The organism is Vreelandella sedimenti (assembly GCF_013416325.1).
Lineage (GTDB): Bacteria > Pseudomonadota > Gammaproteobacteria > Pseudomonadales > Halomonadaceae > Vreelandella > Vreelandella sedimenti.
Genome location: NZ_JACCGK010000004.1, coordinates 227,447 through 284,211, shown reverse-complemented (window position 1 = coordinate 284,211; position 56,765 = coordinate 227,447). Strand labels below are relative to the sequence as shown.

Genomic DNA, 56,765 nt, shown 5'->3' with positions numbered 1-56,765 from the left:
TCTTCGTAGACATCCAACCCTAAGCGGCCGATTTTGCCGCTTTTCAAACCTGCGATTACCGCTTGGGTATCGACCACCCTTCCTCGGCCGGTGTTGATGATCATCACGCTCTCTTTCATTTGCGCAATGGCATCAGCATCAATCAAATGGTGAGTCTCAGGCGTCAATGGGCAATGCAGCGAGATAATGTCGGCGCTGGCAAACAGCGTTGCTAGCGGCACGTACTCAACAAAAGGTTTAGCATTCGCGCTGGGAAATGGGTCGCTGGCCACTACCCGACAACCAAAGCCGTGCATAATATCGGCAAAAATGAGCCCGATATGCCCAGTGCCAATAACGCCCACGGTTTTACCATGCAGGTCGAACCCCAGCAGGCCATCCAGGGCAAAATTGCCCTCCCGCACCCGGTTGTAGGCGCGATAAGTCATGCGATTAAGGCTTAGCACTAAGGCCACTGCATGCTCCGCCACTGCGTGGGGGGAGTAGGCAGGCACCCTTACCACCGTGATGCCTAACCGTTCGGCGGCGGCTAAATCAACATGATTAAAGCCCGCCGAACGCAACGCCACCAACCTTGTGCCACCGTTATGCAGTTGCTCTAAAACGGCGGCATCAAGGCAGTCATTAACAAAGGCGCAAACCGCATCAAAGCCGTTGGCCAAAGGGGCCGTATCCACCGTTAGGCGCGCCTCTAAAAAGCTCAACGCGTGGCGCTCCCCCTTGTTGGCACGAGTAATAAAAGTGCGGTCGTAGGGTTTAGCACTAAACACGGCGATGCGCATGGGCTTTACTCGTTGAGCGGTTTTAGCGGCTCCCAATCCGAACGATTAGCTAGAAATTCCGGCCTGGGCCGGTTACCGCAGTAAGGGTCGTGCAGCGTGTTTTCAACGCTATTGTAAACAAAGAACAGATTACTTCTCGGCCAGCAAGACATATTTATGTTCGAGCCGTGCATGGTATTGCATTCAAAAATCACCAGCGAACCGGCAGGCCCCTTGGGAGCTTCGATATCGTTTTCTAGCATTATCTCGCGAAGGCTACTGGCTGGGGGCACGCCCACCTCTTGGCTTTTTAGCGACTCCTTATAGTTATTTTCCGGCGTTCGTCCCACACAGGGAACAAAGTACTGATGCGAACCGGGGATCAGCATGAGTGGGCCGTTAAACTCCCCGTTGTCAGTGAGCACGATGGAGCAACTAAGTGCGCGCATACGAGGCATACCGTCTTCGCTATGCCATGTCTCAAAGTCGGAGTGCCACTCAAACCCTTTGCCTTTGAAGCCTGGTTTATAGTTAATTCGTGACTGATGAATATACACATCACTGCCCAGCAGTTGCTTGACGATTGCTAACAATTTGGGATCTTGGGTTAAGCGCTGAAAACGCTTTGAAACATCATGAATACCGAAAATGGTGCGTATCTCTTCACGTCCTGGCTCAAGGATAGTGCCTTCTGAGAGCTTGAGATCAGCATCGTCTTCATATTCACGCAGCTCTTGAAGAAAAACCTGCATTTCATCGGCGTCAAAAAAACCTTCAAATGACAGAAATCCCTTTCTTTCGTACGCATCAATTTGTGACTTGTTCAAGGGGCCATTCGCAAGCTGAGACTCATCGCCATATACCACGGGGTCAATACGCTTAAACATTCCCAACTTTCGTTCCAAGCGAGTCGGGAAAAGATCTTGTGTATCGCTCATAGCAAACTCCTCCATTAGTGTGCTTATCGATAAACGCCTTTAAACGCTGCCTATAAAACGTAGACGCCAAAGCGCCTCTAAGCAATGACACCCTGTCAGCCTGCGTCGTTGAAGTGGCCTGTGTATTAAAAAATATAAGCAGCTAAGCGTATAAAAGTAGCCAAAAGCAGTACGGATAGAAAGCGGAGAAGGCAGAGACGCAAAAAAAAGAAAGCCGCTCCAATGGAGCGGCAAAAAGACCGTGACTAGCAATGAGAGGGAGAAACCATGACAGGAAACTGGCGGTTTCTGTCCTGGTTGCCAGCGTCTCATCAAACGCTGACAATCACACTGTAATAGTTCTCATTTACCTCGTCAACACAAATACGAATATTTTTTATTTAGTTTTCCCAACCTCATCTTCAGCTAACCAGCTGCAGCCAAAACGGGAGAGTGAGCATGGCGAGGAGGGTTTGCCCAGTGATAATCGCCGCCATCAACTCGGCATCGCCACCCAGTTGGCGGGCTAGGATATACGCAGAGGTGGCGGTGGGCAGTGCTGCAAACAGTAGTGCTACATCGCGGCTTACGGGATCCAACTGCAGGAACCAGGTGAATGCCAATACCAGTGCGGGCATGAGCAGCAGTTTAACGCTATTGGTGGCCAGCACGCCGCGGTCAATGCGTAGCAGTGCCGCTGGGCGCAGCGCAACCCCTACGGCCACCAACCCCAACGGCAGCGCCGCACGCCCCAGTAGCTCTACCGTATCTTGACTCCAGCCGGGCAAACCAACGCCCGTAAGGTTCAGGCCAATGCCCGCCAAGCAGGCAAGAATCAACGGGTTTTTAATCAGCGCCATCGCACTTTTACCTACGCTAGCACCTCCGAGTGTGCCAGCGGCGACAAAGCTGGCCACACACATCACGTTAACTACTGGCACCATTAGTGCCACGGCGACGGCTGCGGTAGTCGCTCCTAAGCTGCCGTGTAGCGCGGCGGCGCCAGCAACGCCCACATAGGTATTAAAACGTACCGCGCCTTGAAATACCGACGTAAACGCCGCAGGCGTTAGCTGTAGCCAGCCACGTAAACGCCAGAGCAGCAAGCCAAACAGCGCCATCGCGCCCAGCAGCACCAGCGCCAAGCGGCCGACCGGCACTTGGCTTACATCCGCAGTGGCCAGGGTGCTTACCAGCATGGCGGGAAACAGCACAAAGTAGATCAGCCGCTCCATCTGCGGCCAAAAGGTGTCGCTGGGCCAGCGCCAATAGCCAAGCACGGCGCCCAGTAAGATCAATAGAAATAGTGGGCCTAAAGCGCCAGTGATACTCTCCATTTATGTCCCTTTTGCCTGCGACATCCCAGCACAGCGATATCGGTGCGTTTACTGTTACCATGGCAATGATTTCCCGCCCCACGGCTTGCGTAGCGATTATTCTGCCATGAAGATGACATCAAAACCTGCACACCCAGCGGGCTTTCCTGCCTTAAGGGTACTGATATTGGTCACTGGCTTGGCGCTAGCGGCCTGCGCGTGGTATGCCTTTTCACATTGGCTCCACCGCGACAGTGATGTGACATGGTTTCCACCCACATCAAGCTGCAACCTGCATGCAGCGCCCTGCTCCGCCACTTTGGGCGATAAGGGCAGCATCACGCTCGCGGTTCAGGCAAATGGGCGAATCGATGCACTGGAGATATTACCACTGGAAGTGGAAGTCGATGGTGTAACGGCCACCCAGGTCGAGGTAGATTTTATTGGTCGAGATATGGATTTGGGGCTACACCGTTTTGCCCTTAACGCAGGTGCACCCGGCCATTTTCAAGGCCAAGGCCAAGTGGGGATTTGCACTCAAAGCGTTATGCCTTGGCGTGCACGTGTCATACTGGAAACCGCAGAAGGCAAGGTAGGCAGTTGGTTCGATTTTGACGTAATTCGGAGTTAACGCATATGGCAAGGAAACCCTTATGGCTAGGCGCGGCGTTGATCGCGGTTTTGCTGGTGGTCAGCGGTATAGGCCTCTATCAGTATGCGTTCGCCCCCCAAGAGGGCGAACCGGTAGGAGGCCCAGTTGAACTGCCCTCTACCCAGGGTGATTTCTCGTTAACCCAGTTAGACGAAGATCAAGTCGCGATACTCTCCTTTGGCTACACCTACTGTCCCGACATTTGTCCCATGACCCAATCGGTTAAGCGTCAAGCCCTGGCCCAGCTCTCTGAGGAGCAGCGCGAGCGTGTGGTGCCGGTGATGATCACCGTTGATCCCGAACGCGACACCATCGAGCGCATGCAGGAGTACATGGACTTTTTCGGCGAGGATTTTATCGGCGCGGTGGGCAGTCAGGCACAGCTTGAGGATGTCGCCTCACGCTATGGAGTGATCTGGCGGAAAGTCGAAGCGCCGGATTCAGCAATGGACTACACCATTGATCACAGCGCCTCGCTCTTTTTGGTTAATCGCGAGGGCGATATTCTTCAGCGAGTGCTCTACTCACCGACCCCTCACGGTTTAGTTTCCGCATTAGAGAGCGAACTAGACGGTTAAGCGCCGTTTCTTCTTAATCGGCTTGTTCAGGTGCCGCCTGTAAACGGTCCAGCATCGCCAGCAGCGCGCTAATTTGAGTACCGCTACGGGTATCGTGCTGCGGGCTTAACTGCCAGGTACTTTCAGCAAACCCCCACCAATCCCAGCAGCCCTGGGGGTTCGCCATACTGCTTTCTGCCTGAGGATAGAGCACTATTTGCTGATGCGCTGCCGCCCAGGCATTGAGCCCGGTGTAGCGTATGAATGTGTCGCCAATGGCCTCTGCGTTCATTTGGCAACCGTGCAGCGCCAGCGTTACCGGGCATTCCCCCGCATCACAGCCTTCAGGTATAAACACATAGCCGGTGTCCGCTAGTCCCTTTACCGCAAACTCTGACTGATCAAACGCGACTAGCTCCCCCCCTTGCTCACCCTCTGGCTCATTACTAGGCTCGCCAGCGTCCGAGGCTGCTCGTTCGGGGTAGAGCCAATCCAGCATTTCTCCGGCAATATCGTCATCGCAGGATAATAGGAAACTACCGCCACCCTGACGACAATCGCCCCACTCCTGAGGCCCGGGGGCGGCTTCACTGGGTAATCGTATCGGCCAGCCATGCCCCGCATTTTCACTGCGCGCAACGCGTAGCTGATCAGGCGAAGCAAGCCACTGCTGCCACTGCTCAGCAAGCAGGTCGCCGAGCGTTGGCTCAACCACTTCATCCTCTTCACCGTGCCATAAGTAGGCCCTGAGCTGGCTAAGCGCCTCAGCGCTGCCTACCTGTTCAAGCTCAATATAGCGCTGACGACGCGCCTCCAACTCATCCAGCGAAGGCACGCCGCGGCGGGTCATCATGCACTGGTTAAGCGCCAAACTGAGCGAACCCTGCGCGCAGCTCCAGGGCCCTGCTGCCAGTACACCTAGGCCACTAAACCGCTCGGGCCAAGCCACCGCCAGTTGGGTCGCCATATAACCGCCCGAGGATACCCCCACTACGCTGGCCTGCTCACTCGCAGCACTCAAGGCGGGCAAATCCTCAGGCTCACTGTTCGTCTCGGCCTGCGCTAGCAGCGGTGTGCATAGACCTAAGCAAACCAGTGCCTGAGCGAGAGAATGCAGGTTAGAAGAGGGGGTTGAAGTCATCCCTTATTCGACGCCTAGTAGTTCAACGCGGAAGGTCAGTACTTCGTTAGGCCCAATTGGCCCTTGACCATTTTCGCCGTAAGCAATATCCGCGGGGATATAAAGCATCCAGCTATCGCCGACGCTCATCATCTGCAGCGCTTCCTGCCAGCCTTCGATCACCTGATTAGTCTGGAAGCTGACGGACTCACCGCGCTCAAAAGAGCTATCGAAAACGGTGCCATCCAGCAGCATGCCTTCGTAATTCACTTCGACGGTATCTTCAGGGCCAGGCGTGGCACCATCGCCAGATTCAAGCACTTCATACTGAAGGCCAGAGTCCGTCACTGTCACTTCTTCGCGCTCGGCGTTTTCAGCCAGGAAAGCTTCGCCCTCTTCGAGATTGTTCTGCGCCATCTCTTCAGCTTCCGCTTCACGCGCTTGCATGGATTGCTCTTGGAACGCCATCAACGCTTCGGTCATCTCTTCTTCACTGAGCGCCAGGTCATTACCTTCAAATACATCGCTCATGCCGTCGTGAAACGCATCCAAGTCGAGGTCTTCGATGTCCGCCTGCATACTTTCGCCCAGAGTGACACCCAGGCTGTAAGCCAAGCGCTGTTCATCGGTTTCGGGCGCTGCCGCTGCAAAAGGGGCAACCAAGAGCAAACCTGTCAGAGCCGTAGTAGAGAGCAGTTGTTTCATGAAAGATCCTTTTTATAGCGGCGCCGTACGCCAATCAGTGTGACACAAAGACTAACACCCACCGTCCCGAGCTGCATCTTCGAGGAGGTGGGTGCCAATAAGACCACAAAATGAGAGAGAGGTTTAGCGGATTTAGACCACCAGCGTGGGGCAGTGTGCTGCACCCGCCACACGCTGAGAAACGCTGCCTAGTAGCGGGTTCTTCTCGCCATTAGTGCCCTGGGCGCCAATCACGATCAGATCGCACTCCCGCTTACGGGCAAAGCGCACAATAATGCGCGAGGGTCGCCCGCCCTTCACAAAAGCACGCACGCGAGCACTGTCTGCGCCCAGTTCGATTGCATGAGATTTTGCGTGCACAGCGATCTCGGTGGCGTACTCTTTTAACGCATCATCAGGAATATCCAACTGGTTGGGCCGCACCATAGAGAGCGAGGCTTCCAGCAAGCTGTGGTGTTTAAACACGCACAGCAGATAGAGCTCAGCGCCGGTTAGCATATGCAGACCCACCGCTTTTTCCAGCGCCCTTAAGGCGCCTTTTGAACCATCCACCGGGACTAAAATGCGATTAAACATTCGCGTACTCCTTGTGGCTGTTTAGCGGAAGGCGACATCGCGCAGGAACAGCGCAATTTGCGGGAACATGATCAGCAGTGCAGCCGCTAAAATCAGCATGAAGATAAACGGCGGGGTACCTTTGATCACATCCCAATAAGGGCGCTTGAAAATCGCAATAGCGGTGAAAATATCGCACCCAAAGGGCGGGGTTGCCGAACCTATCGCCACCTGCAAGGTAATCAAAATACCCACCAACACAGGATCCAGGCCCGTCGCCGCGATGGCGGGGGCGAAAATGGGCGTTAGCACCAGAATGACCACGATCGGATCAACAAACATACAGGCCACAAAGAAGGAGATACAGATGGCAATCAATACACCCGTGGGGCCAGCTTCATTGACACCCACCGCCTCCAGAATCATTTGCGGAATCTGAGCAAACGAGATAATCCACGAGAAGCCATTACCCACCGCGACCAGGATAAATACTACAGCGGTAATCAAACCAGTAGATTTGGCGATGGCATAAATGTCGTTCATCTTAAGTGAGCGGAAGACCACAAACTCAAGCAAAATGGCATACAGCACACAGGCCGCCGCGGCTTCAGTCGGACTGAAGATACCGCCGTAAATACCACCGACAATAATGACCGGAAAGCCAAGCGGCCAAAGAGCCTGCTGAACCGCTACTGCGCGCTCTTTCCAACTCGATTTTGCTTCAGTAGGTACATCTTTAACGATGGCGTAGATAATGCAGTAAATCGAGAACATACACAGGATCATTAACCCTGGGCCAATTCCGGCAATAAATAGCTCACCGATAGAGGTGCCCGAGATAACCCCGTAAATAATCATGCCGATACTGGGCGGAATCAAAAACGCAATATCGCTGGCATTGATGATCAGCGCCAGTGTGAAAGAGTCCGAGTAGCCCGCTTTGAGCATTTTCGGACGCAGCGGCGAACCGACAGCGACCACGGTTGCCTGGGTAGAGCCAGATACGGCGCCAAACAGCGTACAAGAAGCCGCCGTGCTCACCGCCAAGCCGCCTTTAATATGGCCGATAAACGCCATCACCATATCAATCAAGCGGTTAGCGGACTGCCCACGAGTCATGATGTCAGCGGCAAGGATAAACATGGGAACCGCAATAAGTGAGGCTGGGCGTATACCCGCCATCATCTGCTGGATTAGCGTATCCATCTGGCCGAAGCCGTTAAACATCATATAGAAGCCGATTACCGCAGCGGTAATCAGTGGAATCATCATTGGAAAGCCCAGCAGCAGCAGGGCAATCATGGTGGTGACCATTATTGTCGTCATAGCTGTTCCCCTAGGGTGCAGTGCCCCGCGTTAGACTTCTGTTTCGGTGTCTTTATAACCATCCACCACGCCCGTCGAAAGGTAGACATCGTGGGACGTGACGTTCTTAACGGCGGTCAGCAAGTACTGAATACCGGTGATTAGAAAGCCCATCGGCACCCAAAGGTAGATAATCCAGATTGGTAACCCCATGGAAGGCAATACGCGACCTTTGCTATACAGATCCAGGATATAAACAATCGAATAGTAGAGGAGGAAAAACATCACTAGTGATGTGAACAGCGCGATGCAAATCATTAGCACTCTGCGCCCACCTACTGGCAGCGCATCGTAGATAGCCGACATACGAATATGACGACCATGACGGGCTGCATAGCCAATACCTGCAAAGGTAATCATGATGATCAAAATGCGGTTTAGCTCACCGGAAAACATGATGCTGTTGCCAAATACAAAGCGGGCAACCACGTTGGTGACCGTATTCAGCGCCATTAGCAAAACACCCATCGCGAGAATCACGGCTTCTATTTTGCTAATTGCAGTGTCGATCACGCCTAGTACCCCCGGCAAGCCGGAGCGGTAACTCTTTTCCATCTCGTCATCGGTCATGGCCGGACTCCTTTTGAACGGCTCTAACGGCAACAGTTACGTGCCGTAGGCACAATAAACACAGCGTTATTCCAGAGCTATCTCAATCCAAGCTATCTCGTCAAAACCTGCCTATTTACCAACTTGTCTAAACCAGAGCTGCTAGACAAGCCTTACCTCGTGCAAGGCGAGGAGTTAACTCAAGCGTAACGGCATGCCGCTGCCGATGGTTCAACGCTAGATGTACGTAACCCGACAGTAACGTTGTCAACCACCAGCCCGAGCAGCCTCCGCCTGACCGCCGCAAAATAAAAAGGGGCAGCCTTTGCTGCCCCTTGATCAATCAACCGTTCGCCAATGCGGCTTTAAGGATGATTACTCGTTGGTTACGGCTTCAAGGTCAGCTTTAAACTGCTCGAGCAACTCTTCACCACCTTCACCGGTCATTTCCAGGAAGGCTTCTTCAACCTGCGGGGCACGATCACGGAAAGCTTGAATTTGCTCTTCGTCGAGGCGTGTCACCGTCACTTCATCAGACGCTTCCTGAATCTTCTCTAGTGACTCTTCAGCCAAGCCTTTGATGTGCTCGATAGTGTGGTCATAGGCAGCTTCAGAGGCTTCATTCACCAACGTTTGATCTTCTTCAGATAAACCTTCGTAGAAGTCCTGGTTGGCCATCATCGCAGTAGTGAACCAGCCGTGACCGGTAAACGTCAGGTGCGGAGACACTTCGTACAAACCGCCAGACTCGATCCAGAAAATCGGGTTCTCTTGACCATCGATAATACCGGTCTGCAGACCACCGTAGACTTCACCCCAAGGCAACGGCGTCGGCGTTGCACCAAAGGCGTCGTAGGTCTCCGACAACAGTGGGTTGGTCATGGTACGGATTTTCTTATTATCCATATCTTCTGGTGAGCTAATCGGCTCGTCGGTCGTCACGACCATTTCGCCTTCCGGATACATCTTCAGTAGCTCTAGGCCTTGCTCGGCGTAAAGCTCAGGGAACATCTCGTTGATCGCCTTACTTTCGTCGAAGAACGTCAGTACGGTCTCTTCGTCGGTCGGTAGCAGGTAAGGAATAAAGAAGATTTGCGCTTCCGGAATAAGCGCACCGGTAAAGCCAGGCGACTGGTTTACAAACTGCAGAATACCGTTCTGAGTCTGCTCCATAATGTCATCAGACTCACCCAGCTCACCAAAGCGGTAAACCTGTACGGTGTGGTCTGAGTTATCTTCAATATACTCTTTAAAAGCATAGGCAAAGACGTCTTGAACGTCGCCTTCATACTCCTCGTGAGCGTAGCGCCAGTTGTCTGCTTGAGCAGCGGCGCTGAGACCAAACAGCAGTGCACCCACACTTGCCGTCGTCATTAACTTTGTAGTTACAGAACGTGTAGAAACGAATTTGCTTGCCTTCATGCGGTGTTCCCCTTGCAGTGGTAAGCGCGCTTTACGAGTGCGCAAGAACCTGGATAAGCCTCGCGTATCTCAACACGACACTGTTGTTCGCTAACCGGTGTTCGTAAACCGGCAATGGTGCTGCTCTATACTGCGTTCTAGCGGGCGAATAGCGCTAGGTATTTCAAATACAGCTTAAATTCAGGCTAGCGCGCTCCTTAGTGAGGGTCAAGCTGGCAAGTAAGCGTTTGTAGCGAATCAAGCCACTCATTTTGCTTCTTTATACCACCCCTGCCTTGATGAGCACGCTGGTCTAAAAAAAGCTTATTTAGCAGCATTTTATCTACTTCTAGCGACATTTCGACAATGTTAACCACACGTTCCTCATCGCTTGACGAGGCCAAAGCCCACGCTTGCCAACGTTGAAGGTTCTCACGCTCAGCCATCAGTTCGGCCTGTTTGATGGTCTCGCGCAGCGCTTTTAAGGACTCGCTTTCTGCCGCTGAGGCTTTTAAGTCTTGGCGTAACCCACGCAGGACCTCCGTTACATGGCACTGCCAAAGGTGACGCTGCTCACGCTGGGAAGCCAGCGCTCTAGGCTCGGCTTCCAAACCGCAAGAGTAGAGCCAGCAATGAAACAGCACCTCGCACACATCCAGCCCGGCCTCCTCTTGAAGTTTCAGACAGGCCGCCTCAACACCGGGTCTAGCGTAGAGCGTCAGTGCAAAATCCCATAACGGTGTCTGCTGTAGGCGCTGCAATCGGGTAGAATCAAGCGTAATAGAATCTCGCATCAAATGACCCACTTTCTTCGGGAGAAGGCATGATCGCACTGCGCCAAGTCGCCCTGCAACGCGGCACGCAAACGCTACTCGACAACGCGGACATTACCCTTAATAGCGGGGTAAAGGCCGGGATTATCGGGGCAAACGGCGCCGGTAAATCGAGCCTATTCAAACTGCTGCTCGGCGAGCTTGCGCCCGACCAGGGCGATGTCGAGATGAGTGGCGGCCAGCGCATTGCGCATATGGCCCAGGAAGTTGACGCCCTCGACCGCCCGATTATCGAGTATGTACTCGATGGTGACTTAGCGCTACGCCAAGCAGAAGCTGACTTATTGGCCGCCCAGGAAGCCGGGGAAGCCCACCGCGAAGCTGAACTGCACGGTTTGATTGAAACCCTGGATGGCTACCGTGCGGAGTCGCGTGCGGCGCAGCTGCTGGTGGGGCTGGGCTTCGTCCAGGCTGACCTCGCCCGCCCGCTCTCGGCGTTTTCCGGCGGCTGGCGGATGCGGGTCAACCTTGCTCGTACGCTGTTTATGCCTTCCGATCTACTGCTGCTGGATGAGCCGACCAACCACCTGGATCTAGATGCCCTGCTGTGGCTGGAGCAGTGGCTAACCCGCTACCCTGGCACGCTGCTGCTGATTTCCCACGACCGCGACTTTTTAGATGCCGTATGTGACCACATCGTGCATATGCACCACCAAACCCTGGAGCTATACCGCGGCAATTACTCCCAGTTTGAGCGCACCCGCGCTGAAAAGCTTGCTCTGCAGCAGGCTGAAGCCGCCAAACAGCAAGCTCGCCGGGAAGAGATTGAGCGCTTTATCGCCCGCTTTAAAGCTCAGGCGACCAAGGCCAAGCAGGCTCAGAGCCGGGTAAAAATGCTCGAGCGCATGGAAGATATCGCCGTCGCTCACGTGGACTCCCCCTTCCACTTCACGCTGCCCGCCGCCGATAAAACCTCGCACCCACTGCTGGTGCTTGACCAGGCGCAGCTAGGCTATCGCGGTAAAAAGGGCGACGGAAGTGACGATAACATCCAGCTAGACAAGGTCAACGTCACCCTGCTGCCCGGTAGCCGCATTGGCCTGTTAGGCCCCAACGGGGCAGGTAAATCAACGCTCATTAAGTCGCTCACCGGGGAGCTTGAGCTGCTTAACGGCAAGCGTGTACCCGGCGAGCATTTGGCGATTGGGTATTTTGCTCAGCATCAGCTTGAGAGCCTGGATGTTTCATCGACGCCCTTTGTGCATGTCCAGCGCCTCTCGCCCACCGCCAGCGATCAGGAGATTCGCAACTTCCTGGGCGGCTTTGGCTTTAAGGGCGATGACGCCTTCGGCACAGTCGCCAACTACTCCGGAGGTGAGAAAGCCCGTCTGGCGCTGGCCCTCGTCGCTTGGCAAAAACCCAACCTGCTGCTGCTCGATGAGCCCACCAACCACCTGGATTTAGAGATGCGCGAGGCGCTGACCCAAGCGCTGGCAAGCTTCGAAGGCACGGTTATTCTGGTCTCCCACGACCGTCACTTACTGCGCGCCACGGTCGATGAGTTCTGGCGGGTGGCGGATCACCGCGTCGAGCACTTCGATGGTGATTTGGAAGATTACCGCGTTTGGCTTAAAGCGCGCCTGGAAGAGAGCCGACGGGATTCCCGCGGTGAAAAAGCCGAGCGCCAGAACCAGCAGCCTAGCGGTGACAGCCGTGAAGCGCGCAAAGCATCACGCAAAGCGGCCGCTGAGTTGCGCGAGAAGCTGCGCCCACTGAAAAAACAGTGCGACCAGGCAGAAAAAGCCATGGAGAAGGCCCAGCAGGAACTCGATAAAGTGGAACAAGTGCTGGCAGACCCAGAGCTCTACACCGACAGCAGCCGCAAAGCCGAACTGACCAAGACGCTTAGTCAACAGGCGGAGATTAAAGCGCGCCTGGATGAGTCAGAGCGGCAGTGGCTCAACGCCGAAGAGGCGTTGGAGACAATGGAAACAGAGCTGCTCGCCAGTGAAGAAACGGCTAGCTAGCGGAAAGCGAATACTCCACAACAGGGCTAGCTTTCCAACAAAAACGTTACCGGACCGTCGTTAATTAGCGCCACCTGCATATCAGCGCCAAATTCACCGGTGGCGACGTGCGGCCAGGCAGTGCGGGCCTGGGTAACCAGCACGTTGAACAGCGCTTCGCCTTGGGCTGGGGGAGCGGCGCTGGAGAAGCTGGGCCGGAGCCCCTTACGGGTATCCGCCGCCAAGGTAAACTGGGAGACGAGCAGCAAACCACCGTTCACCTGCTGCAGGTTGTGATTCATTTTACCTTCGGCGTCGCTGAATACCCGGTAGTGGAGGAGCTTGTGCAGCAGTTTTTCCACACTAGTCTCGTCATCGTGCTTCTCCACTCCTATCAGCGCCAGCAGTCCATGGTCGATACTGCCGACGATTTCGCCCTCCACTTCCACGCTGGCGCGCTTCACGCGCTGAATGAGTGCCTTCAAAACGCCTCTCCCCACTAGCAAACGGCCATTATAACGACCGCTCGTTAATTTTTCCCTAGCAGAGCATCGCGAAACTCTTCGCCCAAGGGCCGCTCACCCAGCCAGATACCGAACATGGCGCTGGCCAGTTCTGCGTTACCGCCCTTAAATAACGTGTCGCCATTTAGCGCCAGGCGCAGCACACCGCCGTCCCAACTCAGCACATAACGATCTTGCGGCTCGACGTCCTGGTAGCTTCGATTAAAAGCGTTAATATCTGCCTCGAGCTGCGAGTACTCATAAGCGGTGAGGCTCTTCTGTAGGCTTTCTGTGGTGGCTTCAGCGAAGTCAGGGGCGTCGATGGCATGAAAATAAGCAAGCTCCAAACGCCTTGGAACGTCACCCAACGGCTGTGGCTGGGTTTCACCTGCCTGGTAGTAGGCGCCCGCATAGGCCGTCCAGACCATATAGCGAAACACGCCGCTACCGATAAGACTATAGCGCTGGCCGTGCTCCTCTATCGTGCGCTCAAACGTTTCGCCTTTTTCCGTCACACTGCTGGCCATCGCCCAAGGCGTTAGCAATAGGCCAGCTAACAGCAGTGACCTTTGTACGGCGCGCCTAGCCCCTAATAAGCATGTAGACATAGAACCTCCTCATGGCAGCATAACTATACATACCGATACGCCACATAAAGGTTCCGTACAATATTTTTTTATTAGCCGTACACTACTGATTATTAATAGCGCCCGCTTACCAAGCACGGCAGAGCATTAGATCACAGTGCGGTTCACACAGCAGCATCTCGGTTAGCTGGCTGCTGTGATGGGGCTGGCCGCGACTGCCGATCATCACGAGATCGGGCGTATGGCGCTTCATATATGCGTGCAGCACATCACAGGGCGCGCCTTGTTCTAACACCAACTCCACATCGGGCACTCCTTCTAACTCGCGCATCAGGCTATCGACTTCGTTACTCAGCTGCTCACGAAGGCGCTGCACTTCATGTTCACGCCAATGGGCGTAATAGGCTTGCGAGCCCAACTCGCGCTCGCCGGGCAGTGTCCAGGCGTGCAGCAGGGTCAGCGTGGCTTCAGGGAAGCGAATCAGCGCTTCTTTCAAGGTATGCCGCGCCGTCAGCGAAAAATCGATGGGCACCAGGATATGCTGCCAGGGCTGGGTCGGCTGGTGAGAAGAGACCACCACTGGGCATGGTGCACTGCGCAGCACGCGCATTACCGTGGTGCCCGCCAACAGGTCTTTTTGCCCGCGCTTGCGATGCATGCCCAGCACAATTAGCTCAGCGTTGCGTTCATGAGCTTCGCGGACGATTTCAACGTGAGGCGAGCCGGTGACGGTCTGGATCAGCGTTTTCGGCGCCTCTAGGGCGTAGTCTTCGCGTAGATCCGTCAACATTGTGGTGATGTCTTCCACTACCGCGCTCTCGACATCCAACAGCACACGTCTGGGTAGGTAAGGATCCAACACGTGCAGCACGTCTAGCTGAACACCCTGGGCATAGGCCAAACGTAACGCCCGAGCAAAAGCAGCTCGATTGTCAGCGGAAAGATCAGTGGCAAACAGAATAGTGCGAGGCATGGCGAAACGCTCCTCGGCTGAGCTGCTCAGCCTTACAAGCCGTTAAGCAAATACTCCTTAGCATGGTGTGCAATGTGCATTCTCGCAAGCAAGCTAGTGCCTAAATGCTGCAAGGAAGCCCACCCAATCACCACCAAGCATAAAAATGGTGCACCGGGCCGCGCCCTTTCCCCACACTCAAGCGCACGCTCGCCTCCAGGGCCGCATGCAGCCACTGCTTGGCATCACTGATAGCGGCTACCGGGGCATCCTCTTCGGCATCCACGGGTAGTTTCGCCAAGCAGGCGGCAATCGCCGAGGAGAGCGCACAGCCAGTACCGTGCAAATTGTCGGTATCGATTCGCGAGGCGGGCAACCACTCATGGCCATTGGGGGTTGCCAGCAGGTCTGGACAGGTTTCCCCGCGCAGATGGCCGCCTTTCAGCACCACATAGGGTGCGCCCAATTGCGTTAACCCCGGCAACATCGCCTCCATGGCGTCTAAACTGGTGGGCGACGGCGTGTCGAGCAGTACCGCGGCTTCCGGCAGATTGGGGGTAATCACATCGGCTAACGGCACGAGAATATCGCGCACTGCACGAATACCGGCGTCGTCGACCAGAATATCACCGCTCTTGGCGACCATCACAGGGTCGAGCACAATCCAGCGTGGGCGGCGCTGACGCAGCACATCAGCGATAACCTCGGCGACTTCACGGCTCGCCACCATGCCAATTTTAACTGCGTCTATCGCCACATCATCCAGCAGGTGTTCCAACTGCTCGCGTATGGCCTGGGGCGAAACGGGATACACCGAGGCCACTCTGCAGGTATTCTGGGCAATCACCGCGGTAATCACGTTGGTACCGTAAACGCCAAGGGCTGAAAAGGTTTTCAGATCCCCCTGCAGCCCGGCGCCCCCCGAAGGATCGGAGCCGGCGATGGTAAGCACATTGCGAAGACGGGAATGGGTAGACATGGGGCTCCTTCACGGCAAAAACATCACTGTACTCCTAGGATACCCAAGCTGCGCGCCTTATGCTGCCGAAAACGTACATGCCAAACACACAAAAGCCGCCCGAAGGCGGCTCGTTAGCGTGCATCAGAGCACGGCACACTATTGCGAGGTGTCACCTTCCGGGTTGCGGGCGTTGTAATACGCCTGCTCGGAGATGGCGTGGTAATCCTCGACTTTCTCTTGGAACGCTTGATAGGAGTCATAGATACGTGTAGCTAATTCACTCGATTCAGCCAACTCGGCAACCACATCTTGCGAGTGCTCTCGCGCCTGAGCCAGTACGTCATCGGGAATGCGGCGTAGCTCAACATCGTGCTCGTTCACCAGGGTTTCCAGCGCATCGTTATTACGTGCAGTGTACTCATCCAGTACGCTCTGGTTAATGTCGCTAATAGCGGTACGCAGGATCGCCTGCAAATCCGCTGGCAGCTCCGCGAAAGCCTCTTCGTTAACGATTGCCTCAAACATGACCGTCGGCTCGTGCCAGCCTGGGTAGTAATAATAGTCGGCGGCTTGATGCAGTCCGAATGCCAGGTCGTTGTAAGGGCCAATCCACTCTGTTGCGTCAATCGCACCGGATTGCAGCGAAGTAAATATCTCGCCGCCCGGCATATTCACAATCGCGACACCCATGCGGCTCATCACTTCGCCACCCAGGCCCGGCATACGCATTTTCAGTCCGTCGAGGTCGGCAACCGAATTGATCTCTTTGTTGTACCAGCCGCCCATCTGCACGCCTGAGGCACCCGCCACCATGACGTCAACGCCGAAGTCATCGTAGAGCTCGTTCCACAACTCCATACCGCCGCCATAGCTTAGCCAGGCGTTCATCTCTTGTGCATTCATGCCAAACGGCACGGCAGCAAAGAACTGCGCAGCAGGCGCTTTGCCTTTCCAGTAGTAGGAGGCGGAGTGGCCTAGCTCAGCGGTACCGTCAGAAACGGCGTCAAACACCTCAAACCCCGGTACCAACTGGCCAGCACCGAAGACTTCAATGGTCAGGCGGCCATCCGACATTTCATCGACCAGCTGGGATAACCGCTCGGGACCCTGACCAACACCTGGGAAATTTTTCGGCCAGGAGGTGACCATTTTCCAACGGAATTCTTCCTCTTGCGCCTGGGCGTGATTATCAACGCTAGAGACTGCCAACAAACTGGCGGAAAGTGCAGTCGTCATGGCGATGGCAGTAGGGAGTGTCTTGGCTTTCATACAATAACCCTCTTACTTTCTATTATTACTATTATGAGTAGGGAATACTCCGCCTAGCGTAGAACACTAGGCGGTTTACTTCAGGCCATTAATGGCTATTTACTGCTTATTAATTAGGTTGCCACTTCTTAACGTTGATAGCAGCGATGTTTTTCAACTAACCCTTTATTAGCCAAACTGCGCTGGCAGCCACGTTGCCAACTGCGGGAAGAACGTTAGCATCAGCAACATACCCAGTTGCATTAGGATAAACGGGATAACGCCACGGTAAATAGCCGAGGTAGATACAGATGGCGGCGCTACGCCACGCAGATAGAACAGCGCAAAGCCGAACGGCGGCGTTAAGAACGACGTTTGTAGGTTAATCGCGATCATGATGCCCAGCCAAATCGGGTCAAGGCCCATGGCAAGCAAGATCGGCCCGACAATGGGCACCACCACAAAGGTGATTTCGATAAAGTCGAGAATAAAGCCGAGCAAAAAGATCACCAGCATAACGATGATCGTCGCGCCGACCACCCCACCAGGCATACCCTCGAACAGTTCGGTCACCATGTGTTCGCCGCCGTAAGCACGAAACACCAGCGAAAACAGCGCTGCACCGATCAGGATCAAAAACACCATGGTAGTCACGTGAGTGGTCGAACGCAGCACGTCCTTCAACGTCGCCCAATCGAGCTGACGATAAGCCAGCGCCAGCACTAAAGCGCCGAAGGCGCCTACCGCTGAGGCCTCGGTCGGCGTGGCAAAACCACTAAGAATCGAGCCCAGTACCGCCACAATCAGCACCACCGGTGGCACCAACCCTTTGAGCAGTAGCATGCCAATCCCTGAGGTATGACCAAGCTCGGCCATCAACTCTTCACGGTCGGCAGCAGGCGCCATATGCGGACGCAACCAGGCCACCAGGGCCACATAGACCATGTACATCACGACCAGAAGTAGCCCAGGCACCAGCGCGCCCATAAACAGGTCGCCCACGGAGACCGTTTTAGGGCTGAAGATACCCATATCCAACTGCGCCTGCTGATACGCCGATGACAGCACATCACCAAGCAGTACCAAGGCAATGGAAGGCGGAATAATCTGCCCCAGAGTGCCGGTGGCGCAGATGGTGCCGGTTGCCAACGAGGTGCTGTAGCCACGCTTTAGCATGGTGGGAAGCGACATCAGCCCCATGGTGACCACCGTGGCCCCCACAATACCGGTAGAGGCAGCCATCAGCATACCCACCAGGGTCACCGAAATACCCAGGCCACCGCGCATGGCACCAAACAGCAGAGCCATGGCATCCAGCAGCGTCTCAGCCACTTTGGATTTTTCCAGCAACACGCCCATCAAGACAAATAGCGGCACCGCCAACAGCGTTTGGTTGGTCATTATGCCGTAGAGCCGGTTGGGCAAGGCGGCAAGATAGCCACTATCAAAGTTAGCGTCGATACCGATGGCTTCCAACCCGAGTCCCATTCCGGCAAACAGCAGCGCCGTGCCCGCCAGCGAAAGCGCCACGGGAAAGCCGAACATCAACACAATACAGATAACGGCAAATAAAATAACTGGCATAAATTCCAGCATCAAACACGCTCCTCAAGGTGATTGCCACCAGCAGCTCCCGGCGTTATCCGCCCGGTCATCACGTAGCCATTGCGCACAATTTCAATCACGCCTTGCACGATCATCAGCACGGCAAACAACGGTATCAAGGTTTTCAGAGCGTAGACTGCCGGAATACCGCCGTAATCGGAGGAGGTCTCCAGAATACGCCAGGAGTTGGCCACGTAGCCCAGACTGGAAGCGATGATAAAGACCATCACTGGAATCAATAGCGTGATAATGCCCACCACATTGATTAACGCCTGGCGACGCGGGGTCATGCCTCGATAGAAGATATCCACCCGCACGTGGCCGTCGTGGCGAAACGTATAGGCGGCAGCGAGCATAAACACGCTGGCGTGCATATACATCACTAGTTCTTGCATGAAGATGCTATTCACACTGAAGGCATAGCGAAGCAGTACAATCGCGAACTGAATCAACATCATAAGGATGATCAGCCACGCAAGGGTACGCCCGAACCATTCGGAAGCGCGGTCCAGCGCACCAATAAAAGCAGGTAGTTGTGTTGTGTCCGACATGGGAGTGTCTCGCGTAAAACGGCTAAGGGGATCAGCGTCCCAGACAATAGCGCATATACGCGGACAATGCAGCGCTCACGGAGTGCACAGCGTGCTTATTATTAAACGCTTGAACGAATTGCCGCTAAACAGGCCTCGGGCAAGGGTAAATCGACAGCAATCGGCAGGTGGTCAGAGAAGAGATGATCCAGCACCCGCACTTCGGCGGCCTCTAACGATTGCGAAAGCAGAATATGATCCAACGCATGGCGCGGCTGCCAGGAGGGGTAACTGAACAGGGGTTTAACCGGGTGCAGCGGTAGCGACGCACTAAAACGCTCGTGAGCGTGCAGTTGGTCAGGGGTGCAGTTGAGATCCCCCATGACCACCACGTGGCGCAGTGGTTGAATAATATCGCTTAAGTAGTTGAGCTGACGCACCCGGCCGCGGTGGCTTAGCGCCAGGTGGGCAACAAAGATATGCAGCGCATCAGGCCCTTCGCCAAAGCGGGCGTGAATCGCACCGCGCCCTGGCATTGCCCCCGGCAAACGGTGCTCTTCTATTTGGCTGGGTACCAAGCGCGAGAGTAAACCGTTACTGTGCTGGGCAATGTGCCCCAGATTGCGATTGAGCTGCTGAACATGATGGGGAAACCCCGCTTGGGCAGCGAGATACTCCACCTGATTGACGCGGCTTGAGCGAAAACTACCGCCATCGACCTCTTGCAGCCCCACCACGTCAAACTTGCTCAGCACTTCGCCCATCACGTCCAGCCGCTTCTGGCGACGCGGGTTGGGCAGTAGGTGCTGCCAACTGCGCGTAAGATAGTGATGGTACGCCGAGGTCTGGATGCCCACCTGCAAATTAAAGGTCAGCAAACGCAAGTGCCCATCTTCAAACAGCGTCGAGCGTGAGCCATTGATGGCTGTTGTGTCACGCTCCCTCGCTTCACGCAACACGGTTACTCTGTGCGCTCTTCACGCACCTGCTCAACCAACGCTTCAGCGACTTTCGGCATGTTTTCCAGGCTACCGGCTGAGCTCGGCGTCACCAGAAAACGGCCATCAATCACCAGGGCAGGCACACCCATTAACTTCATTTTGCGCATACGGTTATTGGCATCATTCACTTCGCTACGCACACCAAAGTCAGTCAGCGCTTGCTTGGCCTCTTCTTCGCTGACGCCGTAGTTGGCAAAGAAAGCAGCAATCTCATCGGGCTCTGTGAGCGACTGATTTTCCTGATGAATGGCGTTAAAGAAGTCGGCGTGTAGCTCCTCTTCGATACCCAGCGACTCAGCTGCATAGAATGCTGTAGCGTGGGTATTCCAATCCCCACCCATGGTGGCGGGCATTTTGACGACACTAACGTCATCGTCCAGGGTCTCGTACCACTCATTAATCGGCGTTTGCAGGCGGTAGCAGTGCGGGCAGCCAAACCAAAATACTTCGGTGACTTCAATTTGCCCGTCATCAACCTGGGTTTCTACCGGCGTTTCAAGCAGCTCATAATGTTGGCCTTCAACCACTTCCTGGGCACTCACTGCCGCAGAAAGCCCCAAACCGGCCAGTGCGACCATTAACGTTTTAAACATCGCTCGCGTTTTAGACATTGTAAAAGTTTCTCCATGGGTAAGCGAAGGGTGAGACCGTGGATACATTAGCGGGTTCCCTCAGTTAGCAAACGTTGCCAAGAACGTTGCCTAGTGAGAACCCGCAAACGGCATAAGGAAGTATGTAGGCTGTCTATGTGTGGTTTTAAACGCCCAGGGTTAGAACGTTAGTTCAAACCCAACACTTAGTTTAAACCCAATACATAGTTAGCCACTGCTTCCATATCGTTGTCGCTCATTTTTGAAGCGATGTCGCCCATGATGTTATTGGGGCTATTGTTACGATCACCTGAGGCGAATGCCTGCAACGTTGAGACCGTGTACTGAGCGTGCTGCCCAGATAGACCGGGGTAAACGGCGCTGCCGATACCGACACCCGTTGGCGTATGGCAGGCTGAACAGGCAGGAATGCCCTTGGACATATCACCAGCGCGGTAAAGCTCTTCACCGCGAGCCAGCAACTCAGCGTCTTCGTCGCTGGTCTGGCCCAAGTTGGCATCCTGGCGCGCAAAGTGTGCTGCCACATCCCAGGCATCCTGGTCGGAGAAGTCATCCACTTGGCCGGCCATTTGGGGAACCATGCGGTTGCCGTCGCGGATATCCATAATCTGTTTCGCCAGATAGGACATCTGCTGACCCGCTAGATTAGGGAAAGCGCCCGATGGGCTAATGCCCTGTTGCCCATGACAGGCGGCACAGGTCTGGGCCATTTCCTGGCCAGCGGATGCGTCAGCATCAGCTTGATAGTCCGTTTGAGCGTGGGCGATGCCAACGGCGCCCATGGTAATTGCTAGGCTTGCCAGTAACTTTCTCATTGCTATTCCACTATGCCGTTTTATGTTTGACTGGTACGCACCCTGGGCGCTTCCCAGGTTTCACAAGTTACCAGGGTTAGCTCCGCCAATACCAACCTTCGCTAATACCAACAACGTATCGCGATGGTACACTAGCGCCCCAGGTCGCAGATATAAACCGCTTGCATTATAACGAATCACCCCAGCGGCGGGAATGCAAGTGCTGGACTGCTTTAGGGGTAATTCGTCGCGGTACTGCTCTCAATTCTCTATCATGAGTCGCTATCATGCGTTCTACTTTATCGAAGCGATAGAGAGGTGATAGTGCGCAGAGTAGGCCGCTTTTATGTTCGTTTTTCAGGATCAACCCAATGACTACCCCCCATGATAGCCCAGTCCCTCGGCTGAACTACCCGACGGCAAGTTTTCTTATCAGCGCCCCCACCCTGGCCCTGTGCCCGGATGATACCGGCGCAGAAGTAGCCTTTGCCGGGCGTTCAAACGCGGGCAAATCCAGTGCTATCAACGCATTAACGCAACAAAATGCGTTAGCGCGCACCTCGCGCACACCGGGGCGCACCCAACTGATCAACTTTTTCAGCGTTATGAACGACGAGTCGCGGCGTTTGGTCGACCTACCCGGCTACGGTTACGCCAAGGTGCCGGAGGCGGTCAAGCTAGAGTGGCAAAAGCACCTAGCCGAGTACCTGCGCAACCGTTTCAGTCTACGCGGCTTAGTACTGCTAATGGACGTGCGCCACCCGCTCACCGAGTTCGACCAAATGATGCTCGATTATGCTGACCAGCGCGGCATGCCGGTGCATATTTTGCTCACCAAAGCCGACAAACTGAAAAAAGGCCCTGCCAGCGCTGCGTTGCAAAAAGTGCGCTCACGCTTGAAAGAGTGGGAAGACCTCGTCTCTGTTCAGCTGTTCTCTTCACTCAAGCGCGACGGCGTCGATACGCTGTCCCAGAAACTCAATCAGTGGCTGTATACACCGCCAGAATGATGCGCCTCTAACTTCTCGAGAATGCTGGGCAGCTCTTTAATATGGGCAATACGATGCACACGCGGGGGGAGCGGCTGATCCTCCGCTTCAGAAATCCATACCGCGTGCATGCCCAGCTGCTGGGCAGGGAGCACGTCCTCCTGCCACGAATCGCCCACGTGCATAGCGCACTCGGGGGCGACGTTTAAGCGCGACAGCGCGGTGAGGAACGGCATCGGATCAGGCTTGGGCGCCAGTAACTCGCCCGCGGCAATGGCCACCGGAAAGTAGCCAGCCAGCGGCTGACGTTGAAGATGAATATTACCGTTGGTGATCGCCGCCAACTGATAGCGCTCTGCCAGGGCAGCCAGCAGTCCGGCCGCTTCTGGATGGGGCGTGACCTGCACGCGCAGGCGGTGAAACTCATTCATCGCTGCTGCTGCCCACATCAACGCAGCACTGCGGTGCAGACCTGCGTGTTCTAACTGGGCCTCCAGTGAGCGCAAACGTAGCCAAGTGAAGTCGCCGCGCCGTTCGGGCACCTCTTTTGCCAACTGTTGACGGCGCTGCAGATAATCCAGCCCGCCGCTTTCGTGGGATAACGCCAGCGCTGTTTCCTGGCGTGCCGCTCGCCATGCCTCAAGTGCCTCCAGTAGCCAGCGGTAGTGGCCCTCTTCGGTACGCGCCATGACTCCGTGGTTGTCCCATAGGGTGTCGTCCAAATCGAAGGTAATGGCCTGCAGCATCGTCATGGTTTGCTCCTGGGGCTATTCTTACTGTCGTTGGAGCCTCGTTTAGCACGAGGGTGCGCTGCGTCGTAGCTGGTCGCCAGATGCTGCCAATCAAGCCGGGTGTAGATTTGCGTGGTCGATAGATTGGCGTGCCCCAACAGCTCTTGCACGGCGCGCAGATCCTGGCTCGACTCCAACAGGTGACTGGCAAAGGAGTGCCGCAAACGGTGCGGGTGCAGGTGTTCGGGCAAGCCACGGGCAAGCGACAGCTGAGCTAAGCGCTTTTGAATGGCACGATGCCCCAAGCGCTGCCCGCGTTGGCCCACAAATAGCGCCTGCTCATCAATGGGTGCCAGCACTGAGCGACACCCCAGCCACTCAGCCAGCGCCTGCTGGGCGCGGCGCCCTACCGGCACCTGACGCGGCTTGCCGCCTTTGCCGATCACTCTTACCCGGCTATTCTGCAAATCGCCCAAATCAAGCGCCGCCAGCTCCGCTAAGCGCAGGCCACTGGAGTAAAACAGTTCAAGAATAGCCTGATCTCGCACGCCTAGCGGCGAGCCATCGTGGGGGGTATCGAGAAAGCGCGCCAGGGCGTCGACATCCACCGGGCGCGGCAGGTGGCTGGGCTGTTTGGGCGTACGCAGTAGTCCCACCGGGTTATCGACCAGCACATCCTGCTTGACCAGGTAATCGGCGAAGCGGGAAAGTGCCGCCCGCCGCCGGGCCAGGCTTCTAGGCGCCAGCCCCCGGCTACGCTCCGACCCCAGAAAAGCCCTCAGCAGAGCGGTATCTAACGCTGCAGGATTTGTCACATCGCGTCGCTCGGTGAAGTTACACAGTGCGGCCAAATCATGCTGATAAGCCGCCACCGTGGCAGGGCTAGCATGGGACGCCAGCGCTGCTAAAAAAGCCTCAACGCGCTTGGCTATCGTTATTTCCGTTGGGAGAGCTTCAGCCATAGTCGCCCAGGCGCACCAGCAGGCGCGCGACGATATCGCCCAAGTACTCAGTGAACAGCGTATCCATGCTGGCCCGATAAGCATCGGGGCTGGGGCTGGCCAGTAGCAAATAACCCAAAGGATCACCCGCCGAGAGCCGTGAAATCGCACAGGAACCGGCTTTGCGCGGCGCTTTGACATGGGGCAGCAAGCACTTCCAGTCGCTGACGCTAAGCTTCACACAACGGCTGGTGCGGCCATCCAGCAGCGCCGACAGCCGCGTGCTGGCATGTTGATCAAGCACGTGCCGTGGCGGTTGAGGCGGCGTCGGTTCACTATCGCTTAACGTGGCCGGACACCACAGCGCCATGGCCGGGGTTTCAAAGCGCTCGCTAAGCTGAGTGGCCAATGCTTGCGCCAGCGCATCGCGATCCGGCGCTTCCACCAGGGCTATCAACGTTTCCCGCAGCCGGCGGTACTGGGACTCGTTATGGCGAGCGGTTTCCAGCAGGTGCTCCAGGCGGCCCTCGGCGGTTTCCGCGCGCTTACGCAGATCTAACACCAGGCGCTCGAGCAGTGACACCGACCCGTCGATATGCGGATGGGGAACCTGCAGTTGCTGCAGAAGCCCTTCCCGGCCGACGAAAAAATCGGGATGGCGCGCCAGCCAGAACGCCACTTGATCAGGCTCGAGCGTTTTGCGGGGTTCGGGGGCTTGTGACATCGCCGTTCTCCTCGAATTAATTAAGTGCTACGCGGCCATCGAAGACGCGTGTAGCTGGCCCCACCATCGTTAGCGCCCCTTCAGGGTCAGGCCACTCAATGCTGAGCTCTCCACCGGGTAAATGGACTTTTACGGGGCTTTTTAGCAGCCCCTGGCGAATACCGCTGGCCACTGCAGCGCAGGCACCGGTACCGCAGGCCAGCGTTTCGCCACTGCCGCGCTCATACACACGCAAACGAATTTCACTGGGCGAGAGTACCTGCATAAAGCCCACGTTAACACGCTTGGGAAAACGCGGATGCGCCTCTACCAACGGCCCGAGGCGCTCCACCGGGGCGCTATCAACGTTCTCAACCTGCATCACAGCATGTGGGTTTCCCATAGAGACCACGCCGATCTGCAGCGTTTCATCACCCACTTGTAACTGATGCAGGGGTTGATCCCCAGGGGCATCGAACGGCAGCGCCAAAGGGCTAAACCGCGGGCGGCCCATATCCACTCGCACCATACCGTCGTGCTGCACGGTCAGCACCAACGGGCCCCCGGCGGTTTCTACGTGGATTTCATGCTTGTGGGTCAATCGCTGATCGCGCACGAAGCGGGCAAAGCAGCGTGCACCGTTGCCACAATTTTCCACTTCACTGCCGTCAGCATTGTAAATGCGGTAGCGAAAATCCATCTCTGGATCCCGGGGCGGTTCGACGAGCAACAACTGATCAAAGCCAATGCCGAAACGCCGGTCTGCCAGTGCACGAATCTGAGCTTCGTCCAACCGGGCGCGCTGAGTGACTAGATCCACCATGACAAAGTCATTACCCAGGCCATGCATTTTGGTGAAGTGTAACAGCATCAACGCCCCCCTTCGGGCAGCAGCGCTTCACCCGCCCACAGACTGGCAACGGTTTCCCGCGCGCGCACCACATGGCAGCTGTCGCCATCAACCATTAACTCGGCGGCGCGAGGGCGACTGTTATAGTTCGACGCCATAACAAAACCGTAGGCCCCCGCCGAGCGCACCGCCAAAAGATCGCCTTCGGTAATCGCCAGCTCGCGTTCCTTACCCAGGAAGTCACCCGTTTCACACACTGGGCCCACTACGTCGTAAAGGGCGCTTTCGCGTGTTTGACGAGTATCCACCGGCACAATCGCCTGCCAGGCCTGGTACAGCGCCGGGCGAATCAGGTCATTCATGGCCGCATCGACAATGGCGAAGTTCTTGGTCTCTCCAGGCTTGAGAAACTCTACCCGAGTGAGCATGACACCCGCATTGGCAGCGATGGAGCGACCGGGTTCAAACAGCAACGTAAGCGCTTCGCCACCTTCCCAACGCGAAAGCCGCGCCAACAGCTGGCTAGCGTAATCAAACGGCTGGGGCGGTTTTTCATCGCGGTAAGGCACGCCTAAACCGCCGCCTAAATCGAGGTGCTCGATTTCGATGCCCCGCTCACGCAACCGTTCCATAAGCACCAGCAGGCGATCGAGGGCGTCCAGGAAAGGCGCGGTTTCAGTTAGCTGTGAACCGATGTGACAGTCGAGCCCCTTCACCTGCAAATTGGGCAGGCTTGCGGCTAGTTCGTAAACCGCCAGCGCTTCATCCACCGGGATGCCGAACTTATTATCCTTCAAACCAGTGGAGATATACGGATGAGTACCCGCATCCACGTCTGGGTTGACCCGCAACGAGACCGGGGCAATTTTACCCAGCTCACCGGCAACGCGATTCAAGCGTTCAAGCTCCGGGCGTGACTCAACGTTAAAGCACTTAATGCCCACGTCCAGCGCACGAACCATTTCATGGGGTTGCTTGGCAACGCCCGAAAACACTACTTTCGCCGGGTCGCCACCAGCTTTTAGCACCCGTTCAAGCTCGCCAATGGAAACAATATCGAACCCCGCGCCCAGCTTGGCCAACAGGCCCAGCACCGCCAGGTTGGAGTTGGCTTTCACCGCGTAACAAATCAGGTGCGGATGGCCACCCAGTGCTTCGGTATAGGCGCGAAAGTGACGTTCAAACGTCGCTTTTGAGTAGACGTAGCAGGGCGTGCCGAACTCGTCGGCAATGCGTGACAGCGGTACATCTTCGGCGTACAGCACGCCATCGCGGTAATTAAAATAGTCCATGGTGCTCTCCCCTTCTCCTGGGCCTGCAGCTATCTATTCAGACGCCTGGGCAGATTGCTCGTCAGCGGGTGCATCTTCCGGCAGATAAAGCGGCCCTTTTTGCCCACAGCCGACAACCGCGGTTAACAGCAGCGCCGAAAGGGCCATGATTGCCAGCGTTTTCATGCGCCCGCCTTGAGCGCACTCAGCGCCTCACGCGCTCGCTGTGCAGCTGCCCGCACCTGGTTGGGTGCTGTGCCACCAATATGGTTCCGGGCGGCTACCGAGCCTTCCAGGGTCAACACCTCGAACACATCCTGCTCGATGGTATCGGAGAACTGTTTGAGCTCATCCAGGCTCATCTCAGACAGGTCTTTTTCGCTTTTAAGACCATACGCCACCGACTGCCCGACGATTTCGTGGGCGTCGCGGAAGGCCACGCCTTTGCGCACCAGGTAGTCGGCCAAGTCCGTCGCGGTAGAGAAACCACGCCGCGCCGCTTCATACATGCTGGCTTTCTTGGGCTCAATGGCGGGCACCATATCGGCAAACGCTTTTAAGCAGTCGCGCACGGTATCTACTGCATCGAACAGCGGCTCTTTATCTTCCTGATTGTCTTTGTTGTAAGCCAACGGCTGCGATTTCATCAGCGTTAGCAACGACATCAGGTGGCCGTACACGCGGCCGGTTTTGCCGCGCACCAGCTCAGGCACATCGGGGTTTTTCTTCTGCGGCATGATTGAAGAGCCGGTGCAGAAGCGGTCGGGCAAGTCGATAAAGTTGAACTGGGCGCTGGTCCATAGCACCAGTTCTTCGCTCATGCGCGAAAGATGCATCAGTAGGATGCTGGCAAAGCTGGTGAATTCGATAGCGAAGTCACGATCCGAGACCGCGTCCAGAGAGTTCTCCGTTGGACGGTCAAAGCCTAGAAGCTCTGCCGTAACGTGGCGGTCAATCGGGTACGTCGTCCCTGCCAGCGCAGCGGCGCCCAATGGCATGACGTTGACGCGCTTGCGGCAGTCCAGCAGGCGCTCGTGATCCCGGGCCAGCATCTCTTGCCAAGCCAGAATATGGTGGCCAAAGGTGACCGGCTGGGCGGTTTGCAGGTGGGTAAAACCGGGCATAATGGTCTCGGCTTCACGATCAGCCAGTTCGATCATGCCTTCACGCAGACGCTTGAGCTCCACTTCGATAACATCGATCTCATCGCGCATAAACAGGCGAATATCGGTGGCGACCTGGTCGTTGCGCGAGCGCCCGGTGTGGAGTTTTTTGCCGGTAATACCGATCTTTTCGGTCAGCCGCGCTTCGATGTTCATATGCACATCTTCCAGCGGCACCGACCAGTTAAACTCGCCGCGCTCGATTTCGCCCTGAATCTCGTTCAGGCCATTAATAATCGCATCACGCTCGTCATCGGTGAGCACGCCTACCCGAGCCAGCATAGTGGCGTGGGCGATGGAGCCCTGGATGTCCTGGGGGGCCAGGCGCTGGTCGAAATTAACTGACGCGGTGAAGCGTGCAACAAAGGCATCGGTGGGCTCGCTAAAGCGACCGCCCCAAGACTGATTCGTGGCTTGGCTCATCGAAGATATATCCTGCTGACAAAACAATGGAGTCGTTAGCAGAAAGTGTACCAGAGTCACCACGGTCAGCGGCACGCCGTTTTTATTTCTGTGGCGGCTAAGAGCGTGACGTTACGACGGCAGGTGGTTTGTGGAGAAACGCGTGCAGGGCACTTAGGGACATGGGGCGGGCAAAGTAGTAGCCCTGATAGTAGTCACAGTGACGCTGCTGCAGGTAGCCAAACTGCTCTGCCGTTTCTACGCCTTCTATCAACACTTCGAGCCCCATTTTCCCCGCCATGGCGACCACGCCGTCGATAATAGCGGCATCGTGGCGGTCTGAAATCACATCGCGCACAAAGGATCGGTCAATCTTGATGCGATTAATCGGCAGCCGCTTTAAATAGCTTAGGCTAGAGAAGCCGGTGCCAAAATCGTCTAGTGCAATCAGGACTCCCAGCGCTCGCAAATTCTTTAACGCCTGGATCGCTTGTTCGGCGCTATCCATCAGCACCCCCTCGGTAAGCTCCAGCTCTAACAACGCTGGCGTTAGACCGCTGCTCGCCAGCACCTGCTCAATGGAGGTGAGGAAGCCAGGGCGTTGAAACTGCATAGGCGAAATATTGACCGCCATGGTGATCTCGCCTAACCCCAGGCCATTGAGCTGCTGGGCATCGCGACAGGCAGTAGCCAACACCCACTCGCTAATGGGAATGATCTGACTAGTATCCTCGGCAAGGCTAATAAAATCAGATGGTGGGATATTGCCGCGCTCAGGGTGCTGCCAGCGGATCAGCGCTTCAACCCCCACCACGCGACCGCTTGGCGCGTGAATCTGCGGCTGGTAATGAAGCTCGAACTGCTGCTGCTCAATGGCTTGCTGTAGCGCGCTGCGTAAGCTAACCCGTTCGCTCACCTTGCGGTTCAAGTCTTCGGTATACCAGTAGTAGGTATTGCGCCCGCGCCGTTTGGCTTTATACATTGCCAAATCCGCCTGCTGAATAAGCTGGCGGGGGTTGTCCATGCTGCCGTCATTGATGGCAATCCCGATACTGGCGGTGATGCGCAGCTCGCTGTCGCGGTACCAGTAGGGCGGCGAAAGCCCCTGGAGAACCCGCTCGACCACCTGTATAACATCGTCCTGATGGGCTAGATCCGGCAACAACACCACAAACTCATCGCTGCCAAAACGCGCGACGGTGTCCCAGGGGCGCAGTTCATTCTCCAACCGCCTGGCCACTTCAACCAGAATAAAGTCGCCCACTTCATGGCCCAAGGTATCGTTGATCGGCTTAAAATCGTCCAGGTCAATAAACAGCACGGCTATATAGCGATGGTAGCGGCGCGCCATCACGCCCCCCTCTTCCAAGCGCTGACCAAGTAACAAGCGGTTGGGCAGCCCGGTCAAGGCGTCGTGATGGGCGTTATGGTCGAGTTGAGCCTGATATTCGCGCTGTTCAGAGATATCATTCTGTACGCCTACAAAGTGGGTCACTTGGCCGTTCTCATCGCGTACAGGTGAAATGTGCAAGTCGTTCCAAAAAACCGTGCCGTCATGCCGATAGTTACGGATGACCACGTGTACTTCACGCTGCTCGGCAATCCCTACCTGTAGCTGCTTGACGGTGGCGGGGTCGGTCTCTTCCCCCTGTAGGAAACGGCAGTTACGCCCCAGTGCCTGGTTGCGCGAATAGCCGGTAATGCGCTCAAAGGCAGCGTTGACGTAAACCAGAGGCAGATCGCTGCTCTGAGCATCGACAATAAGAACACCATTGGTGCTTGATTCAACGCTACGCTCCAATAATTTTAGCTGTTGTTCGCTGGCTTTACGCCGCGTAATCACCCGGGCGATTACGTAAATCACGTCCTCCCCCAACGACGGCGAAATTTCTAACCAGTGCTGCTTGCCGATTGCGGAAACAGCGCGCACCTCAAAAGGAATGACCTTTTCGCCTTGATGCACTCGCTGTAACGCCCGTTCGATCACCGGGTGGTCAAGGGGGTTAATGACGACACCACAGGAACGCCCGATCAACTGTTCAGAGGTATATCCCAGCAGCGTCTCGAAGGCTGGATTGACTTGCAGCAGCGTGCCTTTAAAGTCGATACAGCAGAACAGATCCCGTGAAAGCAGGAAAAACTGGTCAAGCTGGCCGCGGGGTAACACTGAGGACATACAATTTCCTAGGGGGACGGATAAAGCACGTTACGGGAGCATAATCAGTTCCGTTATTTTTACTGTGGCGCTCGGTGCTTTATGATGACACTTATCATAGCTTGACTCGCCGTGTCTGCGGTATAGGGAGAATAACGTGCTATCAATCACCAAACTGCGCATTGCCACGCGTAAAAGCCAACTGGCCATGTGGCAGGCTGAGTACGTTCGTGACCGCTTAATGGCGGCTCACAGCGGCCTTGAGGTCGAGCTTGTAGCTCTGTCTACCAAGGGCGACAAAATTCTCGATACACCGCTTTCAAAAATTGGCGGTAAAGGGCTGTTCGTTAAAGAGCTGGAAGACGCCATGCTCGATGGCCGTGCCGATATTGCCGTCCACTCGATGAAAGATGTACCCATGCTCTTCCCCGAAGGGCTGGGCCTATCGGTCATCCTAGAGGGGGCCGACCCTACCGATGCGTTTGTATCCAACCACTACTCTAGCATTGATGAGCTTCCCGAAGGGGCACGAATTGGCACCGCCAGCTTACGCCGTGGCCTGCAGATGCGTGAAGCCCGCCCCGACCTGCAAATTCTCAACTTGCGCGGCAACGTACAAACGCGGCTAGGTAAATTAGACGCGGGAGAATTTGACGCCATCATCCTGGCGACCTCGGGCCTTAAGCGGTTGGGCTTGGATGAGCGGATTGCCCAAGCACTGCCGCCGGAGGTGTGCCTGCCCGCCTGCGGCCAAGGAGCCCTAGGCATTGAGTGCCGCCTGCATGACCCCGAGCTGATTGCCTTGCTAGCCCCGCTGGATGACGCGGACACCGCGACGCGTGTGCGCGCCGAACGGGCCATGAACACGCGCTTAGAGGGCGGCTGCCAAGTGCCTATTGCGGGCCACGCGGTGCTGGATATTGAAAATGAAACCCTTTGGCTACGCGGCTTAGTGGGCAACCCAGAGGGCACCGAAGTGCTTCGCGCCGAAGGCCGTGGCTCGATGCATGAACCGGAAGCGCTGGGCATTCGCATTGCCGAAGAGCTGCTCGACCAGGGCGCTGGCGATATTCTGGCTGAGGTTTACGGCCGCGCCATATGAGCCAACCGGTACTGATCTGCCGCCCCGGCGAGCGCGGTGAAGCGTTGGCCGCTGCTCTGCGCGAGCGAGGCGAGAACGTTGAATCACTCAATGTGATGCAACTCGAAGCCTTGCCAGAAACCCCTGAAATGCGGCGTATCTGGCTGGATATTGATCAGTACCATAAGATAATAGTCATCAGTCCCTTTGCGGCCACTTGCTTAAGTGAAGCGCTGGATCGCTTCTGGCCGCAGTTGCCTATTGGCATTGACTACTACAGCGTTGGCAGCGCCACAGCAGCGACGCTTTATGATCAGTTGGGTGTCCGCGTGCATGTGCCTGGGCCGAGTGCCGGCGAAGATACCAGCGAAGCACTGCTGGCGCTTGCCTCGTTACAGCAGTTAGCGCACCAGCGTATTCTACTGGTGGCGGGTGAAGGTGGCCGCCCGCTGCTCGCTGACACGCTTGCCGAACGGGGGGCACTGGTAACACGAGCTGCGGTGTATCGACGCAGGTTTCAACCCCTTGCCCCCACGCTACAAACGCGTCTTTCTTCAGGTAATTACCGGGCGTTGATCGTCACCAGCAGCGAACTGCTGGAACATCTGGCAAAATGGTGCAATCAGGCGGCCTTGAACCAACCGCTAATCGTTTCCAGTCGCCGTTTGGCTACACTGGCTGGCATACTGGGTTTTTGTGACCTTAAGGTGGCGTCCGGAGCTACGCCAGCTGCGTTGATAGCGGCGTTGGAGACCTGCGACCCACAGGGTGCCGATGTCGATCAAGGAACTTACTAAGGGCTAGCGACACATGAGCAAACAAGTAAACGATCAGGACGATGTACAACCAACGTCCTCCGATGCCTCTCAGGGCGTCCCTAAAACGACCGACAAAGCAGCTTCCACGACCGACGCGACTGAGCCCAGCAAGCCGAACACACCGCCGAGCTCAACAACACCTGCTCAGAGTGGCGCTAAAAATAGCCGGTCGCGGCGGCGTGGAAAGGGCTCGCCCACTGCGAGTTCAACCGCTGCTAGCAGCACTACCAGCACGGCTAAATCGGCAGATACCACATCCAGCAACGCAGCCTCACCTTCCCAGAGTGCCGCTCAACCCAGCCCATCTTCCTCAAGCGGGTCGGCTTCTAGTTCGCCATCGTCAAGCGCCGCCTCGTCAAAGCCGACCAGCGGCAAGTCATCGGCGGGCACTACGCCGCCCACCGGCCACAAAGGCAGCGGTAACGGCCAAAGCGGTGGGGGCAAAGGCGGAGGCAGTAAAAGCGGCGGCCTCGCGATTGCCCTGGTGATTATCCTGGCGATTGCCTTGGCATTTGTCGTTTGGCAGGGCTGGCAGCGCCTGGAGAACCAGCAGCAGCGCCTCGATGAGGTCGCACAGCAGGCTGAGGGGAGCGCCTCACAACAAGCGGTTAGTGACCTTGAGTCACGCCTTGATAGCGGCGAAGCCGAGCGCGATGAAGCGCTGCAGAGCACACTGGGTGACCTGCGTGATGAATTTGACAGCTACCGCAGCGACGTCGATGAGACCCTGGGCCAAGTGCTGGACCAGCTCTCTCAAGAGCAGGACACCGACGAGCGCGAGTGGTTGCATGCCGAAGCCGCCTACCTGCTGCGTCTGGCCAATCAGCGTTTACAGCTGGAAGGCGACGTTGATGGCGCAGCTGCGCTGCTGCGTACCGCCGATGCGCGCCTAGTAGATGCTGACAACCCGGCGTTGACGCCCGTACGCGCAGCGATCGCCAATGAGCTAGCCGCTCTGGATGCCGTGCCCCAGGTTGACCGTACAGGCCTCTACTTAGCGCTCAATGCCCAGCAGGAACGCATCTCCTCTCTGCGACTCTCTCAAGAAATTGAGGAGCAAGCGGTAACCTCTAGCATCGAGCAGCCGCCGACCGGCACTTTCCAGCGCCAGCTGGCGCGCTTCGGTGAAGAGCTCAAAGACCTGGTGGTGGTTCGCCATCACGATGAAGCGCTGGAAGCGCTGATTACCCCAGAGCAAGAGTCTTACCTACGCCAAAGTCTACGCTTAGTGCTGGAGCAGACGCAGTTGGCCCTGCTCAACGAAGAGAAAGAGCTTTATGACGCGAGTATCGACAAAGCGCTACAGCTGCTGAACGACTACTACGACACCACTCGTGAAGAGACCCAAAGCGTTATTACGCGCCTTCAAGAGCTCAAGGAAGCAGAGGTAAAACCCGAGCTGCCCGATATCAGCGCTTCACAGCAGGAGCTCGCACGCTTTATCGACAACCGCTATAAGACGCGTGGCCAAAGCGGAGGTGATTCATGAGAAAGCTTGTTCTCCTCATTGTCGCAGGCCTCGCCGTCGGGGCCCTGTTTGGGCACCTGATGATGTCGGTGCCCGGCTATTGGCTAATCCGCGTGGGCGACTCATCCATCCAGACATCGTTTTGGTTTGGTCTGGTGCTGCTGTTTGCCGCCTTTATCGTCCTACACTTTGTACTGCGTTTGCTCAGCGGCATTATTCGCCCTATGGGGCGTTTTCGTAGCTGGAACAGCCGCGCACGTAACCGTCGCGCCATGCAGCGCACCGTGCGTGGCCTGGTAGCACTGACCGAAGGGCGCTGGAAAAAAGCCGAAAAAACCCTGGTTAATGCCGCCGATGATTCCAGCACACCGCTGGTCAACTACCTATCCGCAGCGCTGGCGGCCCATTACCAGGGCCACCACGTGAAATCCCAGGAGCACCTGAATCAGGCGCAGCTAACCACCGACGGAGCCGATACGGCCGTTGGCTTGATGCAGGCGCAAATGATGATTGAGCGTCAGCAGCCGGAAGAAGCGCTGGCGATTCTTAATCGCCTGGATAAGAAGCTCTCCAACCACCCGCAGGTGCTCAAGCTACTCAAACAGGTGCATTTAAGCGTCAACGATTGGGAAGGCTTACGGCGTTTGATTCCACGCTTGGCGGCGCAGAAGCTCATTACCCAGCAAGAGCGTGAGCAGTTGGAGTTTAAAGCCTACCGCGAGCTGATCGTGTTTGAAGCGCAAAACCCCACCAACATTGAGCGGGTGCGTGGCCTTTGGGCTGATATGCCCGACTACCTGCGCGGCAACACCGAGCTGATCGTGCTGTACAGCGAAGCGCTGATTCAAGCCAACGAAGAGCCCATTGCCGAGCGCTTGCTCAACCACTCGCTGGATCACCACTGGGACGCACGCTTGGTAAAACGCTACGGCCTGCTGAATGTGAACGCCGGTCGCCAACTAGTTAAAGCCGAGAAGTGGCTGCAGGAGCGCCCCAACGACCCCGAGCTGCTGCTCGCCTGCGGTCGCCTCTCGCTGCGCACCGGCCAGTGGCAAAAGGCGTTGGAGTACTTTGAAGCCAGCCAGCGGCAGCGCCCCAATGGCGAAGTTTGCGCTGAACTTGCACGTCTCTATGCAAGCCTTGGCGAGCATAATAAGAGCCAGCTCTACTATCGCCACAGCGTCGAAATGCTGGCCAAATCGCTGCCATCGCTGCCGCAACCCAGCGATGCTAACGACAGCAAAAAGCCCGGCAGTAAGCAAAAAGACAGCAAAACCATTAAGAAAAGCGCCTAGGGTTGCTGCTGGTATAACGTGAAAGGGCGCCTCTTCAGCAGTGGCGCCCTTTTTAGTGGCTCAAGGTTTTGCGGGTGGCATTTGCGGTGGCGCAGAGGTAACTTCAACCGGCGTTTCAGCCTCCGCTGGCTGATCCAACATTGCTGTGCAGTGGCCACAGCGCGTGGCTTTGATCGGCACCACCATCAAACAGTAAGGGCACGGCTGCTCCGTAGGGTTCGCAGGCGCTACCGCCTCTTCGCGCTTTAATCGGTTAATGGTGCGTACCAATAAGAAGACCACGAAGGCGACAATCATAAAGCTGACCACCGCATTGATAAAAAGCCCGAGGTTTAGCGTTACCGCCCCTGCCTCCTGGGCATCCGCCAGCGTCGCATAAGGGCCGCCCACCGCCCCTTGGCGTAACACTACAAACAGATTGGAAAAATCCACACCGCCCACCAACAAGCCAATCAGCGGGTTCATCACATCCGCCACCAGGCTCTGCACAATCAGCGTAAACGCCCCACCGATAATGATCCCCACCGCCATATCGACGACGTTGCCTTTTACCGCAAACTCTCGGAATTCCTGGAAGAATTTTGCCATGTTCAAACGTCCTAACGTTTCGTTTTAGCCAATACCCTAGGTTATAGCGTCTTGCTAAAAGCATGGGCTAGGGTGTGTTAGACGGCAAGTAATTTCCTGGCGGTTCGATACTAGGCATTATAAAGCGTTGAAGCCCCTTCCTCGTGCAACTATGTGTCAGCGACTAACCAAGCTATACGAGTCGTTGCTGAAAGCTCAGCGAATAGGCGTACTCGGAAGCTTTCCCCCTCTTGTTACTACCTTGCATTACTAAAGTCTTAGACGTTATTTAGCTTTCAAGTGCGTAAATACTGGTAGCGTTATAGCGCCTCACCTAGCTAGTAGCAGATTGCCCGGTTGTTTGAGCAATGCAGCCTGATTGGAAGCCACCGAAGGTAAATGCCACCATTAGTTAAGAAGTTACTCATACCTTGGAGTTCTTATGGAATTACGCCACCTGAGGTACTTTTGCGTTGTCGCTGAAGAGCTTAATCTCACCTGTGCCGCTAAACGCTTGCATATGTCACAGCCGCCACTTTCGCGCCAAGTTAAACAGCTAGAGCAGGAAGTTGGGGTCGAACTGTTTGAGAGAAGCTCGCGAGGCCTTCGCTTAACACCATCGGGTATATTTTTTCAGCAGCGTGCTTTAGAAATTTTGGAGAAAGTAGACGTCACTATTGATACAACACGCCACATGGCACGTAGCAAGCGAACTCTATTTGGAATTGGCTTTGTCCCCTCTATCTTTTATGGGCAGATTCCAATGCTGGTTCGCGACTTGCGTCAAATTGAGAATGTGGAAATATCATTGACAGAACTTACGACCATACAGCAAATTCAGGCGCTTAAAGCAGGTCGTATTGACATGGGATTTGGACGTCTTCGCATTGATGATCCAGACGTAGAGCAAGAGATACTCTTCAATGAGCCATTTATTGCTGCCCTTCCTAGCGGTCACCCTTTAGAGGGCACTACGCCTACATGCGAAGAATTGGCACGTTATCCACTTATTCTTTTCCCCGCCAAACCACGTCCTAGCTTGGCAGATATGGTACTAGGTATTTTCCGCCGACAAGGCTTAAAGGTTGAGGTCATACAGGAAGCAAACGAAGTTCAGACAGCACTTAGCCTCGTCGCCTCTGATATCGGTATTACACTGGTACCTGAGGAGGTAAAGCGCGTACAACGAGATGGTATTTCTTATGTAGCATTGGCGGACAAGACAATCACCTCACCTGTTGTCTGCAGCCGTCGCCGCGGTGAAAAACCATCACTTCTCATGAATGAAGCGACCACCATTTTACACAAGCTTGTTGATGATCGCTTCATGGGCCGCTACCCATAACCTATGATATTCAAAGGAAAGTGGATCCCTTGGAGCTTGCCAATTCCCCTTCCTAGCGCGGCCCTTCTTTAAAGCCCCTTCAAGCACTTAAAGGAAATTAACAAGGCTATTAAACCTTCGCGGTACCAGCCAACTGGCTAGCGAGATCCTGCTCGTCTTCCTTGGCGCGGGGGCGGGCGTGACGCACTTGCAGCTCAGGGGCTTCGGTTTTAGCCAGTTCGACGTTAAACACCACATGGGAGAACGGGCCGTCCAGGTCGCGCTTGGCGATCTCGGCCGGATCTTCGATCCGTTCAGCGGGCACCACCAGCTCTTCCCGAGTCGCGAAGGCGAAGTCGTCAAAGGTGTAGGGGTCGCCCGCCAGGTTGATCTGGGTGGTCAGGTGCTGATGGCCCGGTGCGGAGACGAAGTAGTGGATATGCGCCGGGCGTTCGCCGTGACGGCCCAGGGACTTGAGCACCACATCGGTGGGGGCGCCTTCAGGCACGCCGTAGCCGGAGGGAATGATGCTGCGCGCGGTGTAGCGGCCTTCGCTGTCCGCATAGATCGTGCGGCGCATGTTGTACTCATCCTGGGAGGGATCAAAGAACGAGTAGCCGCCCTTGGAGTTGCAGTGCCAGATTTCAACCTTAGCGCCGGGGATCGGGGTACCGTCGACATCGCGCACCTGACCGGTCAGCCACATCACCTCGGCATCGGGATCACTGCCGTCGTCCATGCGGGCGAAGCCTTCCGCTTCCGGGGCACCGGCCACGTAGAGCGGGCCTTCGATGGTACGCGGGGTGCCGCCGGTGCGCTTGGCTTCGGCATCGATGGCGTCTTGACGCATATCGAGGAAGTGGTCAAAGCCGAGACCGGGCGAGAGCAACCCGAACTGGGTTTGGCTACCCAGGGCATTGAGCAGGTTGACACCGGCCCAGTACTCTTCCTCGGTGACATCGAAGTCATCGATCAGCTTGAACAGGTCGCTGACCAGGCGATGGACGATCTGCTTGGCGCGGTCATTGCCACCGGCTTTATCAAAGCCGGCCACGGTTTTGATGAAGTCTTGAACCTCGGGCGTGTCGAATATTTTTACAGTCATGGTGAAACCCTCTGTTTGTTATGGGGTGTTGTTGTCGTCATACGATTTGGCGTGTTATGTGGAGAACTAGCTGTCGTCATCACGCACTGAAGAGGGGTGACGACACAGCGGTTTGACGCTGATCTCCATATAGGGGAAGAGCGGCAGATTGCTGACCAACTCTTGCAGCTCGGCGTTGTCTTCCACGTCAAAAATACTGACGTTCGAGTAGCTACCCGCTACCCGCCACAAGTGGCGCCACTTACCCTGGCGCTGCAGGTCTTGGGAATACGCCTTTTCCGTTGCCTTGATCTTGGCTGCCTGCTCGGCAGGCATGTCCGGCGGCAACTTAACGGTCATCTCAACTTGAAACAGCATATGGCTCTCCTCTTTCATCGCGGGCGATCACAAACGATGGCTTTATTTACTGCGGCTTTTACTTACGTGACGTTTACTTGCGTGAGTAATGCGCCAACTTATCTTCATCTAGAGTGATGCCGAGCCCAGCCCCTTGCGGTAACTCCACCCCAAATTCGGTGTAGTTGAGAGGGGAAACGACGATGTCGTCTTGCAGCAGCAGCGGGCCGAACATTTCCGTGCCCCAGGCCATTGCTGGCAGCGTTGCCCAGGCATGTAGAGAGGCAGCCGTACCGATAGTGCCCTCCAGCAGGGTGCCGCCATATAAGCCAATGCCAGCCGCTTGGGCGACGTGAGCTAACTCTAGTACCCCGTAAATACCGCCGGATTTGGCAATCTTCAGCGCAAAGGCACCACTGAAGCCGCCGCACACAAGATCAAGCCCGTCGCGGGCATCTTGCACCGCCTCATCGGCGAGCATTGGCACATTGAAGCGGTTAGCCAAGCGAACTAAGCCGGCATGTTCACGAGCGCCAATGGGCTGCTCAATTAACTCAATGCCAGCATCCTGTAGCACCTGAATACCGCGAACGGCGGTGGATTCATCCCACGCCTGATTAACATCAACTCGCACGCTGGCCCGATCACCCAGCGCTTCCTTGATAGCCGCCACATGGCGCACGTCCTGATCCACCGGGTTAGCACCAATTTTTAACTTGAAGTCGCAGTGCCGACGCTGTTCTAAACGCAGCATGGCCTCATCAATATCTTTGGCGGTATCACCACTGGCTAGCGTCCATAGTACGGGCAAGTGATCCTGACGTACGCCGCCCAGCAGCTCGGCGACGCTCAATCCCAAGCGCTTGCCCTGAGCATCCAACAGAGCCGTTTCTAATGCAGATTTGGCGATCATATTGCCGCGAGCATGGCGGTTAAGCCGAGCACGCAACTGATGAACATTGTTAGAGGGCTGGCCGACCAGTAGAGGGGCTAGATAAGTATCAATATTGCGCTTAATGCTCTCCGGGCTTTCCGGGCCATAGGCCAAGCCACCAATGGTGGTGCCTTCGCCGAGCCCTTCGATACCGTCGGAGTGGCGCATGCGCACAATCACCATGGTTTGGCAGGCCATGGTGGTCATGGAGAGTTTGTGAGGACGGATAGTCGGTAAATCGACCAGCAGCGTCTCAATATGTTGGATGACGGTTGACATGCAGGCTCCAGCGTCTGGCAATCATTAGCTAGGCTGCAGTTTGGTAGCATCTGATTTTAGAAACCAATATTGTTTAAGTGCCTTTCCATACCGTAAGGGTATCGCTAACCCAGCATTAGCGTTGCTGTTTAACGCTCATGTGTAGCTGTAGCTTAAATTAAACCGTGCAAAACAAACTAAAAATATATTTTCTTAAATACTGATAGATTAAAATTCAACTAAATCAAATGACTACAATAAAAAATGGTGCAGCTTAACGCTGCACCACTAATCACTAAATGAGCATAAATGCCTTAAATAACGAAATGAGAAAAGCCGTAGCACTTCAGCCGTTAGCCCGATACGACAGCCATTTGCCGCGGCCGCTAGGGTTCTCAACCACATCGCGCTACAAAATACATTTACGACAAAAGGATAATACTGGCTGCTTTATGAAAAATTACCGGTGACTACTGACATATCGCGAAGTAAGTAGCCCTCTCTGACACCTTAAAGACGACTACACAACAATCCGATGGTGATTGAGTATGTTCCTTCACCCACCGTTGAGTAGCAGCTAACATTTTTACACATTGTTCAACCCAAGCATCTCACGTGCCTGCTGCCAAGTAGCCACTGGGCGCTCATACCTTTCGCATAAGGCGACGGTGCGCTCGACCAACGCCGCGTTGGAAGGTGCCAATGTGTTGCTATCCAGGCGTACGTTGTCTTCAAGGCCGGTACGGGTATGGCCACCTGCAGCAATTGACCACTCGTTAAGTACGTATTGATTGGCGCCGATGCCTGCGCCACACCACTGTGCATCCGGCGCTAGCCGCTTGAGTGTCTCAATATAGAAATCAAAAGTCGGCTTGTCCGCTGGCATCGAATTCTTGACGCCCATGACAAACTGCACATAGAGCGGTGCTTTCAGCTTTCCCTGCTTGGAGAGTGCAACCGCCTGATGGATATGCGATAGATCAAACGCTTCGATTTCAGGCTTAATGCTATACGTGAGCATCTCATCAGCCAGCCACTCCACCAACTGGGGCGGATTCTCGTACACACGATTGGGGAAGTTATTGGAGCCCACCGAGAGGCTGGCCATATCAGGTTTGAGCGATAGCATGCCGCCGCGCGCCTCACCGGCGCCGGAGCGCCCGCCGGTTGAGAGCTGAATAATCATGCCAGGGCAGTGCTTCTTAAGCCCTTCCATTAGGCGACCAAACTTCTCCGGGTCAGATGAAGGCGTTTGGTCATCATTACGCACGTGGCAATGAGCAATGGTAGCTCCCGCCTCGAACGCCGCCTGAGTACTTTCAATTTGCTCTTCAACCGTAATCGGCACGGCAGGATTGTTCTCTTTGCGCGGCAGGCTGCCGGTGATAGCGACACAAATAATACAGGGCTGAGACATGGAAACCTCTCCTTGTTCATATTGCGAACACTAATTTGTATTACGAACAAAATAGAGCGAATCTTTACCAGCGTCAAATCCGAATCGCTGCCAATGACGTTGACAACCACATTTTAGAAAGAGACATCGAATACCAAAGGGACAATGGTGTAGAGCGCGACCATAATCACCAGCAAACCGATGACGTTGAGCCAGATACCTGCTCGGATCATGCTCTTGATTGGAAGATCCCCTGTTGCGAAAGCCACTGCATTGGAAGGTGTCGCCACGGGCAACATAAAGGCGCAGCTCACGGCAAAGGTAACCACGATGGTCATCAGAAAAGGTTCGATACCCAGTCCCACGGCAATAGATCCCATAATCGGGAAGAAGGCAGCCGCCGTCGCCGTGTTACTGGTTAGCTCGGTCAATAGGATAATGACGATAGCCGTGATGGCTAGGATCAGAATCGGAGGTAACCCCGATAATCCCGAGACGCTCTCGCCAACCCATGCACTCAAGCCAGTGGCGGTGAACTGGGCTGAGAGTGTTAGGCCACCGCCAAACAAAATCAGTACCCCCCAGGGCACGTCACGGGTAGCCGACCACGCCAGCAACGCCCCTTTTCCATTAGAGGCAGGAATCACAAACATCAGAATCGCCGAGAGAATCGCCACACTGGTATCGTTGATGTTACCCAACCAAGGCAGTGCACTCTGCACTACAGGAATTCTCGCGATTAACGGCAGGAATACCCAGCAGAACACTGCCCCGGCAAAAACCATCAATACACGTGACTCCTCAGGCGATAGTCGGCCCATCCCCTTGAGCTCTGCCTCAATCATCGCCCGGCCACCCTGGATGCTCTCGACTTCCGAGCGGAACACCAGTTTGTTAAGCACAAACCAAGCCAGCATTAGCATAGTGAATGAGAACGGCACACCCACCAGCATCCAGTGGCCAAATCCGATGCCAAGCCCGTGGGTGTCTTCCATGTAAGCACGCATGAGTGCCATCGGCGGCTGGCCGATCAATGTGGCCATGGAACCGATGGTGATGGCATAGGCAATGCCCAGTAGCACAGAGGCAGAAAACTTGGGCGTGTCATCACCGTTACCCAGTGACTTCACTAGCGCAATGATCGAGCCTCCAATGGGCACCATGATCACTGCGGTGGCGGTATTGCTGACCCACATGGTGATAAACCAGCTAGCGAACATCAAACCGAAGACGATTTGAGCCGGCTTAGTACCCACGGTGAGCACCGTCAGTAGCGCGAAGCGGCGGTGTAAATTCCAGCGTTGCGTTGCCAAGCCCAGCAGTACGCCACCCAATACTAGAAAGACGATGCTGTGAGCATAGGGCGAGGCGGTCTCACCGACCGAGGCAATATCGAAAAACGGGAACAGTACAAGCGGCAACAGCGACGTGGCAGGAATAGGTATCGCCTCTGTCATCCACCAGGTGGCCATCAGCATAGCAATGCCCGCCACTAGACGAGCATTGAAGGCCAGCGTTTCAGGCAAAAGGAAGAAAGCACCCAAGCCAATGACGATACCCATTACAAGTGAGATTGGCTTGAAAGCAGAGGCTTCAGCGTAGGGCGCTTGTTCAACGGCCCCTGTGGTATGCGACATGATCGTTTTACCTGCATAGCAATAACAGTGCAGGTGAGTGTTACGACTGATGGGCCGAGTCGCCAATACCTCTCAGGTTGATGCACATACCTAACTGAGTAAATTGACATGAATACAGAGAACCCTATATAGTCAATAAAATCAGTTATTTAACTATAAAATAGCTGTTATTTTCGTACTTGACCTATTCGTGACTTTCACAAGGGATAGGGAATATCCTGCTTAATTACGACGTATAGTTTACGACTAATGGATGGGCTACTGCGAAAAGCGTGGCAATTTCACTACCCGCGTGACGTTTAAGCAAAAGCGCTAAGCGGAAGTTTGAATAAAAAGGAGTAGTTCAGGAAAGGGCAGGGCTATTAGATAGCCCATAGGGCAAATGTAAGCACTTTGGCCGCGATGGCAGTAATTCCAGCGTCCCTCTAGACCTTAAAGCGCGTTTAAGTTATGAAACATCCTACTCAAGCACTGATTGATATACACAATGTCCTGCTTGCTGAAATCGGCAAATGCCTTTTCCACCAAACGGCTAGTGACTTGCCGTGCAATATCCAGCTTGTCCTCACCAGCATCGGTAAGCTCTACTTCCGTGACGCGTCCATCCTGTGGGCTGGCTTCTGTTTTAAGCAAACCCGACTCTTGCATTCGGTATACAATCTTGGTGATGGTTGACAATTTTGCAACAGCATGTACTGATATATCCGACATGCTAAGGCGCCCATGTTCATGTAGGATCATGAGAATACGCCATTTCGACGAACTAAGTCCGTGCGGCTTCAGCAGTAAATCAACATCAGCGCTGTATTTAGCATTCAGCCTCGCGACCCAATAAAAAGGAAAATCACGCGAGCGAAATTCATCGGCAAGAGGAAAAAAGGAAGACGATAATTCATCCTTGTCGACCATAAGAAGCACGCCATCCGAAAAAATAGTGGATTATTCTAGCATATATCCATTCGAGTGTAAGCGCCTGTGGCCTCTACGAATAGAGTATGCCATCAACCGGTTTGGCCGATAATGCGCCGGCTCCACACCCCAAAACCATCACCTAATTGGTGTATTGTTGAGGTGAACCATGGGTACCACATCGTTTCTGCTGCAGAAGCACGATATCCTGCATACTGACTCACAAGATGTCATTCGCGAGCATGTCACCCACTACCTCTGCCCACATCGCATGCGTTTATTTGACGGCCCGCGACTTGCCTCACGTTTGAGTGCCGTCAGCTTCGACCAATTGGCCATTATCGAATTGCAATATGGTGCCAATGTCGAAATTGATCCCGTCGAAGAGTCAAACGTTTACCTGTTTCGTATCACTCTCGAAGGCCAGGGAACCATCGTATACGCTGACCGTCAGGTCAGTATGATTCAGGGAGGTGTTACTGTCACATCCCCCTGTCAACGCGCTCTCATTCAAACTTCTCCGAACTGCCATAACATCATCGTTCGAGTACCGCGCCACCGGTTGGAACAACGCCTTTCGTGTCGACTTGAACAGCGCATTGATCTTCCGATCATCTTTGACCACTACTTTCCCGAGCATTACCCCGGCACGGTCTTTCTTCTGGATACCATCAAGTATTTTGCCCGTCTCACCGACTCTCTTCACCAGCAAAATGCCCCGCGCCAGCAGATCAAGCTGATGGAAGACTACTTATATGACAGCCTGCTGGGGCTGTTCATTAACAACTACAGTCAGCGCTTGAGTGGTAACCCCTCTCCTCTTCCGCACTATGTAAAAAACGCCAAAACGCTTATTGACCAAAATCTCAAGCAGAGTATCGAGCTAGAGACACTAGCCTCGATGGTGGGGGTGTCAAAGCGCACGCTGCAATACGGCTTCCAGCAATTTGTCGGGCTTCCACCCAAAGCCTATTTTACTCAGCAACGCATGAAGAGTGTGCACCAGGCGCTGATTAATGCCCCTCGTGGCCACCGTGTCACCGACGTCATCATGCAGCATGGCATCAACAGCCCTGGTCACTTCTCCGCTCAGTACAAGGAGGTCTATGGGGTGACCCCCGTGCAAACACTGCAGTCAAACCGCGAGCATACTATTGATAACGAATTGACCAACGTCTTGCTCTGAGCCTACTGTCGCCTCTGCTCTTTTTATTCAGCCCCAGTACGATACTCCTCGATCAGCTCACGCATTCGTTCTGCAAAGGCATACGCCGGTAGGCCCTGCTGCTCTGCATCCGACAGGATAGTTGCATTGACCGGAGCGAGCTGATCATCCCAACGGCTAGCCTCATCATCGTCAAGCGCTATCACTTCAACCCCCTCTTCCTGTTGCGCCCACTCAAGTGAACGCTGTATATGCTCATCAAGATATTGACCGGTGAAGGTTGCCATCTCCGGCGCCAACTCCTCGATCACCGCCTGTATATCAGTAGGCAGCTCCTCCCACTTCTCTCTCGACATCAGCGCTGCAAAAATGGTGTTAGTTAAGGGGTAGTCGGTCACGTACTTAGCCAAACGTGCAAACTGCATATCCATTAGCACTTCGCGAGAAGCCGCATACCCATCAATAATGCCGGACTGAAGTGCCTCTCCAGCATCGGCCTGGGACATGCCTACTGCTGTTACCCCCAGTGCGTCCAGCGCCCTGGAGTTATCGCCGGAAATTCTTATTTCCAGCCCCTCTAGGTCTTCCAGTTGATGAATCGGTTCAATGGTCTGGAAATAGGCAGGCTCCGAGGTAAAGGCCGTGATGACCTTGAACTCTTCGAGTTCGGGCATCTGGTCACCAAACTCTTGAATCAGTTGGTAAGTCATGCGGCTGGCAACTTCTGAATTGACGTCCTGACCGGTCAAACTCCCGGCCAAGTTGATGAGCGGAAAACGGCCCGGCTCGTAAGAGGTGGCTGAAAGCCCTATATCCGCAACACCATTCAGCACCCCATCGTACATATTGCTGGCCGTGAGTAAGGTGCCCCCAGGGAAGAGGTCGACTTCGACACGCCCATCGGTACGTTCATTGAGCTCTTTCGACCAGTGCTCCATCTGAATGGCAGGAAAGCTCTGCGCAGGGGCAAAGAAAGCATAGCTGAGGGTAATCACTTGGGCGTCATCGCTAGGCTCATCGGCTACCCCCTCCTGTGCATCGCTACACCCCACCAACGCCATTGCAGCCATTAGTACCGTTAACGTTCCCACCTGTGTACTCGTTTTCATTATGACTATCCTCGGCGAAGGCCTACAGGAACAGCATGGTTTCCAATAGGCGCGTTATAGGCTGTGAAGGATTAATAACGGGTAGTGACTGCTGGCATCAGGTCAAGCAGCTCGAGACGCTTTAGAAAAGCGTCGGAGCGCTGCTTTCGGTAGTTCGACAGATCGACCCCTGAGTAGTCGAAGAAGCCCACGCCATCTTGGAAGCCTCGACGCTTCTCTTGCATATTCCGGGTAATAACCTCAGGTGACTTGAATCGGTTATCCAGCTTGTCGCACAGGTAGTTGGAGGCATAGAAAAGCGTATCGCCACCGCCCCAATCGATGAACTCCAGCACTCCCAGCACCGAATAGCGCAACCCCAGCCCGACTCGAATGGCCACATCGATATCCTCGGCACTGGCAACGCCCTCCTCGACCATACGCGCGGCTTCATTCATGAGCAGCACCTGCAGGCGGGGAATGATGTAGCCCGGCGCCGCCTCGCACAGCACCGGTACTTTTCCTATCCCTTTAAGCACCGTGAACAGCGCATCGACATAACGCTGCTCGGTATCCTTGCCCCGGCTTACCTCCACTAAGGGCATCAAATGGGCAGGATTAAGCCAGTGGGCGTTCATAAAACGGGCCGGATGGCTAACCATGCAAGCGAGTTCGGTGACCAGAAAAGTGGACGTCGTTGAGGCGATAACAGCCTCTTTATCCAAATGTCGGCTTGCCCAGGCCAGCCCTTGCTGCTTAATCTCGCTGACTTCAGGCAGCGCCTCGAAAACCAGACGGCTTCCCGCCAACATCTGCACCTGCTGGTCATCCACGATACGAAGCTGCTTCACCATTGAAGCGATCTGCTCTTCCTGAATGAGCCGCTTCTCCTGAAGATACTTGAGCTCCGTCACTAGCCGACTGCGAGCCTGCTCATAATAGTGCCGACGCTCTTCAGGGCTGCGCGGCTTGAAGTCGATCAGCACGACCTCCTTCCCAGCCAGAATGAATGAGAGGGCAATACCTTCTCCCATTCTTCCTGCTCCCAAGACGATGATGTTGTCCTGCATGATGCGGTCTCCTCTATCGGTAGGTCAGGCCTGAATGCCATACGTCAATAAAGAGCGCATCTGCGCCTGGGAGAGCGAATCCAGTCCCAGCATTTCCAGCGTTCGGCCTTGGGCATAGAGATCTTGGCCGGTGATCGCCGAAGCAATGCTTAAAAGCCCCTCCGCTACTGGCGTGGGCTGCCCCGCCCAGCGGCCAACCGATACGATGAAGGAGAGCCCCATTCGGGTGTCCTCCAGCATGTAACGATGGTGATGAAGGTCGATGTTCTCTCGCCAGTCGCCACTATCGGTCAGTTTGCCGTGGGCGCCCCGGCCATACATCCACTCCTCTCCTTCAGAGGCGTAGTGATTGGCAAGAGGAAAATGGGAGGGCTTGTAACCCAACTTTTCGCGCACCGCGATACGCTCATTGTCTAGCGCGGTGGTCACGCTTCGGATAGAGGGCTGGGTTCCTTCGTTGTGAATATCCCAGGCATCAAAATGCTCTAGTGGCCCCGCATTCATCATAATTAAAGGCGGATGAATAATAGGGCCAGCGTTCATTAAGGCTCCACTAAGGCCATCTTCGATGGGTTCAACGCTGGGGTAGGCGTCCCGCAATACAGAGAAGGCATGTGCTGATAGTTCGCTGGGAAATACGCCGGTAGGGAGCCGGGTTGCATAAACGCTGATGACTACTTTATTAGCACCGTGCTTACGCGCCAAATAAGGAAGCGTTCCCGTTTCACAGAAGGCCACTTGGCTGTCGTTGCCTGCTTTTCGCATCGCCCGGTGGAACAGGTAGCAGCCGAATGTACCTGGGGGGAGAAAGACCACCTGACCATCCCGTAGTAACGGCCCCAGTTGGTCGGCTAGGGTGTCATGAGAGGTAGCGGGCAACGGCACAATCAGCAACTCCGCCTGTTGCGCCGCCTCCTCCAGGCTATCGGTTAGCGATAGTTGATCCTTGAGAGTGCCAATCTGGATACGCCGTTCACCTTGCGCATCCTTGACGTCCAAATAGCCCAATTGACGCAACTCTTGCAGAGCATTGCCATCCCGGCGCCACAATGTCACGTCAAAACCTTTCTCCACCATCTCGATGGCTGCCGCATAGCAGCCATGCCCACCGCCAATAACGCTGACTTTCATGCTTATCTCCGTTTCTTGTTAACGCCTTCAGGGTCGTTAAACGGTACAGCCATCGGGTTACTGACGGATATCCACAATGCGCAACCGATATTCAAAAAACGCAACTAATAACGACTCGCTACAACAGGCCGCCTCTTAATAAGGCTTAACACTCACACCCCCTTTTCATAGGAGAGAGCGTTGTTAACCGCTATCTGAGGCGTCGGATTTATTGGGTCGGGGACGTGAGTGCACCAAGGTATGCACTTTACTCACCAAGGTGCCCTTGAGTGGTGCTTTGCCAGAGAGAAGTGACGAAATGAGTGCTTGCCTCAACTCACAGTAGAAACCTTCGCCTCACCTTAAGTAAATAATAATTTAGGTGTTTTTAAATGACTGGAACTCAACTTGCAGCGCTTTCAAATGACAGCTATGAACTTAAAAATTTACTTTACTTTTCATGTGATGTTGAATGTTTATGCGCTCCTTCATGACCGGCATTCAACAAACAACAAATAGAGAGGATGTTCCCCATGGCGATCAACATGCACAAAACACACGCGCTTTTACAGCACCGACCCTCACTGCTGCGTTTAAGCAGTCTCTTAGCGGGTGCGATGCTAAGTTCAGCGACGCTAGCTAGTGATATCAATCTAAATTACGCTTTCTTTGCTCCCGCTCAGACGTTTCCCGGTGTGCAAATGCAGTTCTGGGCCGATGAACTTGAAAAACGCACTGAGGGAAAGGTCGCCGTCAACACCTTTCCAGGTGGCACCCTGCTCACCGCCAGCAACATGCTGGATGGCGTACTTAATGGCGTCGCCGATATTGGCCTTACGACAACCTCCTATGAGCCTGCGCGCTTTCCGTTACTAAATCTGATCGGTGATTTCAGCGGCATTGATGTCAATGCCGAAGTAGCTAGTCAGGTTGCCTACCAGTTGGTGCAAGAGTTTCCCCAAGAGCAGTTCGGTCTTGAAGACTTTAAGGTAATCACTGTATTCACTTCAGAACCCGGCTATCTCCAGACGCGCAACCAGGTAAGCACGCTAGAGGATCTATCCGGCATGGAAATTCGTGTACCGGGCGAGTCGGACACCATGCGCACTCTAGGGGCTGTGCCTGTTGGCATGTCTCAAGCTGAGACCGGAGAAGCGCTCCAGGCCGGTATTGTTCAGGGGGTAGCCTCTTCCCGTGAAACCCTGATGGATCTGCAGTACGCACGCTATCTCGATTATATTGTGGACTACCCTTTGACCAATGTTGTGATGCTGGCAGTAATGAGCCGCCAACGTTGGGACGCCCTGCCAGAAGATGTTCAGCAAATCATCGATGAGCTGGGAGCTGAAGCATCCCAATACGCGGGGCACTATCTCGATGGACATGTGCGTGATTCCATCGCCTGGGCACAAGAAAATCACAATGTGGAAGTGGTCACCCTAAGTGAAGCGGAGCAAGGCCGCTGGGCAGAGCTCCTTGAGCCGCTGAATGAACAACGTATCGAGCAGATCTCAGCACAGGGGCTGCCTGCAGCAGCGCTATATGAGCGGATGCTAGAGTTAATCGAGCAATATCAACACTAACATGCATAGAATTAGGCGCTGGGGGCAGAGCACGGAGGCTCACCTAATTTGAGTAAACAATAGAGCGTTTCGAGGGTGGGGGTGTGAACTTGGTGCTGCCCGGCGATACGTAGAATAGCGCCATGGATGGCTTCTACTTCAGTGGCTCGGCAAGCACGCCGATCCTGAAGCATGGAGGGCAGGTGGTGTGCTTGATGAGTAACCGCCTGGGTGATGCTGGCGAAGACACGCGGCTGGTCGAATGCCACACCTGCTTGTACGGCTACCATACGGCACTCTTGTACGACCTTTTGAATCAACTGTTTGCCCTGCGGGTGTTGTCCTACCACTCCTACCGGCCCGTTGAGCAATGTGCAAAGGGCGTTGAGAGCAGCATTAAATGCTACTTTCTCCCAGATACGGCTATCGATTTCAGGATCCAGGCAGCTGTTGAAACCTGCCCGCTGCAGAAGCTCATTCAACTGCTGCATGAAAAGATCTTCTACACCGCTGTAGCGCCACCAATAAATATGTCCTTGGCGATTGCCATGTGCCTCTCCAGGCCCCTGAAGGTCGGCGGCGATGGTAGTGATTCCGTGTAGGATATTAACTGGCGTGATATGCCCGGCAATCAACGCTGCATTGCCCAGCCCATTTTGCAACGTTAATACCCGCGTATCAGGCGTGATGAGGTGCAAAACCGAACGGATGGCGGCGCTGGTCACCGCCCCCTTAGTCAGCACGATCAGGAGATTAAAGCACTCTTGAAGTTGCTCAGCGAAATGGATCGGCACAAACAAATGCTGACACTCTCCATCATCAAGTGTCAGCGTGATGCCCTTGGTACGAATGGTAGCTATGGTCGCAGGATCCACATCGATCAAATGCACCTGTGAGCCACTCAGCGCGAGCCGAGCAGCAAACAGGCAGCCCATGGCGCCAGCACCAACAATAGCAATTTTCATATCCCAGTCAGAAAGGAAGTGGTCGTTGAGACTTAAGCTTGCGCACCATGGCAGCAAAGAACTCGTTGGCGAAGCCGCTTTCACGAATCAGTTCGGCGGTAAGGTCGGCACACTTTTGGCTGATGGAGACATCGATTTCCACATCCTCGCCACCCAAAGCCCCTGCTGCGCACTGGTTTTCCGCCGCCCGCTGGACGGTCCACAGTAGGAACAGCGCCTTCTCAATCGAGGACTCGCCCACGGCTATCCCATGGTTACGTAGCACCAGAACATGCTTGTTACCCAGACTCTCCAGCATGCGCGTTTTCTCGTCGGCGAAGAGCGTGATGCCTTCAAAATTATGATACCCCACACGACCATAGAGCTGAGCACCGTAGAAATCGTGGTGGGTAAAGCCCTTTTTCTTCTGCACGATGGCCGATATGGGTATGGTATGGGTATGTAGCAGGCAGTGGATATCCTCCCGCGCCCCATGCACAGCACTATGCAGAGCAAAGCCAGCGGGATTGGCGTTGTACTCAGAGGCCTCAACCTTATTGCCGTCCAGGTCGACCTTCAACAGATTAAGCGGTGTTACTTCCGTGTAGTTAAGGCCGAAGGGATTAACCAGATAATGGTTTTCAGAGCCCGGTACTCGAGCAGATATATGGTTGAAAATGGTTTCTGTCCAGCCGAAAAAATCGACTAGATGGTAACAGTAGGCGAGTTTAACGCGCTGCTGCCACTCCTCTTCACTGCAGTGATCGGGTTTGAGAACGTTATTCGGCATGGGTAACGGCTTAATAGTCATCTAAGAATTCTCCTTGCCACCGTGGGCATGTGACTGACGAAGAGCGCTGTCTTCAAAGTATCGCGTAAGGTGAAGAATGGACTTGATGGTGGGGACGGGAATACGCTTCCTATCCGCCAGTTCGATCACTCCCTCAACAATCGCCGCGAGTTCAAGAGCGCGCCCCAGTTGATAGTCCTGCAGCATAGAGGTTCTGACAGCACCCATGCGTTCGCCAAGATCAAGAAGCTCCTGCAACGTCATCTCAAGTCGACCGCCATAGGCTTGCGCCGTAAGATGAGTTTCTTCAAAAAGCTGGCTTACGACCTTTTGCAGAGAGGGGTGGCTATACAGCTGTGCCAACGTGGCACCTGTCATCACCGAGAGGGGGTTGGACGTCAAATTCGCAGCGATTTTGCTCCATACGGCATCTCTAATACGCTCTGTATGGCGCGTCGTGATGCCACCGTTTTCCAATACCTTAACAAGCGTTTCCATACGACCATTCGCGGCGTCGGGCGTGGCGACTATATCGCCAACAATCAGTCGCGGCGGGGTATTAGAGATCGCGACGCCCGGTGCCTGCAGATGTGCCGAAATATAGACGACGCATCCGATGATGGCGCTGGCAGGTAGGCAGCGAACCAGCTCACCTTCAGGGTCTACCGCTTTTATATGGACTGTTTCTATAGGGGCTGTTGCTATAGGGGCTGTGTTGGCGGCACAAGGCTCCACGGCATCCATGAGTAACCACCACGGCGTACCGTTCACCATGGGCACCAAGCATGTATGTTGGCCGAACAGAGGTTGTAGTTGTGGCAACAGGGAGGGTACAGAGTGCGCTTTAGTACACAGAAATACGATGTCTTGCTTACCGAGCTCACCACCATTATCCGCAGCAATGACGCTGGCGGTGTGTTGCCCCTGCTGATCGATAAGGCAGACACCCTTTCGCTTTATGGCCGCCAGAGAATCACCCCGAGCCAACACGCTGACGGTATACCCTGCCACTGCAAGGCGCGCCGCTAGGGTAGTACCGATGGCGCCGGCACCCACGATAGCTATTCTTGGGGAAGCAATGGAAAAGAGCATTAGCCTTAAGCCTTACGGTTTGAGCAGAACCTACGCAGCAGGAAAGCCTGTTGCCCAGCCTCACAAGGATGACAAAGGCATTTTCCATTCACGTAAGGGCGTTGAACTACCCCCCTCCGCCCTGCTTTCGAAACATGTTGTTAAGTCGTGATGAACGCAGCAGCAAGCTGCCAATCGAGACGCGGAACCAAAGAGCCATCACTGAGAGTCTTCCAGTAACAAACTCCCGCAATACAATCATTATCTAGCATGGAGGCCACGAGCCTCCGCCAGGATGTATGTTAAAGATAGTCCATCCTTGCTAGTACTAACCTGAATGCACCGCGTGACCTCTAACTCTTTTTCAACCACCTCGATTGCCGCGGCATAGCAACCATGCCCACCGTCAGTAACGCTGACGTTCATATTTATCTTCGCGACGTGTTAACGCCTTCATGGTTATTAAACAGTATATCCATAGCGTTACTGACGGATATCCACAATGCGCAACCGATATTCAAAAAACGCAATTAATTTCGGGCAGCCAGGTACAAATAGTTTGTCCACCCTGATCAATTTTCTGCTGACAAAATCAACTTGAATAGGAGCAGAATAAAATTCCAATGACGAGGCCTCTAATGTACAGACAGGAATATGACTATATTGTGGTTGGCGCTGGCTCAGCAGGCTGTGTTGTTGCCAGCCGTTTGATCGAAAATAATGCGGGGAGCGTCTTATTACTCGAAGCTGGGGGCAAAGATAGCAGCCCTTTCCATACCATCCCCGCGACAGTGGTAAAAGTATTTCAACAAAAGTCATGGCCCTACATGACAGTACCTCAGCAGCACTGCAATCACCGCGAAATGATCATCGCGCAGGGAAAAGTACTGGGTGGTGGAAGTTCGGTAAATGGGATGATTTACATTCGTGGTCAGCACAAAGACTACGATGACTGGGTAACTCAGTGGGATTGCACCGGCTGGGGTTACCAAGACGTACTGCCCTACTTCCGAAAAGCGGAATCAAACGAGAGCCTTAGCGGCCAGTACCACGGTCAAAACGGCCCTCTACCTGTCAGTGAGAACCGCTATCGACACCCATTAACAATGGCTTTTGTGCGCGCGGGCCAGGAGATGGGCCTTCCCTACGTTAATGATTTTAATGGCGCTACTCAGGAAGGCATCGGCTTTTATCAAACGACTACACAAAATGGCGCTCGTGCCAGCGTCTCTAGAACCTATCTTAAGACTGCACAAAAAAGTAGCCAGCTAACAGTCATCACAGGGACTCTGATACACAGAGTTATCATCGAAGAAGGCCGCGCGATAGGAGTGGAATTTAGCCAAAAAAGCGGCACGCCTATAACCGTTCGGGCACGCAAAGAAGTTATCCTGAGTGCGGGCGCATTTGGCAGTCCAAAGATACTTATGCTCTCAGGTATCGGGCCCAAAGAACATCTGTCCAGTCTCGGTATTGAGCCAATAATTGACCTACCCGTTGGCCAAAACTTTCATGACCACCTTCATCTCTCGCTCAACGCCACTACTCACTCACAAAACAGCATACTGGGCGAAGATAAAGGTCTTCGCGGCATCAAACATATGGCGCAATGGCTAGCATTCCGTAGCGGCCTATTGACCAGCAATATTCTGGAAGGTGGTGCGTTCATCGATAGTTTGGGAGTTGGCCGACCGGACATTCAGCTAATGTTTTTACCTGTTCTGGATAATTTCGACAATACACCAGGTGAAGCACCACCCGCTGCAGAACATGGGTTGACTGTCAAAGTTGGCCACCTTCGCCCCAAAGCACGTGGTGAAGTGCGGTTGCGCAGCTCAGATCCAACCGATCTACCACTTATCGATCCGAACTATCTCGGTGACCAAGATGACTTAGATGGCCAAATCCGAGCCGTTCAGATTGGTCTTAAGCTCATGCAGCAACCTGCACTCAAAGGGCTTATTAAGAAGGTGACCGCACCAGAAGACATTGATTGGCGTGATACAAGCGGGATCGAAAAATTTATACGCCAATCCATCAAAACCGTGTATCACCCCGGGGGGACTTGCCGAATCGGCACACATCCTTCTACCTCGGTGACCGACCTTCATATGCGTGTGCATGGAGTGGCCAACCTGCGAGTCATTGACCTCTCTGCTTGCCCGCAAATTAGCAGTGGCAATACCAATGCTCAAGCCATCATGTTGGGTGAACGCGGGGCAGATTTGGTACTTGGCAAACAATCCATTTCTCATGCAACAGGTCAGGCGCAGGGAGCGAAGCCCGAGGCACGCTAAGACAGGTAGTCGCATATCCAGCAACCTCCTGACTTCCCAATATTTTTACGCTTTACAGGTCTGCAGTTCTGATCACCAGGCCTTGGATTGAGGACATATCCATGAATTTCTTCAAGCGCTTTTTTCTAATCACGGCAACACTTCTTGTTCTTCTCGTATTAGGGCAATCTGCCATGGCTACTGAAGGTGGTGGGGGAGCCTATGCGAATGGCAGCGAAGGCTTCATGACCGGTGCGATGCCACCGCCGGGAAATTATTTGGTCAGTTATAACACTTTTTACACCGCCGACAACTTTGCTAATGACAACCCTGCTTTTGATAACTTTTCGGTCGAAAGCACAGCAACCATTTTACGTGCCATTCACGTATCCGAACGACAGATCCTGGGAGGCAACTGGGCGATGCATGCCCTTCTAGTTGCTGCCGATGTCGATGTCAATATGGGCAGTGGAGCTCAACAGAACCGTTCGGGGATGGGTGACTTCATTTTCAATCCATTGGCTATTGGTTGGCATAGTGGCAATTGGCACTGGATTGCAGGCATGGATATTTACTTACCGACCGGCCGCTATGACAGAGATGCACTCGCGAATATAGGCCGAAATTACGTCACGTTAGAACCCCTCTTTGCCTTCACGTACCGTAATCCAAAAGGCTACGAGTTCTCTATGAAGACCATGTTCGACCATAACTTCGAGAATAAAGATACTCAATACCAATCTGGCCACGAACTCCACGCAGACTTTGTTGCTGCTAGGCATGTGGGTAACTGGGGAGCAGGTATAGGGGGATATGTTTACAGGCAGGTTAGCAGTGATAGCGGTGAAGGCGCGGCCTTCGGTGACTTCAAAGGACGTGCGATAGCCCTTGGTCCTCAGTTTTCTTACACATCGACTGCTGGATTCAATATCCAGGGCCGCTACCAGCATGAGTTTGATGTGCGTAATCGCCCGGAAGGTAGCAAGTTTTGGCTGAATATCTCCCTTCCTCTCTAAAACCCGTGACTTAATTACAGGAGATATCATGAGCGACATTCAGTTATTACCACAAGTCCGCAATTTCCTTCAGCGCGACCTGGCTCACTTCATTGATGGCCAGTATCGATTCGGTACCAATAAAACTGGCATTCCCATCGTAAACCCTGCTGATGGAGAAACCATCACCCATATCGCAGCCGCTGATATGAATGACATTTCTACCGCGGTCGAATCATCTCGTAACGCTTTCAAGGGCAGCTGGGCTAACATCTCTCCTTATCGGCGTGGCGTGCTCCTGAATCGCTTGGCTGACCTTATTGAGGCCAATGGCGAGGAACTAGCTCAACTGGAAACATTGTGTTCGGGCAAGTCTATACACTTGTCACGGATGTTTGAGGTCGGACAGAGTGCCATATTCCTACGCTATTATGCAGGTTGGGCAACCAAAATTAACGGCGAAACGATGACCCCCTCGTTCCCGTCTATCGGTGGAGAACAGTATACTGCCCTTACCCGCCGTGAGCCCGTCGGCGTAGTGGTCGGCATTGTGCCATGGAATTTCTCGGTCATGATTGGCGTATGGAAGATTGCAGCAGCACTGGTAACAGGTTGCACACTGATTCTTAAACCCAGCGAGTTTACCCCTCTGACCTTGCTGCGCCTGGCCGAACTTGCGATTGAAGCAGGTATACCTGCTGGCACATTGAATGTCGTCAATGGCACGGGAGAAGTTGGCAAGGCATTGATCGAACATCCCCATATCGCCAAAGTGTCTTTCACAGGCTCAGTACCTACTGGGATCAAGGTCGGTCAAGCCGCCATGGCTTCGGATCTTACACGCGTCACACTTGAACTGGGCGGAAAAAATGCGGCCGTACTACTTCCAGAT

The 56,765-nt window shown here is 54.6% G+C and carries 55 protein-coding genes (2 of these 55 running past the window's edge); 14 read left to right on the top strand and 41 right to left on the bottom strand.

The genetic code is table 11. The annotated features are described in order from the left end of the window. The 3 genes from HZU72_RS06290 to HZU72_RS06280 all read right to left on the bottom strand — a co-directional run. A protein-coding gene (locus HZU72_RS06290; RefSeq protein WP_180091012.1) for a 2-hydroxyacid dehydrogenase crosses the window boundary here: on the bottom strand, positions 1 to 782 show its 5' portion. It extends 211 nt beyond the left edge of the window; 782 of the gene's 993 nt are visible here — the first part of the coding sequence; its start codon is at positions 780 to 782; its stop codon lies off the left edge, out of view. A 5-nt stretch (positions 783 to 787) separates the two neighbouring features. Then, positions 788 to 1,699: an ectoine hydroxylase gene (gene thpD, locus HZU72_RS06285; RefSeq protein WP_180091011.1), complete on the bottom strand. Its 912-nt coding sequence runs from the start codon at positions 1,697 to 1,699 to the stop codon at positions 788 to 790. 401 nt (positions 1,700 to 2,100) lie between these two features. Beyond that, entirely contained in the window at positions 2,101 to 3,015 is a 915-nt protein-coding gene (locus HZU72_RS06280; RefSeq protein WP_180091010.1) for an AEC family transporter, read from the bottom strand. 106 nt (positions 3,016 to 3,121) lie between these two features. Here HZU72_RS06280 and HZU72_RS06275 point away from each other — a divergent pair, with 106 nt between their 5' ends. Further along, a complete protein-coding gene (locus HZU72_RS06275) occupies positions 3,122 to 3,625 on the top strand; it encodes a hypothetical protein (protein ID WP_180091009.1) in 504 nt (167 codons plus the stop codon). Positions 3,626 to 3,630: 5 nt separating this feature from the next. Continuing rightward, positions 3,631 to 4,224 (top strand): SCO family protein, encoded by a 594-nt coding sequence (locus tag HZU72_RS06270; RefSeq protein WP_180091008.1) that lies wholly within the window; start codon positions 3,631 to 3,633, stop codon positions 4,222 to 4,224. A 13-nt stretch (positions 4,225 to 4,237) separates the two neighbouring features. Here the strand turns inward: HZU72_RS06270 and HZU72_RS06265 are convergent, their stop codons facing one another. The 7 genes from HZU72_RS06265 to HZU72_RS06235 form a co-directional block, all read right to left on the bottom strand. Further along, the gene (locus HZU72_RS06265) at positions 4,238 to 5,344 is read right to left on the bottom strand and encodes an alpha/beta hydrolase family protein (protein ID WP_180091007.1); all 1,107 of its coding nucleotides are present in this window, start codon (positions 5,342 to 5,344) and stop codon (positions 4,238 to 4,240) included. A gap of 3 nt (positions 5,345 to 5,347) precedes the next feature. Next, positions 5,348 to 6,028 carry a BamJ family beta-barrel-assembly machinery protein gene (gene bamJ, locus HZU72_RS06260; protein WP_180091006.1) on the bottom strand — a complete coding sequence of 227 codons (681 nt, stop codon included), beginning with the start codon at positions 6,026 to 6,028 and terminating at the stop codon, positions 5,348 to 5,350. A 132-nt stretch (positions 6,029 to 6,160) separates the two neighbouring features. Next, the gene (locus HZU72_RS06255; protein ID WP_022521256.1) at positions 6,161 to 6,604 is read right to left on the bottom strand and encodes a universal stress protein; all 444 of its coding nucleotides are present in this window, start codon (positions 6,602 to 6,604) and stop codon (positions 6,161 to 6,163) included. Between the two features lie 21 nt (positions 6,605 to 6,625). Further along, positions 6,626 to 7,909 carry a TRAP transporter large permease gene (locus tag HZU72_RS06250; protein WP_180091005.1) on the bottom strand — a complete coding sequence of 428 codons (1,284 nt, stop codon included), beginning with the start codon at positions 7,907 to 7,909 and terminating at the stop codon, positions 6,626 to 6,628. Between the two features lie 30 nt (positions 7,910 to 7,939). Beyond that, positions 7,940 to 8,518, bottom strand: a complete 579-nt coding sequence (locus HZU72_RS06245) for a TRAP transporter small permease (protein ID WP_180091004.1) — start codon at positions 8,516 to 8,518, stop codon at positions 7,940 to 7,942. 354 nt (positions 8,519 to 8,872) lie between these two features. Next, on the bottom strand, positions 8,873 to 9,919 hold the full coding sequence (locus HZU72_RS06240) for a TRAP transporter substrate-binding protein (RefSeq protein WP_180091003.1): 1,047 nt from the start codon (positions 9,917 to 9,919) through the stop codon (positions 8,873 to 8,875). Between the two features lie 197 nt (positions 9,920 to 10,116). After that, positions 10,117 to 10,692, bottom strand: a complete 576-nt coding sequence (locus HZU72_RS06235) for a TIGR02444 family protein (protein WP_180091002.1) — start codon at positions 10,690 to 10,692, stop codon at positions 10,117 to 10,119. A 29-nt stretch (positions 10,693 to 10,721) separates the two neighbouring features. Here HZU72_RS06235 and HZU72_RS06230 point away from each other — a divergent pair, with 29 nt between their 5' ends. Continuing rightward, positions 10,722 to 12,698: an ATP-binding cassette domain-containing protein gene (locus HZU72_RS06230; RefSeq protein WP_180091001.1), complete on the top strand. Its 1,977-nt coding sequence runs from the start codon at positions 10,722 to 10,724 to the stop codon at positions 12,696 to 12,698. Between the two features lie 26 nt (positions 12,699 to 12,724). Here HZU72_RS06230 and dtd read toward each other — a convergent pair whose 3' ends face one another. From dtd to HZU72_RS06180, 10 genes are all read right to left on the bottom strand, one after another. Further along, entirely contained in the window at positions 12,725 to 13,162 is a 438-nt protein-coding gene (gene dtd / locus HZU72_RS06225; RefSeq protein WP_180091000.1) for a D-aminoacyl-tRNA deacylase, read from the bottom strand. Between the two features lie 44 nt (positions 13,163 to 13,206). Beyond that, positions 13,207 to 13,788 (bottom strand): chalcone isomerase family protein, encoded by a 582-nt coding sequence (locus tag HZU72_RS06220; RefSeq protein WP_180090999.1) that lies wholly within the window; start codon positions 13,786 to 13,788, stop codon positions 13,207 to 13,209. A 106-nt stretch (positions 13,789 to 13,894) separates the two neighbouring features. After that, positions 13,895 to 14,740: a universal stress protein gene (locus tag HZU72_RS06215; protein WP_180090998.1), complete on the bottom strand. Its 846-nt coding sequence runs from the start codon at positions 14,738 to 14,740 to the stop codon at positions 13,895 to 13,897. A gap of 127 nt (positions 14,741 to 14,867) precedes the next feature. Then, on the bottom strand, positions 14,868 to 15,698 hold the full coding sequence (gene thiD / locus HZU72_RS06210; protein ID WP_180090997.1) for a bifunctional hydroxymethylpyrimidine kinase/phosphomethylpyrimidine kinase: 831 nt from the start codon (positions 15,696 to 15,698) through the stop codon (positions 14,868 to 14,870). A 138-nt stretch (positions 15,699 to 15,836) separates the two neighbouring features. Beyond that, positions 15,837 to 16,949, bottom strand: a complete 1,113-nt coding sequence (locus tag HZU72_RS06205) for a TRAP transporter substrate-binding protein (protein ID WP_180090996.1) — start codon at positions 16,947 to 16,949, stop codon at positions 15,837 to 15,839. 168 nt (positions 16,950 to 17,117) lie between these two features. Continuing rightward, a complete protein-coding gene (locus HZU72_RS06200) occupies positions 17,118 to 18,524 on the bottom strand; it encodes a TRAP transporter large permease (RefSeq protein WP_022521229.1) in 1,407 nt (468 codons plus the stop codon). Next, a complete protein-coding gene (locus HZU72_RS06195; RefSeq protein ID WP_009286227.1) occupies positions 18,524 to 19,084 on the bottom strand; it encodes a TRAP transporter small permease subunit in 561 nt (186 codons plus the stop codon). The genes HZU72_RS06200 and HZU72_RS06195 overlap by 1 nt, the downstream gene beginning before the upstream one ends. A gap of 101 nt (positions 19,085 to 19,185) precedes the next feature. Continuing rightward, positions 19,186 to 20,019, bottom strand: a complete 834-nt coding sequence (locus HZU72_RS06190; protein ID WP_089691363.1) for an endonuclease/exonuclease/phosphatase family protein — start codon at positions 20,017 to 20,019, stop codon at positions 19,186 to 19,188. A 5-nt stretch (positions 20,020 to 20,024) separates the two neighbouring features. After that, positions 20,025 to 20,657 (bottom strand): thiol:disulfide interchange protein DsbA/DsbL, encoded by a 633-nt coding sequence (locus HZU72_RS06185; RefSeq protein WP_053857157.1) that lies wholly within the window; start codon positions 20,655 to 20,657, stop codon positions 20,025 to 20,027. Positions 20,658 to 20,860: 203 nt separating this feature from the next. After that, positions 20,861 to 21,490, bottom strand: a complete 630-nt coding sequence (locus tag HZU72_RS06180) for a c-type cytochrome (protein ID WP_022521226.1) — start codon at positions 21,488 to 21,490, stop codon at positions 20,861 to 20,863. A gap of 350 nt (positions 21,491 to 21,840) precedes the next feature. Here HZU72_RS06180 and yihA point away from each other — a divergent pair, with 350 nt between their 5' ends. Next, positions 21,841 to 22,479 (top strand): ribosome biogenesis GTP-binding protein YihA/YsxC, encoded by a 639-nt coding sequence (yihA, locus tag HZU72_RS06175; protein WP_009286228.1) that lies wholly within the window; start codon positions 21,841 to 21,843, stop codon positions 22,477 to 22,479. Here the strand turns inward: yihA and HZU72_RS06170 are convergent. From HZU72_RS06170 to HZU72_RS06140, 8 genes are all read right to left on the bottom strand, one after another. Continuing rightward, positions 22,452 to 23,210: an HAD family hydrolase gene (locus tag HZU72_RS06170; protein WP_022521225.1), complete on the bottom strand. Its 759-nt coding sequence runs from the start codon at positions 23,208 to 23,210 to the stop codon at positions 22,452 to 22,454. The genes yihA and HZU72_RS06170 overlap by 28 nt on opposite strands. Next, a complete protein-coding gene (locus HZU72_RS06165) occupies positions 23,207 to 24,151 on the bottom strand; it encodes a tyrosine recombinase XerC (RefSeq protein WP_180090995.1) in 945 nt (314 codons plus the stop codon). Before HZU72_RS06165 ends, HZU72_RS06170 begins: the two co-directional genes overlap by 4 nt. Continuing rightward, entirely contained in the window at positions 24,144 to 24,854 is a 711-nt protein-coding gene (locus tag HZU72_RS06160) for a DUF484 family protein (RefSeq protein ID WP_027957991.1), read from the bottom strand. The genes HZU72_RS06165 and HZU72_RS06160 overlap by 8 nt, the downstream gene beginning before the upstream one ends. 16 nt (positions 24,855 to 24,870) lie before the next feature. Beyond that, the gene (gene dapF, locus HZU72_RS06155; RefSeq protein ID WP_022521222.1) at positions 24,871 to 25,704 is read right to left on the bottom strand and encodes a diaminopimelate epimerase; all 834 of its coding nucleotides are present in this window, start codon (positions 25,702 to 25,704) and stop codon (positions 24,871 to 24,873) included. After that, positions 25,704 to 26,975, bottom strand: a complete 1,272-nt coding sequence (lysA, locus tag HZU72_RS06150; protein WP_022521221.1) for a diaminopimelate decarboxylase — start codon at positions 26,973 to 26,975, stop codon at positions 25,704 to 25,706. Before lysA ends, dapF begins: the two co-directional genes overlap by 1 nt. Positions 26,976 to 27,008: 33 nt before the next feature. Next, positions 27,009 to 27,140: an LPS translocon maturation chaperone LptM gene (gene lptM, locus HZU72_RS23775; RefSeq protein ID WP_022521220.1), complete on the bottom strand. Its 132-nt coding sequence runs from the start codon at positions 27,138 to 27,140 to the stop codon at positions 27,009 to 27,011. Next, positions 27,137 to 28,540, bottom strand: coding sequence for an argininosuccinate lyase (argH, locus tag HZU72_RS06145; protein WP_022521219.1), 1,404 nt, complete (start codon positions 28,538 to 28,540; stop codon positions 27,137 to 27,139). Before argH ends, lptM begins: the two co-directional genes overlap by 4 nt. A gap of 97 nt (positions 28,541 to 28,637) precedes the next feature. Beyond that, on the bottom strand, positions 28,638 to 30,695 hold the full coding sequence (locus HZU72_RS06140) for a sensor domain-containing protein (protein WP_174788346.1): 2,058 nt from the start codon (positions 30,693 to 30,695) through the stop codon (positions 28,638 to 28,640). A gap of 136 nt (positions 30,696 to 30,831) precedes the next feature. Between HZU72_RS06140 and hemC the strand changes: the two genes are divergently transcribed. The 4 genes from hemC to HZU72_RS06120 are packed head-to-tail and all read left to right on the top strand — an operon-like array spanning position 30,832 to position 35,336. Then, positions 30,832 to 31,776 (top strand): hydroxymethylbilane synthase, encoded by a 945-nt coding sequence (gene hemC / locus HZU72_RS06135; RefSeq protein WP_009286232.1) that lies wholly within the window; start codon positions 30,832 to 30,834, stop codon positions 31,774 to 31,776. Beyond that, positions 31,773 to 32,552 carry a uroporphyrinogen-III synthase gene (locus tag HZU72_RS06130; protein ID WP_141440340.1) on the top strand — a complete coding sequence of 260 codons (780 nt, stop codon included), beginning with the start codon at positions 31,773 to 31,775 and terminating at the stop codon, positions 32,550 to 32,552. The genes hemC and HZU72_RS06130 overlap by 4 nt, the downstream gene beginning before the upstream one ends. A gap of 13 nt (positions 32,553 to 32,565) precedes the next feature. Further along, a complete protein-coding gene (locus tag HZU72_RS06125) occupies positions 32,566 to 34,062 on the top strand; it encodes a uroporphyrinogen-III C-methyltransferase (RefSeq protein WP_208457973.1) in 1,497 nt (498 codons plus the stop codon). Further along, on the top strand, positions 34,059 to 35,336 hold the full coding sequence (locus tag HZU72_RS06120) for a heme biosynthesis HemY N-terminal domain-containing protein (RefSeq protein WP_022521215.1): 1,278 nt from the start codon (positions 34,059 to 34,061) through the stop codon (positions 35,334 to 35,336). The genes HZU72_RS06125 and HZU72_RS06120 overlap by 4 nt, the downstream gene beginning before the upstream one ends. Before the next feature lie 60 nt (positions 35,337 to 35,396). Here HZU72_RS06120 and mscL read toward each other — a convergent pair whose 3' ends face one another. Continuing rightward, positions 35,397 to 35,924, bottom strand: coding sequence for a large-conductance mechanosensitive channel protein MscL (mscL, locus tag HZU72_RS06115; protein ID WP_141440339.1), 528 nt, complete (start codon positions 35,922 to 35,924; stop codon positions 35,397 to 35,399). Between the two features lie 421 nt (positions 35,925 to 36,345). On the opposite strand from mscL, the gene HZU72_RS06110 reads away from it, so the two are divergent. Further along, positions 36,346 to 37,248, top strand: a complete 903-nt coding sequence (locus tag HZU72_RS06110) for a LysR family transcriptional regulator (RefSeq protein ID WP_141440338.1) — start codon at positions 36,346 to 36,348, stop codon at positions 37,246 to 37,248. A gap of 109 nt (positions 37,249 to 37,357) precedes the next feature. Here HZU72_RS06110 and catA read toward each other — a convergent pair whose 3' ends face one another. The 6 genes from catA to HZU72_RS06080 all read right to left on the bottom strand — a co-directional run bounded on the left by catA (position 37,358) and on the right by HZU72_RS06080 (position 43,802). Continuing rightward, positions 37,358 to 38,332: a catechol 1,2-dioxygenase gene (gene catA / locus HZU72_RS06105; RefSeq protein WP_159177740.1), complete on the bottom strand. Its 975-nt coding sequence runs from the start codon at positions 38,330 to 38,332 to the stop codon at positions 37,358 to 37,360. 66 nt (positions 38,333 to 38,398) lie between these two features. Next, complete coding sequence (gene catC, locus HZU72_RS06100; protein WP_035565030.1) at positions 38,399 to 38,689, bottom strand: muconolactone Delta-isomerase; 291 nt, start codon at positions 38,687 to 38,689, stop codon at positions 38,399 to 38,401. Positions 38,690 to 38,762: 73 nt separating this feature from the next. Further along, a complete protein-coding gene (locus tag HZU72_RS06095) occupies positions 38,763 to 39,881 on the bottom strand; it encodes a muconate/chloromuconate family cycloisomerase (protein ID WP_141440336.1) in 1,119 nt (372 codons plus the stop codon). A 565-nt stretch (positions 39,882 to 40,446) separates the two neighbouring features. Continuing rightward, positions 40,447 to 41,277, bottom strand: a complete 831-nt coding sequence (locus HZU72_RS06090; RefSeq protein ID WP_141440335.1) for a 3-oxoadipate:acetyl-CoA acetyltransferase — start codon at positions 41,275 to 41,277, stop codon at positions 40,447 to 40,449. 113 nt (positions 41,278 to 41,390) lie between these two features. Further along, positions 41,391 to 42,893, bottom strand: coding sequence for an SLC13 family permease (locus tag HZU72_RS06085; RefSeq protein ID WP_180090994.1), 1,503 nt, complete (start codon positions 42,891 to 42,893; stop codon positions 41,391 to 41,393). 432 nt (positions 42,894 to 43,325) lie between these two features. Beyond that, a complete protein-coding gene (locus HZU72_RS06080) occupies positions 43,326 to 43,802 on the bottom strand; it encodes a MarR family winged helix-turn-helix transcriptional regulator (RefSeq protein WP_180090993.1) in 477 nt (158 codons plus the stop codon). 169 nt (positions 43,803 to 43,971) lie between these two features. Between HZU72_RS06080 and HZU72_RS06075 the strand changes: the two genes are divergently transcribed. Beyond that, entirely contained in the window at positions 43,972 to 44,988 is a 1,017-nt protein-coding gene (locus tag HZU72_RS06075; protein WP_180090992.1) for an AraC family transcriptional regulator, read from the top strand. 23 nt (positions 44,989 to 45,011) lie between these two features. Here HZU72_RS06075 and HZU72_RS06070 read toward each other — a convergent pair whose 3' ends face one another. The 3 genes from HZU72_RS06070 to HZU72_RS06060 all read right to left on the bottom strand — a co-directional run bounded on the left by HZU72_RS06070 (position 45,012) and on the right by HZU72_RS06060 (position 48,256). Beyond that, complete coding sequence (locus HZU72_RS06070) at positions 45,012 to 46,076, bottom strand: TRAP transporter substrate-binding protein (RefSeq protein ID WP_235975999.1); 1,065 nt, start codon at positions 46,074 to 46,076, stop codon at positions 45,012 to 45,014. 71 nt (positions 46,077 to 46,147) lie between these two features. Then, positions 46,148 to 47,125, bottom strand: coding sequence for a 3-hydroxybutyryl-CoA dehydrogenase (locus tag HZU72_RS06065; RefSeq protein ID WP_141440333.1), 978 nt, complete (start codon positions 47,123 to 47,125; stop codon positions 46,148 to 46,150). A gap of 24 nt (positions 47,126 to 47,149) precedes the next feature. Further along, positions 47,150 to 48,256 (bottom strand): NAD/NADP-dependent octopine/nopaline dehydrogenase family protein, encoded by a 1,107-nt coding sequence (locus HZU72_RS06060; RefSeq protein ID WP_180090991.1) that lies wholly within the window; start codon positions 48,254 to 48,256, stop codon positions 47,150 to 47,152. Between the two features lie 524 nt (positions 48,257 to 48,780). Between HZU72_RS06060 and HZU72_RS06055 the strand changes: the two genes are divergently transcribed. Next, positions 48,781 to 49,818 carry a TRAP transporter substrate-binding protein gene (locus HZU72_RS06055; protein WP_180090990.1) on the top strand — a complete coding sequence of 346 codons (1,038 nt, stop codon included), beginning with the start codon at positions 48,781 to 48,783 and terminating at the stop codon, positions 49,816 to 49,818. 11 nt (positions 49,819 to 49,829) lie between these two features. On the opposite strand, the gene HZU72_RS06050 is transcribed toward HZU72_RS06055, so the two are convergent. From HZU72_RS06050 to HZU72_RS06040, 3 genes are read right to left on the bottom strand one after another with little or no spacing between them, the layout of a single operon-like run. Next, positions 49,830 to 50,762, bottom strand: coding sequence for a ketopantoate reductase family protein (locus tag HZU72_RS06050; protein ID WP_180090989.1), 933 nt, complete (start codon positions 50,760 to 50,762; stop codon positions 49,830 to 49,832). Positions 50,763 to 50,769: 7 nt separating this feature from the next. Continuing rightward, the gene (locus tag HZU72_RS06045) at positions 50,770 to 51,552 is read right to left on the bottom strand and encodes a class II aldolase/adducin family protein (protein WP_180090988.1); all 783 of its coding nucleotides are present in this window, start codon (positions 51,550 to 51,552) and stop codon (positions 50,770 to 50,772) included. Further along, positions 51,553 to 52,623 (bottom strand): ketopantoate reductase family protein, encoded by a 1,071-nt coding sequence (locus HZU72_RS06040; RefSeq protein WP_180090987.1) that lies wholly within the window; start codon positions 52,621 to 52,623, stop codon positions 51,553 to 51,555. 617 nt (positions 52,624 to 53,240) lie between these two features. Between HZU72_RS06040 and HZU72_RS06035 the strand changes: the two genes are divergently transcribed. From HZU72_RS06035 to HZU72_RS06025, 3 genes are all read left to right on the top strand, one after another. After that, the gene (locus HZU72_RS06035; RefSeq protein ID WP_180090986.1) at positions 53,241 to 54,899 is read left to right on the top strand and encodes a GMC family oxidoreductase; all 1,659 of its coding nucleotides are present in this window, start codon (positions 53,241 to 53,243) and stop codon (positions 54,897 to 54,899) included. A gap of 101 nt (positions 54,900 to 55,000) precedes the next feature. Next, positions 55,001 to 55,894 (top strand): SphA family protein, encoded by an 894-nt coding sequence (locus HZU72_RS06030; protein ID WP_180090985.1) that lies wholly within the window; start codon positions 55,001 to 55,003, stop codon positions 55,892 to 55,894. A gap of 28 nt (positions 55,895 to 55,922) precedes the next feature. Further along, positions 55,923 to 56,765, top strand: partial view of an aldehyde dehydrogenase family protein gene (locus HZU72_RS06025; protein ID WP_180090984.1) — the 5' portion only. It continues 645 nt past the right edge of the window; only the first 843 of its 1,488 coding nucleotides appear in the window; its start codon is at positions 55,923 to 55,925; the stop codon falls past the right edge of the window.

Excerpts from the sequence above, each read along its gene's own strand:
- thpD (WP_180091011.1), bottom strand. The coding sequence starts at position 1,699 with ATGAGCGATACACAAGATCTTTTCCCGACTCGCTTGGAACGAAAGTTG.
- HZU72_RS06280 (WP_180091010.1), bottom strand. The coding sequence starts at position 3,015 with ATGGAGAGTATCACTGGCGCTTTAGGCCCACTATTTCTATTGATCTTA.
- HZU72_RS06275 (WP_180091009.1), top strand. The coding sequence starts at position 3,122 with ATGAAGATGACATCAAAACCTGCACACCCAGCGGGCTTTCCTGCCTTA.
- HZU72_RS06270 (WP_180091008.1), top strand. The coding sequence starts at position 3,631 with ATGGCAAGGAAACCCTTATGGCTAGGCGCGGCGTTGATCGCGGTTTTG.
- HZU72_RS06265 (WP_180091007.1), bottom strand. The coding sequence starts at position 5,344 with ATGACTTCAACCCCCTCTTCTAACCTGCATTCTCTCGCTCAGGCACTG.
- bamJ (WP_180091006.1), bottom strand. The coding sequence starts at position 6,028 with ATGAAACAACTGCTCTCTACTACGGCTCTGACAGGTTTGCTCTTGGTT.
- HZU72_RS06255 (WP_022521256.1), bottom strand. The coding sequence starts at position 6,604 with ATGTTTAATCGCATTTTAGTCCCGGTGGATGGTTCAAAAGGCGCCTTA.
- HZU72_RS06250 (WP_180091005.1), bottom strand. The coding sequence starts at position 7,909 with ATGACGACAATAATGGTCACCACCATGATTGCCCTGCTGCTGCTGGGC.
- HZU72_RS06245 (WP_180091004.1), bottom strand. The coding sequence starts at position 8,518 with ATGACCGATGACGAGATGGAAAAGAGTTACCGCTCCGGCTTGCCGGGG.
- HZU72_RS06240 (WP_180091003.1), bottom strand. The coding sequence starts at position 9,919 with ATGAAGGCAAGCAAATTCGTTTCTACACGTTCTGTAACTACAAAGTTA.
- HZU72_RS06235 (WP_180091002.1), bottom strand. The coding sequence starts at position 10,692 with ATGCGAGATTCTATTACGCTTGATTCTACCCGATTGCAGCGCCTACAG.
- HZU72_RS06230 (WP_180091001.1), top strand. The coding sequence starts at position 10,722 with ATGATCGCACTGCGCCAAGTCGCCCTGCAACGCGGCACGCAAACGCTA.
- HZU72_RS06220 (WP_180090999.1), bottom strand. The coding sequence starts at position 13,788 with ATGTCTACATGCTTATTAGGGGCTAGGCGCGCCGTACAAAGGTCACTG.
- HZU72_RS06215 (WP_180090998.1), bottom strand. The coding sequence starts at position 14,740 with ATGCCTCGCACTATTCTGTTTGCCACTGATCTTTCCGCTGACAATCGA.
- thiD (WP_180090997.1), bottom strand. The coding sequence starts at position 15,698 with ATGTCTACCCATTCCCGTCTTCGCAATGTGCTTACCATCGCCGGCTCC.
- HZU72_RS06205 (WP_180090996.1), bottom strand. The coding sequence starts at position 16,949 with ATGAAAGCCAAGACACTCCCTACTGCCATCGCCATGACGACTGCACTT.
- HZU72_RS06200 (WP_022521229.1), bottom strand. The coding sequence starts at position 18,524 with ATGCTGGAATTTATGCCAGTTATTTTATTTGCCGTTATCTGTATTGTG.
- HZU72_RS06195 (WP_009286227.1), bottom strand. The coding sequence starts at position 19,084 with ATGTCGGACACAACACAACTACCTGCTTTTATTGGTGCGCTGGACCGC.
- HZU72_RS06185 (WP_053857157.1), bottom strand. The coding sequence starts at position 20,657 with ATGTTTAAAACGTTAATGGTCGCACTGGCCGGTTTGGGGCTTTCTGCG.
- HZU72_RS06180 (WP_022521226.1), bottom strand. The coding sequence starts at position 21,490 with ATGAGAAAGTTACTGGCAAGCCTAGCAATTACCATGGGCGCCGTTGGC.
- yihA (WP_009286228.1), top strand. The coding sequence starts at position 21,841 with ATGACTACCCCCCATGATAGCCCAGTCCCTCGGCTGAACTACCCGACG.
- HZU72_RS06170 (WP_022521225.1), bottom strand. The coding sequence starts at position 23,210 with ATGACGATGCTGCAGGCCATTACCTTCGATTTGGACGACACCCTATGG.
- HZU72_RS06165 (WP_180090995.1), bottom strand. The coding sequence starts at position 24,151 with ATGGCTGAAGCTCTCCCAACGGAAATAACGATAGCCAAGCGCGTTGAG.
- HZU72_RS06160 (WP_027957991.1), bottom strand. The coding sequence starts at position 24,854 with ATGTCACAAGCCCCCGAACCCCGCAAAACGCTCGAGCCTGATCAAGTG.
- dapF (WP_022521222.1), bottom strand. The coding sequence starts at position 25,704 with ATGCTGTTACACTTCACCAAAATGCATGGCCTGGGTAATGACTTTGTC.
- lysA (WP_022521221.1), bottom strand. The coding sequence starts at position 26,975 with ATGGACTATTTTAATTACCGCGATGGCGTGCTGTACGCCGAAGATGTA.
- lptM (WP_022521220.1), bottom strand. The coding sequence starts at position 27,140 with ATGAAAACGCTGGCAATCATGGCCCTTTCGGCGCTGCTGTTAACCGCG.
- argH (WP_022521219.1), bottom strand. The coding sequence starts at position 28,540 with ATGAGCCAAGCCACGAATCAGTCTTGGGGCGGTCGCTTTAGCGAGCCC.
- HZU72_RS06140 (WP_174788346.1), bottom strand. The coding sequence starts at position 30,695 with ATGTCCTCAGTGTTACCCCGCGGCCAGCTTGACCAGTTTTTCCTGCTT.
- HZU72_RS06130 (WP_141440340.1), top strand. The coding sequence starts at position 31,773 with ATGAGCCAACCGGTACTGATCTGCCGCCCCGGCGAGCGCGGTGAAGCG.
- HZU72_RS06125 (WP_208457973.1), top strand. The coding sequence starts at position 32,566 with ATGAGCAAACAAGTAAACGATCAGGACGATGTACAACCAACGTCCTCC.
- HZU72_RS06120 (WP_022521215.1), top strand. The coding sequence starts at position 34,059 with ATGAGAAAGCTTGTTCTCCTCATTGTCGCAGGCCTCGCCGTCGGGGCC.
- mscL (WP_141440339.1), bottom strand. The coding sequence starts at position 35,924 with ATGGCAAAATTCTTCCAGGAATTCCGAGAGTTTGCGGTAAAAGGCAAC.
- HZU72_RS06110 (WP_141440338.1), top strand. The coding sequence starts at position 36,346 with ATGGAATTACGCCACCTGAGGTACTTTTGCGTTGTCGCTGAAGAGCTT.
- catA (WP_159177740.1), bottom strand. The coding sequence starts at position 38,332 with ATGACTGTAAAAATATTCGACACGCCCGAGGTTCAAGACTTCATCAAA.
- catC (WP_035565030.1), bottom strand. The coding sequence starts at position 38,689 with ATGCTGTTTCAAGTTGAGATGACCGTTAAGTTGCCGCCGGACATGCCT.
- HZU72_RS06095 (WP_141440336.1), bottom strand. The coding sequence starts at position 39,881 with ATGTCAACCGTCATCCAACATATTGAGACGCTGCTGGTCGATTTACCG.
- HZU72_RS06090 (WP_141440335.1), bottom strand. The coding sequence starts at position 41,277 with ATGTCTCAGCCCTGTATTATTTGTGTCGCTATCACCGGCAGCCTGCCG.
- HZU72_RS06085 (WP_180090994.1), bottom strand. The coding sequence starts at position 42,893 with ATGTCGCATACCACAGGGGCCGTTGAACAAGCGCCCTACGCTGAAGCC.
- HZU72_RS06080 (WP_180090993.1), bottom strand. The coding sequence starts at position 43,802 with ATGGTCGACAAGGATGAATTATCGTCTTCCTTTTTTCCTCTTGCCGAT.
- HZU72_RS06075 (WP_180090992.1), top strand. The coding sequence starts at position 43,972 with ATGGGTACCACATCGTTTCTGCTGCAGAAGCACGATATCCTGCATACT.
- HZU72_RS06070 (WP_235975999.1), bottom strand. The coding sequence starts at position 46,076 with ATGAAAACGAGTACACAGGTGGGAACGTTAACGGTACTAATGGCTGCA.
- HZU72_RS06065 (WP_141440333.1), bottom strand. The coding sequence starts at position 47,125 with ATGCAGGACAACATCATCGTCTTGGGAGCAGGAAGAATGGGAGAAGGT.
- HZU72_RS06060 (WP_180090991.1), bottom strand. The coding sequence starts at position 48,256 with ATGAAAGTCAGCGTTATTGGCGGTGGGCATGGCTGCTATGCGGCAGCC.
- HZU72_RS06055 (WP_180090990.1), top strand. The coding sequence starts at position 48,781 with ATGCACAAAACACACGCGCTTTTACAGCACCGACCCTCACTGCTGCGT.
- HZU72_RS06050 (WP_180090989.1), bottom strand. The coding sequence starts at position 50,762 with ATGAAAATTGCTATTGTTGGTGCTGGCGCCATGGGCTGCCTGTTTGCT.
- HZU72_RS06045 (WP_180090988.1), bottom strand. The coding sequence starts at position 51,552 with ATGACTATTAAGCCGTTACCCATGCCGAATAACGTTCTCAAACCCGAT.
- HZU72_RS06040 (WP_180090987.1), bottom strand. The coding sequence starts at position 52,623 with ATGCTCTTTTCCATTGCTTCCCCAAGAATAGCTATCGTGGGTGCCGGC.
- HZU72_RS06035 (WP_180090986.1), top strand. The coding sequence starts at position 53,241 with ATGTACAGACAGGAATATGACTATATTGTGGTTGGCGCTGGCTCAGCA.
- HZU72_RS06030 (WP_180090985.1), top strand. The coding sequence starts at position 55,001 with ATGAATTTCTTCAAGCGCTTTTTTCTAATCACGGCAACACTTCTTGTT.